50 protein-coding genes (1 of these 50 cut by a window edge) are annotated in these 57,671 nt (G+C 61.3%); 27 read left to right on the top strand and 23 right to left on the bottom strand.

Annotation, left to right across the window (positions count from 1 at the left end; genetic code table 11):
- From AC1RJY_RS03890 to AC1RJY_RS03865, 6 genes are all read right to left on the bottom strand, one after another.
- Window positions 1–48, bottom strand: partial view of an MGDG synthase family glycosyltransferase gene (locus AC1RJY_RS03890; protein ID WP_011774593.1) — the 5' portion only. Its footprint begins 1,416 nt before the window's first position; the window shows 48 of its 1,464 coding nt (coding positions 1–48); the start codon lies at window positions 46–48; its stop codon lies beyond the left edge, outside the window.
- Window positions 49–193: 145 nt separating this feature from the next.
- Complete coding sequence (locus AC1RJY_RS03885; protein ID WP_498601438.1) at window positions 194–1,096, bottom strand: diacylglycerol/lipid kinase family protein; 903 nt, start codon at window positions 1,094–1,096, stop codon at window positions 194–196.
- Between the two features lie 365 nt (window positions 1,097–1,461).
- Window positions 1,462–2,505, bottom strand: a complete 1,044-nt coding sequence (locus AC1RJY_RS03880) for a zinc-dependent alcohol dehydrogenase (protein ID WP_011774595.1) — start codon at window positions 2,503–2,505, stop codon at window positions 1,462–1,464.
- A 41-nt stretch (window positions 2,506–2,546) separates the two neighbouring features.
- The gene (locus tag AC1RJY_RS03875) at window positions 2,547–3,845 is read right to left on the bottom strand and encodes a four-carbon acid sugar kinase family protein (RefSeq protein WP_210063937.1); all 1,299 of its coding nucleotides are present in this window, start codon (window positions 3,843–3,845) and stop codon (window positions 2,547–2,549) included.
- Window position 3,846: 1 nt separating this feature from the next.
- Entirely contained in the window at window positions 3,847–5,112 is a 1,266-nt protein-coding gene (locus AC1RJY_RS03870) for a RuBisCO large subunit C-terminal-like domain-containing protein (protein WP_043806032.1), read from the bottom strand.
- A 38-nt stretch (window positions 5,113–5,150) separates the two neighbouring features.
- Window positions 5,151–6,119: a 2-keto-3-deoxygluconate permease gene (locus AC1RJY_RS03865; RefSeq protein WP_498601436.1), complete on the bottom strand. Its 969-nt coding sequence runs from the start codon at window positions 6,117–6,119 to the stop codon at window positions 5,151–5,153.
- A gap of 191 nt (window positions 6,120–6,310) precedes the next feature.
- Between AC1RJY_RS03865 and AC1RJY_RS03860 the strand changes: the two genes are divergently transcribed.
- The 4 genes from AC1RJY_RS03860 (at window position 6,311) to AC1RJY_RS03845 (ending at window position 13,146) form a co-directional block, all read left to right on the top strand.
- Window positions 6,311–7,171, top strand: coding sequence for a GntR family transcriptional regulator (locus AC1RJY_RS03860; protein WP_498601434.1), 861 nt, complete (start codon window positions 6,311–6,313; stop codon window positions 7,169–7,171).
- A 1,152-nt stretch (window positions 7,172–8,323) separates the two neighbouring features.
- Window positions 8,324–10,537 carry a DUF7507 domain-containing protein gene (locus AC1RJY_RS03855; RefSeq protein ID WP_498601433.1) on the top strand — a complete coding sequence of 738 codons (2,214 nt, stop codon included), beginning with the start codon at window positions 8,324–8,326 and terminating at the stop codon, window positions 10,535–10,537.
- An 86-nt stretch (window positions 10,538–10,623) separates the two neighbouring features.
- Window positions 10,624–12,105: a SpaH/EbpB family LPXTG-anchored major pilin gene (locus AC1RJY_RS03850; RefSeq protein WP_011774601.1), complete on the top strand. Its 1,482-nt coding sequence runs from the start codon at window positions 10,624–10,626 to the stop codon at window positions 12,103–12,105.
- A 111-nt stretch (window positions 12,106–12,216) separates the two neighbouring features.
- On the top strand, window positions 12,217–13,146 hold the full coding sequence (locus AC1RJY_RS03845; protein ID WP_014921716.1) for a class C sortase: 930 nt from the start codon (window positions 12,217–12,219) through the stop codon (window positions 13,144–13,146).
- Window positions 13,147–13,224: 78 nt separating this feature from the next.
- Here the strand turns inward: AC1RJY_RS03845 and AC1RJY_RS03840 are convergent, their stop codons facing one another.
- The 8 genes from AC1RJY_RS03840 to AC1RJY_RS03805 all read right to left on the bottom strand — a co-directional run bounded on the left by AC1RJY_RS03840 (window position 13,225) and on the right by AC1RJY_RS03805 (window position 23,933).
- Window positions 13,225–14,895 (bottom strand): sigma-70 family RNA polymerase sigma factor, encoded by a 1,671-nt coding sequence (locus AC1RJY_RS03840; RefSeq protein ID WP_498601431.1) that lies wholly within the window; start codon window positions 14,893–14,895, stop codon window positions 13,225–13,227.
- Window positions 14,896–15,287: 392 nt separating this feature from the next.
- Window positions 15,288–17,642: a thiamine pyrophosphate-binding protein gene (locus AC1RJY_RS03835; protein ID WP_498601430.1), complete on the bottom strand. Its 2,355-nt coding sequence runs from the start codon at window positions 17,640–17,642 to the stop codon at window positions 15,288–15,290.
- Window positions 17,643–17,709: 67 nt separating this feature from the next.
- Entirely contained in the window at window positions 17,710–18,990 is a 1,281-nt protein-coding gene (locus AC1RJY_RS03830) for an amidohydrolase family protein (protein WP_498601429.1), read from the bottom strand.
- Window position 18,991: 1 nt separating this feature from the next.
- Window positions 18,992–20,086, bottom strand: coding sequence for a threonine aldolase family protein (locus AC1RJY_RS03825; RefSeq protein ID WP_011774605.1), 1,095 nt, complete (start codon window positions 20,084–20,086; stop codon window positions 18,992–18,994).
- Window positions 20,083–21,186, bottom strand: a complete 1,104-nt coding sequence (locus tag AC1RJY_RS03820; RefSeq protein ID WP_498601428.1) for an ABC transporter ATP-binding protein — start codon at window positions 21,184–21,186, stop codon at window positions 20,083–20,085. Before AC1RJY_RS03820 ends, AC1RJY_RS03825 begins: the two co-directional genes overlap by 4 nt.
- Window positions 21,179–22,930 (bottom strand): ABC transporter permease, encoded by a 1,752-nt coding sequence (locus tag AC1RJY_RS03815; RefSeq protein ID WP_498601426.1) that lies wholly within the window; start codon window positions 22,928–22,930, stop codon window positions 21,179–21,181. Before AC1RJY_RS03815 ends, AC1RJY_RS03820 begins: the two co-directional genes overlap by 8 nt.
- The gene (locus AC1RJY_RS03810; RefSeq protein WP_498601424.1) at window positions 22,927–23,346 is read right to left on the bottom strand and encodes a hypothetical protein; all 420 of its coding nucleotides are present in this window, start codon (window positions 23,344–23,346) and stop codon (window positions 22,927–22,929) included. Before AC1RJY_RS03810 ends, AC1RJY_RS03815 begins: the two co-directional genes overlap by 4 nt.
- A gap of 14 nt (window positions 23,347–23,360) precedes the next feature.
- Window positions 23,361–23,933, bottom strand: a complete 573-nt coding sequence (locus AC1RJY_RS03805) for an extracellular solute-binding protein (RefSeq protein ID WP_498601423.1) — start codon at window positions 23,931–23,933, stop codon at window positions 23,361–23,363.
- A gap of 411 nt (window positions 23,934–24,344) precedes the next feature.
- On the opposite strand from AC1RJY_RS03805, the gene AC1RJY_RS03800 reads away from it, so the two are divergent.
- From AC1RJY_RS03800 to AC1RJY_RS03710, 19 genes are all read left to right on the top strand, one after another.
- A complete protein-coding gene (locus AC1RJY_RS03800) occupies window positions 24,345–25,520 on the top strand; it encodes a TetR/AcrR family transcriptional regulator (protein ID WP_014921723.1) in 1,176 nt (391 codons plus the stop codon).
- A gap of 222 nt (window positions 25,521–25,742) precedes the next feature.
- On the top strand, window positions 25,743–27,098 hold the full coding sequence (locus AC1RJY_RS03795; RefSeq protein WP_014921724.1) for an MFS transporter: 1,356 nt from the start codon (window positions 25,743–25,745) through the stop codon (window positions 27,096–27,098).
- A gap of 118 nt (window positions 27,099–27,216) precedes the next feature.
- Entirely contained in the window at window positions 27,217–28,071 is an 855-nt protein-coding gene (locus tag AC1RJY_RS03790; protein WP_498601421.1) for a TauD/TfdA dioxygenase family protein, read from the top strand.
- A 129-nt stretch (window positions 28,072–28,200) separates the two neighbouring features.
- Window positions 28,201–29,070, top strand: coding sequence for an FAD binding domain-containing protein (locus tag AC1RJY_RS03785; protein ID WP_014921726.1), 870 nt, complete (start codon window positions 28,201–28,203; stop codon window positions 29,068–29,070).
- Between the two features lie 6 nt (window positions 29,071–29,076).
- Window positions 29,077–29,610 carry a (2Fe-2S)-binding protein gene (locus AC1RJY_RS03780; protein ID WP_498601420.1) on the top strand — a complete coding sequence of 178 codons (534 nt, stop codon included), beginning with the start codon at window positions 29,077–29,079 and terminating at the stop codon, window positions 29,608–29,610.
- Window positions 29,607–30,686 (top strand): xanthine dehydrogenase family protein molybdopterin-binding subunit, encoded by a 1,080-nt coding sequence (locus tag AC1RJY_RS03775; RefSeq protein ID WP_498601419.1) that lies wholly within the window; start codon window positions 29,607–29,609, stop codon window positions 30,684–30,686. The genes AC1RJY_RS03780 and AC1RJY_RS03775 overlap by 4 nt, the downstream gene beginning before the upstream one ends.
- Before the next feature lie 16 nt (window positions 30,687–30,702).
- Window positions 30,703–31,947: a xanthine dehydrogenase family protein molybdopterin-binding subunit gene (locus AC1RJY_RS03770; protein ID WP_498601418.1), complete on the top strand. Its 1,245-nt coding sequence runs from the start codon at window positions 30,703–30,705 to the stop codon at window positions 31,945–31,947.
- The gene (locus AC1RJY_RS03765) at window positions 31,934–33,094 is read left to right on the top strand and encodes an XdhC family protein (protein WP_498601417.1); all 1,161 of its coding nucleotides are present in this window, start codon (window positions 31,934–31,936) and stop codon (window positions 33,092–33,094) included. Before AC1RJY_RS03770 ends, AC1RJY_RS03765 begins: the two co-directional genes overlap by 14 nt.
- A gap of 148 nt (window positions 33,095–33,242) precedes the next feature.
- On the top strand, window positions 33,243–34,730 hold the full coding sequence (locus AC1RJY_RS03760) for an aldehyde dehydrogenase (protein ID WP_498601416.1): 1,488 nt from the start codon (window positions 33,243–33,245) through the stop codon (window positions 34,728–34,730).
- Window positions 34,731–34,772: 42 nt separating this feature from the next.
- Window positions 34,773–35,117 carry a RidA family protein gene (locus AC1RJY_RS03755; RefSeq protein ID WP_011774615.1) on the top strand — a complete coding sequence of 115 codons (345 nt, stop codon included), beginning with the start codon at window positions 34,773–34,775 and terminating at the stop codon, window positions 35,115–35,117.
- Between the two features lie 6 nt (window positions 35,118–35,123).
- A complete protein-coding gene (locus AC1RJY_RS03750; protein ID WP_498601415.1) occupies window positions 35,124–36,125 on the top strand; it encodes a PDR/VanB family oxidoreductase in 1,002 nt (333 codons plus the stop codon).
- A 32-nt stretch (window positions 36,126–36,157) separates the two neighbouring features.
- On the top strand, window positions 36,158–37,150 hold the full coding sequence (locus AC1RJY_RS03745) for a VOC family protein (RefSeq protein WP_498601414.1): 993 nt from the start codon (window positions 36,158–36,160) through the stop codon (window positions 37,148–37,150).
- Window positions 37,143–37,967 (top strand): alpha/beta fold hydrolase, encoded by an 825-nt coding sequence (locus AC1RJY_RS03740; protein WP_014921730.1) that lies wholly within the window; start codon window positions 37,143–37,145, stop codon window positions 37,965–37,967. Before AC1RJY_RS03745 ends, AC1RJY_RS03740 begins: the two co-directional genes overlap by 8 nt.
- Window positions 37,964–38,707 carry a 3-oxoacyl-ACP reductase family protein gene (locus tag AC1RJY_RS03735; RefSeq protein ID WP_011774619.1) on the top strand — a complete coding sequence of 248 codons (744 nt, stop codon included), beginning with the start codon at window positions 37,964–37,966 and terminating at the stop codon, window positions 38,705–38,707. Before AC1RJY_RS03740 ends, AC1RJY_RS03735 begins: the two co-directional genes overlap by 4 nt.
- A gap of 73 nt (window positions 38,708–38,780) precedes the next feature.
- Complete coding sequence (locus tag AC1RJY_RS03730; RefSeq protein WP_498601412.1) at window positions 38,781–39,569, top strand: SDR family oxidoreductase; 789 nt, start codon at window positions 38,781–38,783, stop codon at window positions 39,567–39,569.
- Between the two features lie 33 nt (window positions 39,570–39,602).
- Window positions 39,603–41,270 (top strand): thiamine pyrophosphate-binding protein, encoded by a 1,668-nt coding sequence (locus AC1RJY_RS03725; RefSeq protein ID WP_210063921.1) that lies wholly within the window; start codon window positions 39,603–39,605, stop codon window positions 41,268–41,270.
- 16 nt (window positions 41,271–41,286) lie between these two features.
- Entirely contained in the window at window positions 41,287–41,913 is a 627-nt protein-coding gene (locus AC1RJY_RS03720; protein ID WP_498601410.1) for an alpha/beta fold hydrolase, read from the top strand.
- On the top strand, window positions 41,906–42,124 hold the full coding sequence (locus AC1RJY_RS03715; protein ID WP_011774623.1) for a recombinase-like helix-turn-helix domain-containing protein: 219 nt from the start codon (window positions 41,906–41,908) through the stop codon (window positions 42,122–42,124). Before AC1RJY_RS03720 ends, AC1RJY_RS03715 begins: the two co-directional genes overlap by 8 nt.
- A gap of 3 nt (window positions 42,125–42,127) precedes the next feature.
- A complete protein-coding gene (locus AC1RJY_RS03710) occupies window positions 42,128–43,225 on the top strand; it encodes a Rieske 2Fe-2S domain-containing protein (protein ID WP_498601408.1) in 1,098 nt (365 codons plus the stop codon).
- A 125-nt stretch (window positions 43,226–43,350) separates the two neighbouring features.
- Here AC1RJY_RS03710 and AC1RJY_RS03705 read toward each other — a convergent pair whose 3' ends face one another.
- Window positions 43,351–43,869 (bottom strand): cupin domain-containing protein, encoded by a 519-nt coding sequence (locus AC1RJY_RS03705; RefSeq protein ID WP_011774625.1) that lies wholly within the window; start codon window positions 43,867–43,869, stop codon window positions 43,351–43,353.
- 197 nt (window positions 43,870–44,066) lie between these two features.
- Here AC1RJY_RS03705 and AC1RJY_RS03700 point away from each other — a divergent pair, with 197 nt between their 5' ends.
- Together AC1RJY_RS03700 and AC1RJY_RS03695 are read left to right on the top strand one after the other, a co-directional pair.
- The gene (locus AC1RJY_RS03700) at window positions 44,067–44,624 is read left to right on the top strand and encodes a MarR family winged helix-turn-helix transcriptional regulator (RefSeq protein WP_498601407.1); all 558 of its coding nucleotides are present in this window, start codon (window positions 44,067–44,069) and stop codon (window positions 44,622–44,624) included.
- Window positions 44,625–44,673: 49 nt separating this feature from the next.
- Complete coding sequence (locus tag AC1RJY_RS03695) at window positions 44,674–45,471, top strand: aspartate dehydrogenase domain-containing protein (RefSeq protein ID WP_014921736.1); 798 nt, start codon at window positions 44,674–44,676, stop codon at window positions 45,469–45,471.
- Between the two features lie 97 nt (window positions 45,472–45,568).
- Here AC1RJY_RS03695 and AC1RJY_RS03690 read toward each other — a convergent pair whose 3' ends face one another.
- On the bottom strand, window positions 45,569–46,888 hold the full coding sequence (locus tag AC1RJY_RS03690) for an aspartate aminotransferase family protein (protein ID WP_498601406.1): 1,320 nt from the start codon (window positions 46,886–46,888) through the stop codon (window positions 45,569–45,571).
- Window positions 46,889–47,013: 125 nt separating this feature from the next.
- Here AC1RJY_RS03690 and AC1RJY_RS03685 point away from each other — a divergent pair, with 125 nt between their 5' ends.
- Window positions 47,014–48,543, top strand: a complete 1,530-nt coding sequence (locus tag AC1RJY_RS03685) for a PucR family transcriptional regulator (RefSeq protein ID WP_498601404.1) — start codon at window positions 47,014–47,016, stop codon at window positions 48,541–48,543.
- Window positions 48,544–48,634: 91 nt separating this feature from the next.
- On the opposite strand, the gene AC1RJY_RS03680 is transcribed toward AC1RJY_RS03685, so the two are convergent.
- The 5 genes from AC1RJY_RS03680 to AC1RJY_RS03660 all read right to left on the bottom strand — a co-directional run bounded on the left by AC1RJY_RS03680 (window position 48,635) and on the right by AC1RJY_RS03660 (window position 54,123).
- Window positions 48,635–50,140 (bottom strand): CoA-acylating methylmalonate-semialdehyde dehydrogenase, encoded by a 1,506-nt coding sequence (locus AC1RJY_RS03680; protein WP_043470180.1) that lies wholly within the window; start codon window positions 50,138–50,140, stop codon window positions 48,635–48,637.
- Window positions 50,141–50,385: 245 nt separating this feature from the next.
- Window positions 50,386–51,795, bottom strand: a complete 1,410-nt coding sequence (gene mtr, locus AC1RJY_RS03675; RefSeq protein ID WP_498601402.1) for a mycothione reductase — start codon at window positions 51,793–51,795, stop codon at window positions 50,386–50,388.
- A 289-nt stretch (window positions 51,796–52,084) separates the two neighbouring features.
- Window positions 52,085–52,852, bottom strand: a complete 768-nt coding sequence (locus tag AC1RJY_RS03670; protein WP_043470182.1) for an SCO1664 family protein — start codon at window positions 52,850–52,852, stop codon at window positions 52,085–52,087.
- Window positions 52,852–53,406 (bottom strand): DUF3090 domain-containing protein, encoded by a 555-nt coding sequence (locus AC1RJY_RS03665; protein WP_011774634.1) that lies wholly within the window; start codon window positions 53,404–53,406, stop codon window positions 52,852–52,854. Before AC1RJY_RS03665 ends, AC1RJY_RS03670 begins: the two co-directional genes overlap by 1 nt.
- A 24-nt stretch (window positions 53,407–53,430) precedes the next feature.
- Window positions 53,431–54,123, bottom strand: coding sequence for a histidine phosphatase family protein (locus tag AC1RJY_RS03660; RefSeq protein ID WP_498601400.1), 693 nt, complete (start codon window positions 54,121–54,123; stop codon window positions 53,431–53,433).
- 59 nt (window positions 54,124–54,182) lie between these two features.
- Here AC1RJY_RS03660 and AC1RJY_RS03655 point away from each other — a divergent pair, with 59 nt between their 5' ends.
- Window positions 54,183–55,205, top strand: coding sequence for an AAA family ATPase (locus AC1RJY_RS03655; protein WP_498601682.1), 1,023 nt, complete (start codon window positions 54,183–54,185; stop codon window positions 55,203–55,205).
- A gap of 114 nt (window positions 55,206–55,319) precedes the next feature.
- Here the strand turns inward: AC1RJY_RS03655 and AC1RJY_RS03650 are convergent, their stop codons facing one another.
- Both AC1RJY_RS03650 and AC1RJY_RS03645 read right to left on the bottom strand, forming a co-directional pair.
- Window positions 55,320–56,279 carry a 2-hydroxyacid dehydrogenase gene (locus tag AC1RJY_RS03650; protein ID WP_498601398.1) on the bottom strand — a complete coding sequence of 320 codons (960 nt, stop codon included), beginning with the start codon at window positions 56,277–56,279 and terminating at the stop codon, window positions 55,320–55,322.
- The gene (locus tag AC1RJY_RS03645; RefSeq protein WP_498601396.1) at window positions 56,276–57,475 is read right to left on the bottom strand and encodes a pyridoxal phosphate-dependent aminotransferase; all 1,200 of its coding nucleotides are present in this window, start codon (window positions 57,473–57,475) and stop codon (window positions 56,276–56,278) included. Before AC1RJY_RS03645 ends, AC1RJY_RS03650 begins: the two co-directional genes overlap by 4 nt.
- Window positions 57,476–57,671 lie beyond the last annotated feature (196 nt).

Genomic DNA, 57,671 nt, shown 5'->3' with positions numbered 1-57,671 from the left:
GCGCTGTCCGTTGGCGGTGGCTTTGGTTCGTGCCGACGTTGTGCGCATGAGGAGAGGCTAGCAGGGTGCATTCTCCTGAAGGCGAGGGCGAGACACGGCAGGAGAGTGCGGCTCCGTGCGGAGACGGGACCTGCAAACGCTGTGCTCATGGGTGGGCGGGAGCCGTGGCATCTTGATGGTGCCGCTTATGGTGTCAGATGATGGTGAGCGCGTGTTTGGCGCTTTCCACCAAAACCTGGGTGTCTGCCGGAACGTGAACTACTTCCCCATCAATCTGGCAGGGAATGGCGTTCCGCGTTGTGAAGGAATAACTGTTGACGCTGGGCTGCGGTCCAAGGCCAAGTGTCACCGCGCGCAGGGTCATTAAGGCCATTCGCCAGCGCCCGGAGTGTGGCAATGTCACAATCTCGAATTGACCGTCGTTGGGGTTGTTCTTATCGCTTACTGTTCCGTATTTTGCCATGTGGGAGATGTTTGCCAGGACAAGACTGTCGAACTGTGCTGTTGCTCCGTCTGCCCGCTCAAGCTCAAACGGCTCCAGACTGGACAGTGTTCTGGTCACGGAGAGAAGTTCAAGGATTTTTCCTTTACCTCCCTTCTCAATTCCGATCGCCATCAAGGGGGTCAGTCCGAAACCTATATAGGAGTGGGCGTAATGGACTTGATCCGCTTTTTCTCCACTCAACGTGATTCGGAGCAGATCCATCGGACGGACCGAACCATTACGGATAGCTTCCGTTAGCTGCCGTACCGGCATGCTCCTGAAGTGGTCGTTGGCGTTGCCTGCGGGTAGGACGGTGCACACTGCCCGAGTAGATGAAATGTCCATGACACCGTTGACGACTTCGTTGTATCCGCCGTCGCCACTGACGGAAATGATGAGTGGAGATCCGTTCGCCGCCGCTGAGCGTGCAAGATCCCGGGCGTGCCCCGCGAAAGCGGTCGGCTGTGTCTCGACTTTCATTTCGGGCAGCGCGGCGAGCAATTCCTGTTCGAGGGCGTCTATCCGCGTGGCCATTCCGGGTCGGGCCGGATTGAAGATCAGGACCACCCGATCAAAGTGTGCTGCAAGAGCGTCAGGTGCCACCCACCGCATGTTTTCCCAAAAGTCCTTTGCAACTACTGACCGTTACTCGGTTTGAATACTTCCAGCCTAGTGTTGGCACCTGGAATTCACATATGGTTCTTGGGCATAGGCAAAAAGGGAGTGTGGAAAATGTCCACACTCCCCGCCACGGACTACCTCTCACACCAATCTGGCTGGCCCGGATTGAGCACGTTTCCGCCCCTTTCCACTGTTTTGAGGCCTGGCATTACGGTCGGGTCCCACCTCGGGCACCACAAACCCGCTTGTCAGAAGGGGTTCGTGCTTTAGCGTGTGCTGCGTCAGATGAAGACCTGCTCCGACATGAAGGATCAGCTACTAATGGCCGGAGACCGTTTGCCTCCCAGAGGGTCTTATCAGCCGAGGTTCGGGATGAGCAGGACTTTGCAGGCGTCTCCGGTGAGGAGCTCTACGGCTTCGTCAATTTGGCTGAGTTTCATGCGGTGGGTGATGAGCCAGTCAAGTTCCAGTTTTCCGGAGTCCAGTAGCAGCAGGCTTTGTTCCCAGGTTTCCCAGAGCCGGCGGCCGAAGATGCCGCGCAATGTGATGCCCTTTTTGTTGATGTACGCCGCGATATCGACTTCCGCGGGGCGGCTGGGGTGTCCGACGGTGATGACGGTGGCTTCCCGGCGGACGGCTTCGAAGAGGGTTGCCAGTGTGCCTGGTGCTCCGGAGCATTCGAAGGCGACGTCGAAACCGCCGCGGCGGCCGGTTAGTTCGCGGCAGCGTTCAACGATGCCGTCGTTGGGGTGCAGCGCGGTTGCGCCGAGTTTTTCGGCTTGGGCGCGGCGGTAGGGGTTGGGGTCGACGGCGATGACGTGGGAGGCGCCCATGAGTAGAGCCAAGTTCACCACGACGAGACCCACCGGGCCTGCCCCGCTGACGAGCACCGCCCGGCCTGCCACGGAGTAGTTGGCCCGCTGGATGGCGTGGACTGCGACGCCGGCTGCTTCGAGAAGGGCGCCGGATTCCAAGGACAAGCCGGTGGGGAGTTTGACGCAGATGTCCTGCGGCACGGCGGCGTATTCGGCGAAGACGCCGTCGATGTGCATGCCCAGGATGCCTGTGCGTTCGCAGGTATGGGCGTCTCCCGTGCGGCAGGGGAAGCACTGGCCACAGGTCAGGTGGCTTTCGAGGGCAACTTGGTCGCCGACCTTCAGGCCGGTGACGCCCGGGCCGATTTCGACGACGGTGCCCGCGCCTTCGTGGCCGAGGACCACCGGAAGGTTGAGGTTGAAGGCTTGGGCGGAGGGGGTCCATTCGTAGAGTTCGCGGTCGGTGCCGCAGAGGGAGGCAGCGCCGACTTCGATGACGACCGATCCCTCGGTTGCCTTGGGGTCGCCGGCGTCGGTGACGTATGAGACGCCTCGTTCGGCTGCATTTTTGACTACTGCCCGCATGTGGGCCGCCTTTCGTTGGTTCTGGTGATGAGTTGGGGGTGTTAGCTGGGGAGTTCGCCGGCGAATCGGCGCAGGATGTCAGCGGGGCCTACCTGACCGCCTTTGAGCAGGAGTCTGCACCCGCCGACTGTGGAGCCATCGTCGGCTTCCAAGATGGGACCCGCTGTGACGAACTGGTCGGAGACGCGGAGCTGGCGCACGCCCATGGCGATGAGTGCGTGGCTGGAGGTGTCGCCGCCGCAAACGGCGATGTCGCGGGTGAGGCCGGCTGCGGCCATGCGGGCCGCGATGCCGCCGATCAGTGCTCCAACGTAGCCGGCATCAGCCGGTGAGGCGGCTCCATATCGGGGATCCCCGGGACCGCGAGTGGTGTGGACGACGACGTTGCGGCCCTTCTGAAGGGCGTCAGCGACCCGCCGGTCCAGTGAGGCCAGGGCTCCAGCGTCGTGTCCCTGTAGCAGCTCGGCGGGTACTGGCGCGTCCTCCCATCCGTGGGAGACGGCGTCGTTGATCTGTTCTGCTGTGGTGCTGGAGGCAGAGGCGCTGATGGCCAGCACGGGTCCTGAAGGCTGCTGCGGGCCGGGAGTGCGCGGATTCTGGTCAGAAACAGACCGGGCAAGGGCTGCCATGATTCCACCTGAGCCCACAACAAGGGAGGGCCCATGGCCATGCCCCTCCCGGGTGAGCGCTTCAGCGACGGTATCCATATGCTGTTCGTTTACGGCATCGACCACGAAGGCCTGCGCATCGGGGTCCCGGCGCCGGTCTGCCCAGGCGTCCTTGAAAGTCCCGTCGTCATAGGCGGGCAGATGAATGGCTTCGGGTTCCGGAGAGCTGGCCAACTGTTCGGCGAGGACGTGGCGCAGGTCGGCCTCGGCCATGGGGGTGGAGGGGTGCCGGGACATGATGGGGTGGCGGTCCAGCCGGTAGGTCTTGCCTGCGTAGCTCGCGTAGTGGTTGCTGAAGGCTGTGAAGCGGCCGAACCCGGGCTGGGCCGGCACCACGGGGATTGGGCCGTGGAGGGGGAACTGCTGATGCAGCAACTGGATCCCGCGGCCGATGCTGCCAACGGTGGGGGAGCTGTCGAAGGTGGAGCAGACCTTGTAGAGCAGCACTTCCAGGTTTAGTTGCGCAATGCCGGCAAGGTCACGGGCAACCAAGGTGTCGAAAGCTTCCCCAGCCAGGGACCGGGCGGGTCCGGCGATTCCGACGACGTCAGCATCGGTGGGCAGCGGTGAGTCTCCAATGACGAGGACAGCTTCCAGTCCGTATCGATGGGACTGGGCCAGGACATCGGCGGCTCCCGTGAGGTCGTCCGCGACGAAACCAAAAGCGGGCATGTCAGGCACCTTTCCCGAAGGTTTGGACTGCGTGCAGGAGTGCATCGTCCCCGGTGTGGGAACGCTTCTGTGCGGCTTCCTGCAAGGGGACTCCGGCCACTGCAGCTTCCCAAGCTTGTCGGAGGCTGCGCACCCCGGCCCCCGGACCGTCGGGATGGGCCGCGACGCCGCCGCCAGCGAGCATCATGAGGTCTGTGGAGCCCACGGCCTCAAACGTGGGCCCTGGGGTGGTGACGTTTTGGCCCGAGGACAGGACGGGCAGCGGTGCGGTGGTCTGTCCCAGGGGTTCGAGCAGGCTGCGGATGTTCGCGGCGACCTCTTCGTCCAGTTCGTAGAACTTGCTGCCGAGTCCGCTGGCGTGCAGGTGGTCCGCGCCGGCGAGGCGCGCCATCTGCTGCCACACCCGGTAATCCATGCCGAGGCCCTTGGACCGCATCGAGGCGGCGAGGCCGGCGCGGTGGCCGTGGATGGGAACTTCGGCGAAGCTGCGCAGTAAGGCCAATGCGGGAAGGCCCATGACCGGGATGTTCAGCATCACGCAGCGGCCGCCGGCTTCGACCACCAGATCATGGCGCTTTTTGAGGCCGGCAAGGTCCCCGGTGATGTTGAAGGCATACATGGTGGAGTGGCCGGTGACCTGTTCTGCGGCGCGGATTTCTTCGGTGGCCACAGCAACCCGGCGTTCCAAGGGCAGGTACGCGGGGTCGGTCATCAATTCGTCGTCTTTGATGAGGTCGATGGAGGCCATGGCCAAGTCGCGCACCACGAGCCGGAATTCTTCTTCCGAAAGCCCGACGTTGGGTTTGACGATGGTTCCCACCATGACGCCTTGGACGTCGCTGATGAGTTTGCGCGTCCCCTCGATGCCGAAAGCCGGGCCGGGATGGGCGGCGACAAAGTCCTCGGGGAGGGCGATGTCCTGCAGTCTGCAAGCGTAGAGCTCGCCCAGTTCGAAGAGGTTGCCGGCGATCGCGGTCTGCAGGGTTGCCAGGTCGGTGCCGATATTTTCCATAGGGAAATCGACGGTGACGAGGGCGGCACGGACCTTCTCCGGGGTTGCCCGTGATGGCAGTGAGGGCCGGCAGAAGCCTAGCTCCTGGACATCTGAGATACGGGCGGCGTGCCTCTCACGGATGCGGGCAGACTCGCCGGGTACCGGCATGAACGTGCCGCTGGATTGTTCGCCTGCCATGATGGCCGCGGCTTTTGCAGGGTCGATTTCCGACTCAAGGTAATAGGTGCATCGCACCGAGCGCGGATCGCGCATGGTCTCTCCGTCCATGAAGGGGATGTACAAGTAAAGGTTCAGACTGCGGCGGGGACCGGATCGGCTGGCTGCAGGCCTCCGGCCCGCTTCAAGGCCCAAGAGGCGACGATCGGGGCAAGCAGTGCTGTCACGAGAACTGCCGTTGCGGCCTGGGCTGACGCGGAGGCGACGAAGGGCTCGAACCTGGGGTCTGCGACGGCGACCACTGCAGGTACGGCGACGGCGTTGCCGGCCGTTGTGCCGGCCGCGAACCCGATACCGCTTTTGGAACCGCGCCTGAGGATGAACCGGTACCCGAGATAGGTTAGGCCGCCAGTGAAGACGACGACGATCAGGCCGAGGAAGATCCCGGCGAAACCACCGGTGAGCACGGTCTTGAGGTTGATGCCCGTGCCAACGGCGAAGGACATGAAGGGGATCACGATGTTCGGTACGTGGTCCAGGGCCCTCGTCCACTCACGATCGACGGCGCCGATGAAGAGACCGATGATGAACGGGATCAGTGCAGCGGCGAAGGCCAATACAGGGATATCGCCCAGCCCTGATGCACCCAGGAAGATCAGGGCCAGGAATGGCCCGTCATCAAAGGCGCTGGCCACGTAGGCGCCGGTGTCCCGCTCGTCACCGTACTGGCCGGCGAAGGCCAGCCACAAGGCGCCGTTGCTGTTTCCAAAGATTGCCAGCATGGCCAGGATCGACACACCTGCGATGCCATCGATGCCGACCACCAGGCCCAGGATCACCGCGATGGTGGCCGGGATCAACGTCTTGCAAACCAGGACAACCGTGGTGGTGGACGCGGCGGCCTTTCCGCTGTGGCTTCCGGTGATCTGGGCTCCGGTGGCCAGGATCAGCACCGCGATCAGCGTCAAGGCCCCGTCCTTGAAAAGCGCCGTGGTGAAACCGCCGATTTTCAGGGCTTCGGGCGCAAAGGTGTTCATCAGTACGCCCAGCATGAGCGGTATCAGCATCATGCCGGCGGGCACCTTCTGGAGGAAGGCAAACATCGGTATCCGAGAACGCCCGGACCTCAAATGCATCTGCGTCATTATTCGACCTTTCTACGCCATTGTATGTTCCAGCCGACGGATCAAGTCCGTACAATTAGTACGTACATTACATGTGGGGTGGATCACTCGTCAAGGATGAGATGAGGCCCGGGCGGGCTATGATGTGCTCGAACGCCAAAGGAGTCAGTGTGAGTGTGCAACCCACCGGGGGAGAGCCCCGGGAACGGTCCAACGGCCTGAACCGTGCGGAGGGGCCGCCCCTTCATGCGCAGATCCGGGACATCCTTCACCGGCAGATCCTGGACCGGCCATTGCTGCCCGGTTCTCCGCTGCCCACTGAGGAGGAACTCCAGAAACAGTTCGGCGTCTCCCGCAGTGTCGTGCGCCAGGCGTTGTCCGGACTTTCAGACCTCGGGTTGATCCGCCGCCAACGCGGCCGCGGCAGCGTGGTGGCCGCCGCACCGGTCCTCCGAAGGCATCTGCAACAAGCCGGAGGACTTGACGAACAAGCAGCGGCGCACGGCCAGCGCCTCCGAACCCACGTCATCTCCGTGGAACACGCCACCCCGCCTGAGCCGGCGGTAGAGGCTTTGAACACCACCAACACCTGGAGAATCGAACGCATCCGCTACCTGGAAGAGACCCCAGTGGCGTTCATGCGCACCTGGGTTCCCCGCGACCTCTTTCCGCACTTCACCAAAGAGTTGCTGGAAAACGCATCACTTCTTGGCCTCATGCGGGAGCATGGCTACCACCCGGCAGGCGGACCCCGGCAAGTTCAGGCAGTGGCGGCAGATGCCGACCTTGCACAAAAACTCGAATCCACTGCCCGCGAACCCCTCCTCCTGCTTCAAGGGGTAACGAGTGACGCGCTCGGTCATGGCCTCGAATGGTTCAACGTCTGGCACAGCCCCAATACCGTCTTTGACGTCGACGCACAGGTAACCTCACAGCCAGGGCGCGTGTCGCAGGATCACATCAGCCGCCTGCGGAGCCTAACCCGGCAACTTGAATCCGAACTGGCAGAAATTGAACGAGGTGTCCGTTAAAGGGCGCTGATGACGACGGTGACTTGGGGCAGAAAAACAACCGCGTTTCCCGCGGTGGGGAGCGCGGTTGGCTTTGTGCCTGCGCCGAACGGCCGTATCGAGTAAGTGTCCGCAAGTGTCCGCACTCACTGTCCCGGACTGGGCCGAACACCCACCGGACGGCCACTGATTCCGCACGTCCGCCTCTTCGCAGTCTTTCCACGGCCTGAATCCCATTCGAGTCCCGGTTCGTGCACTGCAGGGTTGTCGGCGGCCAGCTGCCGGTAAATCGACGGCGTCCAAGCCGTCTCTGCGGCATTGATACCCGGTCGTCTACTCTGGGCGATCCGGATAGCTACCCTCCGTTCTTCCAAGGCCATCTGCCCCCTCGGGAACGACCCACTAGATAAGATTCCCCGCAACTCCATCATTTGGTTTTCGTTTAGGTCAGCTGCACTGGCAGCGGGGACTGCAGAGTCAGATTGCGCCCGGGTAACCGACATAGCAGCGGGTAGATGGCGCCGGTGAAGGGTGTCGAACGCCCGAAGGCCGCCCCCCGCACTTTGGAGATGAGGGCGGGATTCGAACATTCCACGTGCGGGAGCTGAGGGCTCGCCAACGACGGCCTCAAGGGGCGTCAGTAATAGGTGACTATCAAAAACTTCTGAGAATCTGCGACACACTCGGCGCTGATTCGCATCTTCATTAGTGGAGCGTCGCCCTTGCGTAAAGTGCGCGCGCTGCCCTGTACACATGTCGCTCCCGCAGCTGGAGCGAATGCGCAAGAGTTCTCGGAAGGACACTCCATTGAAGTTTTCCCGTGGGGGAGCGACAGCCCTTGTTGCTGCCTTGATGGTGGTCCTGGGAGGGCTGTCATTCGGCGTGCCCGCTCAGGCATATGAGGTGGCGACTACTCCGGCGAATGTGGGTGGCGGCGTTGCCGTGCTGACGATGCCCGGGTCGGGTCTGACCGCAACCTTCGACCAGTCGGGGTTGACGGGCTTAGTGGGGAGGACGACGCTGAATAGCCGGGGATATGTCGGCTCCGACTACCCCCAAGGCGTTCCCGGGACTTCTCCAGCTGTCGAGTTTGCTACTGATGCCACAAATAACTGCGCAGCCAGCGGCCCGTGCTCTGGTCTGGGTACAGTCACTGTCGCTTTTAGTCAGCCGGTGAGAAATCCAGTGTTAAATCTGGCAGGCATAGGCGGCTTCGTGCTGTTGGACGAAGATGACGACGGCGACGTGGATCGTCAGTCGCAGTTGCATGTGGTCCTTAGCCTTGCCACGGGCGGTTTGACGATGAGCAAGCTGTCCGGGAGTAACCTCGCAGTTAACGGCAATTCCATTACGGCTATTAATGACAAAACTGGCACTGCGTGCAACACCACTGCTCAAGCCGGAGATCCCAGTCCCCTGAATGCCGGGGCCACAGCTGCGTGTGGATCGGTGCGCGTGAACGGTGTTGTGACGTCGTTGACCTTCAATGTCAGCAGCGTCTTCGTTCCCGTCAGCAGCGCGATGCCAGGTTACACGAATAGTGATATTCAGGACCCTGAACACAACGCGGACAACTTCGTCATGGCCGTAACGGTTCCGCAGGACTTCGGGGATGCCCCGGCGTCCTACGACCAAAACAACGCCGCTCGGGCAGTCATATCGGACGTCACGCTGGGTAGCAACATCACTGAAGACAACCCTACCGTCGCCAACGGCACAGCGTCACCGAACGCCAGTGCGACAGCAGCGCTGGACCAGATGGACGATGGCGTAGTGCTGGCTCCTATGACGGCGGGGGCAACAAGTTACTCCACAACCGTCGCCATTAGCGGTGCCAGCAAGGCCGGTATCACGTGCGGATGGATTGACCTTAACAAGAACAACACGTTCGACAACACAGCCGAACGTGCCTGCGCCAACTTTGTTGCCGGAGCTACGTCGGCCACGCTAGCCTGGTCCGCTGTTCCCGCGACTTTGACTGCCGGGACCACGTACGCTCGCTTTCGGATCGGCTACACCGCATCGCAGATTCAAGTGCCGATTGGGCCATCCAACTCCGGCGAGGTCGAGGACTACGTCGTCACCATCGCCCCCGCAGGCGTCCCTGCCATCACGCTGCTCAAGACCGTCGACAAGACGACTCTTGTGGCCGGCCAGACGGCAACCTACACCTTCGTCGCCAAGAACACAGGCAACGTCACTTTGACCGGTGTCGTGATAAGTGAAACTCAGTTCTCCGGCACAGGGACCATGTCAGCTTTGACTTACTCCTGGCCGGGGGTGCCCGGTGTGTTGCTGGCAGGACAATCGGTAACTGCCACGGCCACCTACGTTGTGACCCAGAACGATAGCACCACCGGGGTTCTGACCAACACCGCCAAAGTCACCGGCAATCCACCCATAGGTCCACCGGTCACCGCCACGGACGATGCAGAAATCAAGGCGCCCCCGGCGTGGAAGATTAAGAAGACCGCCACGGTCAACGGTGCAGTTCCCGCGAACGGATCGGTAACGCCCGGCGAAACCATCAACTACTCAGTGACAGCGACCAGTCTCAGCGGCATCATCACCGGAGTGGTCCTCAAGGACAATCTCGCTGACGTTCTGGACGATGCCACGTACGTCCCCGGCTCGGCAACCCTCACCATAGGTACAGGAACCCCTGTTGCGGTGGCGGATCCTGTAGCCCCGTCAACAACATTGACAACGGCCGCTTTCACGCTTCCGGCCGGTCAAACAGCGACACTGCGCTACAGCGTGACAGTCAATAGCGGTGCCTGGAATGCCACGTTGGTTAATACTGTCAGTGGCGGCGGCAGCACCTCTCCCCAAACCTGCGCCGAATCAGGCTCCTCCGGTCCCGGCCCCGACTGCATCACCACACACCAGACATCCGCCAAGGTCCTCATCGAAAAGATCGGTGAATCCTCTGACGAGGAGTGGGTCAGAATGGCCGGCTCGTCCTGGACGATCTACACCAACAATAACGGCGTCCCCGGACCTGCCCTTGTAAGCCCAACCGCGGTTGCGGTCGCAGGCGAAACAGGTTTGTTCCAACTCGAGGGAATCGAACCCGGTATCTATTGGCTCGAAGAGACCACGGCACCTGAAGGGTTCAACCTGTTGGCCGAACCTGTGCAGTTCACCGTTGCAGCTAACGGCGCGGTGACAGTCGGACAAGGCAGCGGTACGGGCATCGTGACCAACGGTGACAGCGACGGTGATGGGATATTCCTCCTTACCGTGCGCGACGTGCCCGCTTTGGAAATGCCCGAGTCCGGCGGCATCGGCTGGTGGCCCTTCACCGCAACCGGATCGGTTCTCGTCCTCACGGCCCTCGGCCTGGGACTGGCCAGCGTGCGTCGCCGAAACATCACCATCACTTAGGCCTCCCGGAGGCCGCTAGCGCGGCAGTCCCGGAACACAGAATGTTCACTCCCGAGCATCCGTACCATCAATAGAAAGAGACACAAGTGAGTAATCCCAGCTCTTTGCGGTTACTGAAAACCGCCGCCGCGACAATGGCCGGGGCGGTGCTGGCCATGTCGTTCTCCATCGCACCAGCCTCCGCAGCGCCCCTTGTCGATGGCGACCAAACCGGTTCCATCACCGTCCACAAGTTCGAACGCCCGACGACACCCACAGGCCTTCCAAACAACGGCACCGCCGTGGAAACTACTGGACTGACGCCTTTGGCCGGCATCGGATTCACAATCCAGCAGGTCAACACCATCGACCTGTCCACGAACGCCGGCTGGGACTCAGCCCACAACCTGAGCAGCGTCTTCGCTCCGTCGGACGCAGCTGGTTCCATCACGGGCGCTGGATACACTTTGGGTGCGGGACAGGCACAGACCACCGCTGCTGATGGCAGCGCATCGTTCGCCAACCTCCCTGTCGGCCTGTACTTGGTCACCGAGACCAACTATCCGGCCGGCGTCACCCCGGCAGCTCCGTTCCTGATTTCCGTGCCGTTGACGGACCCGGACAACAAAGACAAGTGGATCTACGATGTTCACGTCTACCCCAAGAACTCGATTGCCGGGGCCGAGAAAACCGTTACGGATGCCCCTGATGTGAAGCTGGGCGACCAGATTGACTTCACCATCACCGGTGACATCCCCAACGAAGCAGTCATTGACGGGTACAAGATCGTCGACGTGCTCGACCCCAAGCTGACCTACGTGGGCGCCACGGCTACCCTGCTTGATGGCACGGTTATCACCGAAGGCACTCACTACAACGTCGTCTTCGACGCAGCAACCAACACTGTCTCCGTTGTCTTCACCGATGCCGGTCGTGCCGTGCTTGCTGCACACAATGCCACTCGCGTCCAGGTTGTTGTGAACACCACCGTGAACACCATCGGTGAAATCGAAAACGAAGCACTGGTCTACCCGAACCTTCCCAGCTTCACGGTCACCCCGGGTCAGCCCGGTGGCCCGATCGTGACGCCCCCGGTAGTTACCAAGTGGGGCGAAATGACGCTTCAGAAGGTAAACGAGAACGGCACTGCTCTAGCTGGGGCTTCCTTCTCGGTTTACACCAACGAAGCTGACGCGCTGGCCGGTACCAACCCGGTCGTGCTGAACGGCCAGAGCATCTTCACCGTCGCTGCCGATGGCACCATGACCATCTCCGGTCTGCGCTACTCCGACTGGGCAGATGGCACAGCTGTTGCACCGGGTTCGGCTGACTACCGCACCTATTACTTGGTCGAGACCACAGCCCCGGCCGGGTACGAGTTGCTTGCAGAGCCGATCTCCTTCCTGATCAACTCTGCCAGCACGAGCGTCGGCATTGACCTGAGCGTAAAGAACATCGCGTCCAACGGCGGCTTCGAACTGCCACTCACCGGTGGCACGGGAACCGGATTGCTGTATGCAGCCGGTGCCCTTCTGGTTGTTGGTGCAGGCCTGCTGTTCGTACGGAACCGCAAGACCACCAACAGCTAACATCTGCGGAGCCGCAAGTAGGCGCCCAGCTAGCGAAAGTGGGGGAGAGCGCGTCACAGCGCCCTTCCCCACTTTGAAGTTTCAGCACTAACCCTCCGCTATAGGACCCTGATGACTCACAACGCAGCCCCTTCCCGACGTGACCTCGGCCGAGTCATCGGACCATGGAGCAAACAACGAATCCTCGTGGTCCTGATCGCCATCACGGGTGTAGGTATCCTGCTCTACCCAACAGCCGCCGCATGGTTTTCAGACCGGGTCCATGCCACCGAAATCAGTGGGTACGTCGCCACTGTCGAAAATCTGAATCCCTCCGAAAAAACATCGATCCTTGACTCGGCAAGAAAGTTCAACGAAGAACTTCCTTCCGGCCCTCTCCGGGATCCCTATTCCCTCAATGAGGAGGGCAAACAAACCACTATCGGCGCAGGTTCAGACGCCTACCAGAATCTCCTGGATGTGGGTCCCGGCGGAATGATGGGCAGGATAAGTATTCCTTCCATTCATACGGACCTGCCAATTTTCCACGGCACGGACGAAGACTCGCTGTCCAAGGGTGCAGGACACCTCTTCGGTTCGGCACTGCCAGTTGGGGGACAGGGAACCCATGGTGTTCTCAGCGCGCACTCGGGTTTCGTCAACGCCACCCTTTTCGAGGACCTCGATAAAGTCGCTGAAGGCGATACGTTCAGCATCAGCGTCCTGGACCAGACCATTTACTACAAAGTCGACTCCATCCAAACCGTTCTGCCAAACCAAACGGACGCGCTTCGAAAGGTGCCCGACAAGGACTACGTAACTCTCGTCACCTGTACACCCACAGGCGTCAACAGCCACCGTCTGCTCGTCCGCGGCGAACGCACGGAGGCGCCAAGTGCCGAGAGCCCGCAAACAATGCCCAGTCGAGCGTCGGACCCGGGCTTCCCTTGGTGGGTATTGGGCCTCATTGGCGCGGCAACGGTTGCCATTCTCATCACCCGTCCGCAGAAGACACCTCAAGGCATCGGGGCGACTCAACGACCCGCAACCATCCACGCCTAGCCGCCCTCGGCTTCGAATATCGGTGCTCCCGGCCCATGCGCAGGGTTCGAACAAGGCGGCCAGGTGACTTGTGAGTGCTCAGAACCTATTGGAGAAGGAAAGCGAAGCGAGCCCGGTTCCAGTGAATCCATAGTCGACTGTGTTTTGGGAGATTGAGTCTTTTCGGGATACTCCAAGCGTGAATTGGAGGTTGTCTGGGTCCACCCGGGTGCTAGTGCATTGGATTCGCTTTGTGTCGGTGTTCGGGGACGCGCAGTTCCATCCATCAGGATGAGAGAGTTTTCCTGGGATCAGGTGTGCACCTTCTGATACTGAGAAGTCTACTTCAGCGGTGTCAGGTGTCTTCTGGCCGAGTAAATTGAAGGTTATCGTGATGTGGACATCGGCTGCGGCTGTGCCAGGCCCTGAACTAAAGTCTGCGGTTATCAGTTGTGGCGTGGTTTCGCTGGACGATGGTGTTGGGCTGGGGGTCGTGGGCCCAGTGGGTGCCGGGCCAGGCGTAGTGGTGAGTATCGGCGCCGGAGTCCGACTGGTGCCGGGTAGCGGCGTCGAAGGCGGGCGGGATCCCTGTGAGGTGGCATTCGGCGTCGGCGACGGGACGGGACGGCTCGCAGAGACGGGAAACACGGCCGGACTGTTTCGCGCGCTGTTGGGAGCCGGGAACGGTTGCGGATTCGGGAGGAGCTCTTTCGTGGGGGGAGCGGAGGCAACTGACGTTGGTTGCTCCCGCGCGGCAGGTGTCCGACTGTTGTCCATTGTTGGGGATTTGGTGACCGGGCTGCCGTTTGCTGAAGCGGCAGCTGGTAGATAGCCCGCCTCTGCTCGTTCTGCACCATCAGTTCTGGCGGCGGCCAAGCCGAAGGTGGCGCCCACAATGACGGCCGCTCCGGTCAGGGCCACTGCCCCGGCTTTCAGCATAGTGGACATGGATTTCGGGGCGGCCCCTGCACCGGCGCCAATCAGCGTACCGGCGACTGCAGGGACGCCAGCGGTAAACGCCATGCCCGTGATCAGCGGGAAGATGACGACTCTCATGGAGGATTGGACGTCGTTCAGGTCCACAAGCAGGGCCGTGCATTTGGAGCATGACTCAAGATGAGCACGGAGCTTATCCTGGGAGCGTCGGCTGAGTCCATTGCGGGAATATGCTCCGAGCTTGTCTGAGTATCCTTCGCACTCCTCGCCTGATGAGGCTTTGATGTGGTGCTGCAAGTATGCCTGCCGTAGGGCTTCCCGGGCACGAATGGCCAGAGACGATACCCCGTTAGGAGTTACCCCTAGAATTTTGGAGGCGGCCGCCGGTTTCATTCCCTCGACGTCGATATACCAAAGGACTTCTTGCCAACGCTCAGGTAGGGACTTGAATGCTGTTGCCACTGTGCTGGACTCAAATTCGGCCAGTACGGGGTCGTTAAATTCGTCAGTCCGGTCTAGCGCTAGGCTGTCGGAACCCGGCAAGCTGCGGGCCGCCGAGCGGTTTTGAGCCTGCGCGGTACGCCGTACAGCTGTGAGTAGATAGGCCCGAAAGAATGAATCGGGTCCCATGCCGCGCAAGAGGGCCCGGTGGACGGAGGCGAACGCATCCGAGGCAATGTCCTCGATATCGGCGGGGTTGTTGGCTTGCCCGGCTGCGACGTACCGTGCCATGTCCCAGTGCCGGTCAAACAGAGTCCCAAAGGCGTCCTGGTCTCCCGATCTAACTCTCAGGATGAGCTCGGCATCGCTTGCAGCCTCGGTTACACATGCCACTGATTTTCCTACCTTCTGGGTTTATATCGTTTTCTGGCGTTTCATTCTGAGTTGAAAAAATTGGGCTTTGGTGCTGGTTTGGCGGTCAGAGTAGGAGAACTTGCCGGCGTGACTATGGGGCCAGCCCTGATGACGATTCCAACCAGCGCTTCCACCAGGCCAGGTGGACCTGCCCGCTGCGCACTCCAAAGCAAGTGGGTGACTAGGCGATATGGATGAATTGTCGCGATCGAGCAGTGAGAGCATGTCCACAGCAGCCGATAACCCTCCTACTTATAAAGTGTGTGCAGCGGGCCATATCTGTCGCGAAATGATGAAAATGTGTTCGGAAACACTGTTGGCCGACCCATTCTGGTTCGAACGGCCGGTGGACAACCCTTGTATCCGTGCTATCACTGGACTAAGTCCAGGACAGCGCGGACGATGCTGCCGGTGTCGATCCCGTGGTAGCGGTAGACGTCGTCGATGCCTCCAGCCTGGCCGAAGGCGTCTACGCCGAGGTTGCGGCTTTTTACCTGATGCACGCTGGCGAGGAATGCGAGTGTGTGGGGGTGGCCGTCGAGTACGGTGACCATGGGGACGGCACGCTCGCGGGGGAGAATTTGATCCAAGATCCACGATTGTGCGTCCTGGTTCTGCCCATTTCGGCTTTGCAAGGCTTCGTAGAGCAGGCCAGGGCTGGTGACACATACGACGTCAACGGGGATTCCTTGGGTGGCGAGTCGCTCGGAGGCTGTGAGGGCTTCCGGGACCATGGCCCCCATGGCGACTATCGTCGCGGCCGGTGTCGTGGCTGCGAGGAGCATGTAGCCACCGGCGACCACTTGGCGACGGCGACGCTCGCGGGCGGCGGGATCTTCCGGGATCGCTGCCAGTTGCTGGTCAACCGGTTTTGTGGAGAGCCTCAAGTAGGCGGACTTGCCGTCAGCTCGTCCGAGTTGGGACATTGAGGCGAGCAGTGTCCACTCGACATCGATGGCAAAGGCCGGTTCGTAGCTGGTGCAGCCGGGCTGTTCCAGTCCGATGGAGGGAGTTTTGATGGACTGATGGGCCCCGCCCTCGGGTGCGAGCGTCACGCCCGAAGGCGTGCCTACCAAGATTGACTGGCCGCCGGCGTAGATGCCGTATGACCACGGTTCCAAGGCACGCTCGACGAACGGGTCATAGACCACACCGATCGGGAACAGCGGCTGGCCCCAGCGGCTCCAGGTCGCGCCGAGCTCGCCCAGAAGGCTGACCAGGTTGACTTCAGCGATGCCGAGTTCGATGTGCTGCCCGGTGGGCTTTTCTCGCCAGTGCATGACGGTCTCTGCGTCATCGCTGAACCAGTTCGGGCGCTCTTCAACGGACCACACGCCCACCTTGTTCAGCCAGCCGGCGAGATTGGTGCTGGAACTCACATCCGGGCTGACAGTCACCAGGCGGCGGGCGACTTCGGGCGCGGCACGGCTGACGTCCAACAGCGTGCGGCCCAAGGCTGCCTGCGTGGTTGCCGTGCCAGAGGGCGTCCTGCCGAAATCTGCCGGTACCGCAGGCGGGGCGACGGCAGGTTCGGCAACGCGACGGAGGTTTTCAGCTGTGGTTCCTATCAGCTGCCCCTCGGGGCATGCGGGGTCGAACCGATTCCAAGGTGCGTCTGGGTTCTCGCCCAATCTGGCGGCGAGTTGGCGGTACTGATCAACGGTGAGCAGCGAGGAGTGGTTCTGGGGATGGCCCTCGGTGGGCAGTCCGTTTCCCTTGACGGTGTAAGCGATAATTACAGTGGGGCGGGTGTCATCAATCTGGGAGTAAGCCTCGCGCAACGCGGCAAGGTCGTGCCCACCCAGGTTCCTGATGGCCAGCGTCAGGGTTTGGTCCTCGACGTCGGCAATGAGTTCCGCGATGGCCGCAGCCCGTGCGCCCTCGCCGGGGAGCCGGCGGCGCAGTTCTTCGACGGAGCAGCGCAGGAGCCTCTGGTATTCGGGGTTTGGCATGTCAACAATCCGCTTCCGCAGCGCGTCACCTCCGGTCCTGGCCATGAGACTTTCCAAGACGTGACCGAAGCGCACGGTGATGACCTGCCAACCAGCGGCAGAGAAGAGACGCTCGATTTTGCCCGCTGCAATGTTTGGCACCACCCGGTCAAGGGACTGCCTGTTCAGGTCGACGATCCAGACGATCTCACCAAGATCCGCAACGTTGGAGTCCAGAACGGCTTCCCAGACGGCGCCCTCGTCCAGTTCAGCGTCGCCGACGAGCGAGTACTGGCGCCCACGGTTCGGTGTGCCGCTCACGGTCTCGATGTATCGCCGCGAAATAGCACCCCAGATGGGGGCTGTGGCTCCGATGCCGACGGAGCCCGTGGAGTAGTCAACCGGATCCGGATCCTTGGAACGGCTGGGATAGCTCTGCAGCCCGCCGAACTCACGCAACGTTGTGAGGTACTTTTCATCCAAGCTGCCCAACAGATAGTTGATGCCGTGGAGCACCGGCGAAGCGTGCGGCTTCACCGAGACTCGGTCCTCGGCGCGAAGCTGTCCGAACCAGAGCGAGGTCATGATCGTGGCAATGGAGGCACTCGAGGCCTGATGCCCGCCTACCTTGATGCCGGATGTGTTCGGACGCACCTTGTTTGCGTGGTGGATGATGGATGTCGCAAGCCACAGAACACGGCGTTCTATCGCTGCAAGTGCCTTCAGTTGGGGGTCGTCGGAGGTCGAAACGGTATTCGCCGCCAGCTCATCATCAGTGAGTGGGGTCAGGTTCATTGGATGCCTTAAAGTGTGTTCGTAGGTCATGGGGGCGCGGGATACAGCGGACGCTGGGTGCGAGTGGTTATTGTGCGATCAGACGTCCGCGCTTGAGGACTCCAAGCGGCATTGCGAGAGTGCTGATGTCCTGTATTGGGTCCGCCGCCGTGACGATGAGGTCGGCCCACAGGCCGGGCCGGATGCGACCCGCCCGCGTCTCCACCCCGAGCATGTCGGCGGCTTCACACGTGGCGGACTTCAGCGCATGCTGTGCTGCCAGTCCCGCGTCGACATAGCGTTCCAACTCGCGGGCAAGGAGATCGAAGGTGACGTGCGCAGGGCCTGCGTCCGTCCCTGCGACGATAGACACACCGGAGTGGAGGAACTCGGTCACATTGGTAAACCGCGATTCCAATCGCGCCACAACATTGCGATCCTGCGCGTTGGATAACACTTGGTGACCCTCTCGCAATTGCCGGGAGACGATGTCCGCTGCGATGACGGTCGGCACAATGTGGATCCCGGCATCGGCCGCTCTGCGCAATAGCTCGCGATCGGGCGCGCACTGCTCATCGGGCCCCAACATGGAGGCGTGTTCCAATGAGTCCACACCCGCCTCGATGCATGCGGCCATCGAAGAACTGGCGTGGGCATGGGCTGCAGTCCTCATGCCGTAGGAGCCGGCGATAACCACCGCCTCACGGAGCAGGATGGGATCGAATTCAAAGACGCTTGGGCTGGTCCCGGGAGTAAACCCGCCGCCGCTGGCCATAAGTTTGATCCATGTGGCACCGGCCGCGTGCTGTTCGGCGATGATCGTCTCGACGTCGTGACGAGTGCGAATCTCTCCGCCCATGTCGTGGCCGTGCCCGCCCACGCGGCAGATTGGCGCACCGCAATGAATCACCGTGGCGACGTCGGACACCATACCCAGCGCGGCTCTCATAGGGGCCAACAAATGCCTGGGTGTCCCGCAGTCCCGTACCGTGGTTATGCCGGCACGAAGCGCAATCCGCGCGTTCGAGACAACCTCCGCAACGATCTCTTCATCGCTGCTGCCCTGATAGGTTCCCTTAGGATCGTCACCGCCATCGAAGGCCAGATGAACATGGGCATCCATGAGTCCGGGAGCCAAAAACGTGCCCTTAAGATCCAGGACGCTTCCTGTCCCCTGCTCACTGCCGGCGGGGGCAATATGGGAGATTTGCCCTGCCTGAAGCCATACGTCGCTCAGTGAACCCGAAGTACCCGACTCGGGATCAACAACACGTGCATTGAGCAGCACCGTGACGTCGTCACCTGTCCGGGCCGCGCGGCTGACGCTATACGGCTGGGGACGGTCCGTCACTTCAGTGGTGATGGTCATATCAGAAGCTCCTTTGGCTTGTAGGCATTGAGTGGATTTCGTCCAGCAATGCCCTGATCGCATCAGCGGCGATCCGTATGTCACCGCTGTCAACATCGAGATGGGTCACGGCACGAATCGTGGACGGGCCAAAAGCGCCCATTCGGACCCCGCTCTTCTGAATCAGGCGGTCCACCAGCACTGCTGCCGTGACAGGACTGTCGACCAGGTCGAAGAGGACAATATTTGTTTGAACCGTCAGCGGGTCGATTGAAATCTGAGGATGGACGGAAAGCAGTTCAGCCAGCAGACGGGCATTCCCATGGTCATCTGCGAGCCTGTCCACGTTGTTGCGGAGGGCAAACGTACCCGCTGCCGCCACAATGCCTGACTGACGCATGGAGCCACCCCACCGTTGCTTGAGCCGCCAAGCCTCATTGATGAAATCAGCGTCGCCGGCCAGCACTGCTCCTATGGGGGCGCCCAGTCCTTTGCTGAGGTCCAGCCAGACTGAGTCAAACGGGGCACAAAAATCGCGGGCAGATACGCCGGTGGCCACCACCGCATTGAGCATGCGGGCGCCATCCATATGGGTTTTGATCTGGTGGGACCGTGCCATATTCGTCACTGAAGTGATGCCCTCCAGCGACCAGCACGTGCCGCCTCCGAGGTTGGATGGCTGCTCTATGGACAGCACCGCGTTTCGGGCGAATGACCTGCCCTCAGGGCGGAGCGCCGCCTCAAGTTGGGCAACCGAGAACACACCATGGTCTGCTTTGATCGGCCTGTAGAAGGCACCGGCCAGGGCGGGCGCCCCGGTTTCCTCGTGGCACAGCGAATGCGCGGTCTCATCAACAAGAATCGCGTCTCCAGGGCGGCAGTGCAGAGCATAGGCGATCTGGTTGCACATCGTCCCTGATGGCAGGAAGACAGCTTCCTCCTTGCCCAGGAGCTCACGTGTCAGGGCAACCAGTTCGTTGGTGGAGGGGTCTTCACCCTTTTGTTCGTCCCCAACTTCGGCGTTTGCCATGGCCTGGCGCATGGCCTTTGTTGGCCGGGTAATAGTGTCGCTGAAGAGGTCGATTCTGATGGGGTAGCTTGATCCGACGGGAATCACTGTGCGGCCCTGGGCGCCGGGTCAGTGCGGGGCCGGAACAACTTGTACCCGTCCCGTGGAATGCCCACGCGCACATGGGAGGAATCCGTGCGCTCACGGGTTTCGACCACCAGGGCCTGCTCGCCGACGCCCACCCTGTACCGGAAATGATGGCCGTGATATGACCGGTCAAGGACAGGACCATTGACAGTCATTTCGTAGCCGTCAGACGACGCATCGTCAGGCAACAACGCCAGCGCTTCCGGACGAACGGCAACCACGACGCCGTCGGAATCAATTGCGGATGGTACGTGGATCGCTTGATCCAACCCGTCGATCTTGATCGTCAGGATCCCCTTCGCGCGGCCAATCACTGTTCCCTCCAGCAGGTTGCTGGTGCCGACAAAATCAGCAACGAAGAGATCGGCAGGATCGTTGTAGATCTGCTCCGGCGTACCAATCTGGCGGACGGTTCCGGTAGACATGACCGCAATCCTGTCGCTCATTGCCAGGGCTTCGTCTTGATCGTGGGTCACAAAAACGGTGGTGACGCCAATCTTGCGTTGCAACTGAAGCAACCAATCGCGGGTACGTTCCCGCAGCTTGGCATCAAGATTCGAGAACGGCTCGTCGAGGAGCAGCAAACGCGGAGGGAATGCCAACGCGCGTGCCAGCGCCACTCGTTGTTGCTGGCCGCCGGAGAGCTGATGCGGAAAACGGTCTGCCTGATCGGAGAGGTCAACCAACTCGAGTACCTCATCGACGCGTCTGCGCAGTGCCTCAGGCTTGTAGCGTCGCAGCCGCAGCGGATACCCGACGTTGTCGCGGACTTTCATATGCGGCCACACGGCATAGGACTGGAAAACCACGCCGCAGTCGCGGCGTTCCGGCGGCAGGAAGGCGGAGGAGCCATGGTTGAACAAGGTCTGGTCGCCCACAACAATGCTGCCGCCGTCCGGCCTGAGCAGCCCTGCGATGGACCAGAGAGTTGTGGATTTGCCGCAGCCGCTTGGCCCCAGCAACGTCAATATCTGCCCGTCGGAAGCAGTCACTGACACGTTGTCCAGGACCGTCAGACGGCCAAACTTCTTGGTGAGATTGGTGATGACCAGATCAGACATTGGGGCGAACTCCAAACAGAATGCGTCCTGCGCCCAGGACAGCTGCGGTGATGACAAGTTGGATGACTCCGAGGGCGGCCACGGTGCCGCCGAGGCCGTTTGCTGCGATCTGAAGCATGGCCAGTCCCAGAACCTGGGTTTCAGGGGTCACCAGAAAAACTGCGGCGTCGGCTTCATTGAGCATTGCTACAAACAGCAGGACGTATGAGATGCCCATGGCTGGCCTCAGCAGGCTGAGAATGATGGTGCGCATCGCCGTCCACCAATCTGCCCCGGCCGAGCGCGCGGCGCGGTCCAGGTCCGCGCCCAGCGCGGCAAGTGACGGGTAGAACGCGGCGTACCCCATGGCAAGCGCGCGGACCCCGAAAGCGATTCCCACGGCCCAAAGTGTGGCTCTGAAAGTTCCGGACTGGTCCAGGATTGCAAACGTCCAGAAGAAGGCCATACCGGTGATCAGGCCTGGGACGGCCCGGGGATAAAGCACGATGTGCTCCAAGGATCCGCGCAGTCGAAAGCTGGAACGGTGGGCAACCAATGCGATGACGGCGATGCAGGCGGTCGCGATTGTGGCGCCAACTGTGGCAATCAGCAGGCTGTTGCCAATAGCTCCTGTGTAGAGCGGGTTGGTCAAAATCGCCGAGAAGTGGTCAAGTGTCAGCAGGCTAAAGGGGTTGATGGCCGGGGTCAGAACAGCGGTGAGCGAGGCGAGAACCACACCGCTGAGCGGAACCAGGGTTGCGCAACCCAGAACCACTCCGACGCCGGCGGACAGCAGCCAGCCGAAGGGGCCTAATTTGACGACGTTTGCTGGTCTGGATGACTTGCCACCGGTTGTGGTGAAGCGGGCGAGGTCACCTGCCAGGCGGTTGCGCAGCAGCAGCAGCAAAGTGACGGCGAGCAACAACATGACGGCACCTGCAGGCAGAACTCCTCCACCGCCGTCGGCGCTTCCAGTCCACTGCCGGTACAGGTAAGTGGACATCATGTCGATGTTCTTTGACGTACCAAGGATGAGGGGAATGCCCAGTGTTTCCAGCGCCAAAGCGAAGACCAGCAGCCCGGAGTTGAGTAATGCCGGGCGCAGCAACGGCAGGGTCACCGAGAGCAAGGCGCGGAGGGGGCCGGCGCCGGCGCAACGGGCGGCTTCCTCAAGTGTCGAATCGCCTGAGGACAGCGTCCCCCGGGCAAAGAGATAGACCACAGGCGAGCCCAGGACCGTACCCATGACCACCATTCCCGCAACACTGTAGAGGTCAAAGGGCACAGTGAACGGTGTGTACTGTTCCAGTAGATGTGTGGCATATCCGTTTTTCGACCACATCGACTGCCACCCGACGATGAGCACTAGTCCAGGCAGAACCAAGGGCAGGACGATCAGGGCTGAGTAGAGCCGCCGCAGCGGGAGGTTGGTGCGGGCTACCAACAAGGCCACTGTGGTTCCAACCAGAACTGACCCGATGGTGGCGAAGACAGCGAATTGCAGGCTGTTGGCGACGGCTGACCACCAAAGTGGATCGGTGGCCAGTTTACGAAAGTTGTCCAGGGTGCCGCTGCCGCCGCCCTCGTAGAGCGGGGTGGACCAGAGTGATGACCAGACGATCGGCACGATCGGGCCGAGGATCAGCAGGACTGCGAGGATCCAGACACCGTAGTGGATGACTTTCTCCGGCAGCCATGCCCGCTTGATTTTTCCAACACCCGGCGGGGGCGGGGCCTTGGGGTCTGTAAGGGTGGAGCTGCTCATCGCCCGAATGCTTCCTTCCAGCGGTTCTTGAAGGCCGGTGCATCGTTCACCAAGGCCTCATCCCATCTGGCGATGTTGATGTTCTCCGCACCCAACTGCTCTGTTACCTTCGCCAGGTTCACCGGGCAGTCCACCCCGTCCAGGTAGGGTGCGAACCCGCCGGCACACCCGGCCGTCTGGCCGGCCTTGTCAATCAGGAAGTTGAGGAACACCTTGGCCGCGTTGGGTGACTTACCCCCGGTTGTTGCTCCGGCACCGCGCGGCATGAAGGGCGATCCGTCCTTAAAGAACTTGTAGTTCAGCACCTTCGCGGTAGCGCCGGTGAGGAGCGGCCGGGTAGCGCCGGACTGGAAGTAGGACATGGTGTACTCGCCCTGCAGGAGTTTGTTGAACATGGGTCCGGCACTGGCTTCCACCTTGGTGTTCTTGCCTAGCCTGCGAGCTTGGGGTCGCTGGACATCTTGGCGAGTGCTTCAAGGGAATCGGGTTGCTCGGATTCAGGCAGGAGGGTGGTGTTGATCAGCGCCATGACCGGGTTCAGTTCCATTGCGAAGACCCCTGGGGCGAGCTTCGCGAAGTCGGGCAGTGGCGCGGCGGCAGGTGGGGTGAAGTCCTGGATGTCACCGCGTTTGACCAGATCGAGGAAGTTCGCGCCTTGCAGGCTGACGATGACATCCGCGGTCTTTCCGCCGGTGGCCTTCTCGTTGAGGTAGCGCTGGAAGCTTTCGGTTCCGCCAAGGCTGATGTAGCTGGTCTTGATATCCGGATACTGGTTTTGGAAAGCAGCCAGGACCGGTTTCATGGTCGCCTCGTTCGCCTCGCCGTAAACCAGAAGCGAGCCTTCCTTGCGGGCGGCGTCCAGGACTGCAGGGTCCATTGCTGCTGCCGTCGGAATGTCCGACTTAACGGCGTAGGCGTTGGGGGCGTCATTCCCGGTGCTGCAGCCTGTGAGAGCTGCGAAGCCGCAGAGTGCAGCAACAGCGACTATTGCACGTCGTTTCATGTGGGACTCCTTTGTCACGGCACTGAACTTTGGGTTGGGACGGTGCTTTGGGTTGGGACGGTGCTTTGGGTTGGGACGGTGCTTTGGGTTATCGAGTGGATGGGAAACTCGCGGAAGGGGCGCCGCAAGCGCCCAGGAAATCCTGTCCATCGGGGTGTCTCGTTCTTGCGTTGTTTCTCTGGGTCTACGAGCCACCATGGCGTCCCGTAAGTGAATCAGCATCGGCCGCCGAGGTACTCCTGGCCGATGCTTGTGTTGCGGGAACCTTCACGGGTCCGCCGCAGTGAGGCATCACTATCTCGCGTCGACTGGCTTGTCTGTAAGTGAAGTTCAGTGATCCGCGGGTTGTTCTTAAACTTTGGCACGTAGCGGGCTATTGCGCAATAAGTGAATGCGACTAATCTTGAGAACATGAATAAGTCCACCACCGCCCCGGAACGCGGCACTAGGCCGCGGAACCGGCGCGCCTTGATACTTGCTGCGGCAGGTGACCTCTTCGCGCAGAAGGGATACCCCCAAGTCAGCATGACCGACGTGGCCAAGGCGATGGCAGTGCAGCCATCCGCCCTCTATAGACATTTCCCGGGCAAGGGCGAGCTTCTTCGCGAGGCAGTGGTGGCCAGCCTCCAGCCCGTTTTGGATAGCGTTACCCAGACGCCCGACGGCGACCTCGAGCAGTTGATCACGTCGCTGGGCCGCGCAATTCTGGTGCACAGGGAGAACGGCGTGCTGTGGGAGCGTGAATCCCGCCATCTCCCGCCCGCAATTCGCTTCGATATTGCCAGTGGTATCAAGTTCGCCATCAGCAGCAAACTGCAGTCCGGCAGCCCCGCGCTGCCCGCTTCCGAGGCCGACTTGCGGGCGTGGGCCATGTTTGCAGCGATGATCAGCGTGTCGTTGGACCCAAATCGGCTTTCGCGTGCGGACGAAGAATCCCAGCTGACCACGCTCGCCCGCACAGTACTGGTCATGCCAATGCCCCCGATTGAAACGGCGACGAATCACCGTAGCGCGGCTATTGACTTGCCGCGCACCCGCCGTGAGGCGTTGCTGGCAGCCTCAATCCGACAGTTCGCGGCGAACGGCTTTGACGCCGTCAGCCTGGACGACATCGGCGCCGAAGTTGGAGTCGCAGGTCCCAGCATTTACCGCCATTTCGACAGCAAGGCGGAAATGCTTGCCGCTGCCCTGCATCGCGCCAAAGAAGTACGGTGGATGGACATGTCGCGGGCCCTCACTGAAGCCGCTGATGCAGCCGAGGCACTGGAGCGCATCCTTTCGACATACATTGCCTTCTCACTGGGAAGCCCGGAATTCCTGCAATTGGCAGTGTCTGAACGTCCGCACCTTCCCGAGAGGGAGTTGCGGAACTTGATGGAGGCCCAGGGTGATTACATCACCGATGTCGCCTCGCTGGTCCAGGACGTTTACCCCGGCACGGATCAGGAAGTGGTCAGGACCCGGGTCAAAGCCGCGTTGCATGTGGTCAGCAGCGTTGTCCGCACCCCGTTCCTCCGGGATATCCGCGGCATCCAGGAAATTCTTGAACAGATTGCCAGAGGCCTCATAGCTCCCACGACCCAGTGAGGGGTGCGCGTCCTCAGGTCCACTGACTGTCTGAATTTTCCGGCGGCATTCCATTAGAAATGAGATCTTGCGCACAAAGCATCTCAGTCATAAGATAATGACTACTGAAGTAATCTGCATCACTTCACATCTCATTCTGAGACAGGTGCCTTAGGCAGCCCTGATCACCAGGGTCCACGCATAGCGGGGCCGACTGTTCGCAAAATTACCTGGAGGCACAATATGAGTGCAGTGGTCGCACAACCATCGGGCGCGAGTTCTCCGAGGAAGGTCGCCTTCGCGAGCCTCATCGGCACGACTATCGAGTGGTACGACTTCTTTATCTACAGCACCGCAGCGGTGCTCGTTTTTCACCACCTTTTCTTCCCTGGCTTCGACCCGACAACCGGGACGCTGCTTGCATTCTCGACCTTCGCGGCCGGCTTCGTCGCCCGTCCTATCGGGGCCATCGTCTTCGGCCACTTCGGTGACAGGGCAGGCCGGAAGCCGATGATGGTCCTCACCATTTTGATCATGGGCATTGCCACTGTAGCTATTGGACTACTGCCCACATACGACTCGATTGGCGTGTTCGCCCCGATTCTGCTGGTCATACTGCGGCTGACCCAAGGATTCGCACTCGGGGGAGAGTGGGGTGGCGCAGTGCTGATGGCTACCGAACATTCCCCCGAAGGCAAACGGGGCTATTTCGGTAGCTGGCCGCAGGCAGGCGTTGCAGTCGGGCTGATCCTGGCCATGACCTTATACATACCCCTGGAGTCTATGGCGGAGGACGCCTTCATGGCCTGGGGCTGGAGGGTGCCTTTCCTGCTCAGCGCGGTACTGGTTATCACTGGCCTTGTTATTCGTGTGAAGGTCGCGGAAAGCCCGGAGTTCGATCGCGTCAAGGCTGACCACGGCGTTGTGCGTCTGCCTGTAGTCGAGGTGCTTCGGACACACCCCAAGCAAGTGTTTCTTGTAGCCGGCGCAAGTCTGGCACCGGGAATCTTCTTCTACCTGATCACCGTGTACAACTTTGTTTACGCAGGGAGGTCCGGAGATCTGGATTCGACGGCGATGTTGGTCCTGGTGATCGTCACCTCCGCGATTGGCTTCGTGGTTACCCCGATCGCCGGTGCGCTCTCAGATAAATTCGGCGGGCAACGGGTGTACTTGTGGGGTCTTGCGCTCATCGTCGTGGTTGCGTTCCCGCTGTACTTTGCCCTTGATGGGGGCACTTATGGCCTCATCGCCGTGTGCTACGTTGCGGCAACGGTGGCCGTATATATCCCATGGGCACTCTCGCCGGCATACTTCTCCACCGCCTTTGACGCAAAGGTCCGCTACAGCGGACTGTCCTTGGCTACGACGCTCGGCAATCTCTTCGGCAGCGCCATTGCGCCCCTTATTGCCGGTGCCCTGTTTGCTGCAACAAGTGCATCTGTCTCAACTTCGCTTTACGTCTTCGTTGCCGGAACGGTGTCCATAACGTGCGCTGTTTTGCTCGGACGGGTCATCCGGAAGAAGGCATCGCGGGCTGGGGGACGCAGCGATGCGACCGGGGTTGATGAGGTCCCCGCATCCACGTATTCGGAGTGAGTTCTCACAAAGCAATCCTCAGCAGGAACGGCTCGTCTTGACCAGTAACCGATGACAGGCCAGTCACCGATGACAGAGACGGGCGCCATATCAAACGCAAACATAGGAAGGAACTACCATGAGCGGCAACGACCAACAGTTCAAAACATTCACCCTGGAACGAGCAACACCCACTATCGGGGCGTACATCCATGGACTGGATCTACGTGAAGAGATCACGCCGGAATGCCGGACGGAACTACGGGAAGCTTTCCTTGAGCACCAAGTACTGTTTCTCCGCGATCAGCACATCACGCCGGATGATCAAATCGAATTCGCCAAGGTTTTCGGCGACCCCCAGGAAGTAAGCGCATTCTTCCCTTCCCTGCCCGAATATCCGCACATTGAGGTGCTGGAGTCGCGTGGCCGGGCTGCGGGGACCGACGTCTGGCACTCGGACTTGACCTGGCAGGCTACGCCGAATTCCGCTACTTGCCTTCACGCACAGGAAATTCCGCCTTGCGGCGGAGATACGCTCTGGGCGAGTATGACCGCCGCGTATGACGCTCTGCCGGAGAACGTGAAAAGCGTCATCGACGGTCTTGAGGGAGTGCACGACTGGGAAAAGGAGCTCACGGGAGTTGTCCGCCAGGGGCCCGACGGCGACGCGCGCTACGAGGATACCCGGCGGAAGTATCCACCCATGACGCACCCAGTTGTGCGTAAGCATCCGGAAACCGGCCGCAAGCTTGTCTACGTCAATGCGTTGTTCACCACCCGGCTTACGGGTATTTCCACCCAGCTGGGGGATTCGCTGAGAAACATGCTCACCGACCTCGCCAGGACCCCGGAATACCAGGTTCGTTTCCGCTGGGAACCGAACTCCTTGGTGATCTGGGACAACCGATCCACCCAACATTATGCGGTGGGGGACTACCACCCGCACTACCGGCTGATGCACCGGGTCACCCTGAAGGGCGACCGCCCGGCGTAGAAGTTGGTGCGGCCATGCCGGGTGGCCTGTTGCGGGTCGCCCGGCTGGTTGATATGGAACTCACGTTTTGTCACGGCGAGGATGCCGTGACAGAAGCCCTACCGGGCGAAAGCGAAAGAAGGCTGACCAATGCGAGGCCAGAAATTAGGGGCGGGGCTGATAGCCCAGAGCCAGTCCGCCCTTCCACCATTTATTTTGCATCGGCCTACTTCGCTCGGAGAAGCTGTGGCTCTAACCAGGCAGCATCCAGAAGCTGTGATTGCGGCGGGTTGTTCGGATCTGGTGGCTCAATTTCGTGAGGGATTGGAGCCGGAAGTTCTGATTTCCGTGCAACGAATCAAGGAATTGCGGGCAATTTCGAATAATGCCGGGGTTCTGAGCATTGGCTCTTCGGTGAGCCACGCTGAAGGCAGCAGAAGCCCGGACATACTATCCACGGTCCCTGCCCTGGCGGCAGCTTGGGGATCAATTGCCACAGTTCGAATCCGCTATCGCGGCACCCTCGGGGGCAATCTCCTTTCGCGTCGATATCGATACGAAATGCCTGTCATTCTGTCGGCCTTGGGTGGGCAGATGCAGTTTCATGGCGGCGACATTACAACCCTGCCCGTGTCGTCACTCTGGGACCGGACACTTGGCAATGTAGGTATTCTGACCGCCGTCACGGTCGACACTGCCTCCCTGCTGTGGTTCGGCTACGAGCGCTCGATGCGCCCGCTCAGCACCGTGTCCCTCGCGGTGCGAAAGAACGCGGTGGCTGGCCTCACCGTTTCTGCCGTGTGTGGCAGTGAATACCGGCGGCCTTTTGTCCTCTCACATGCTTCCGAGGCCACTGACATCACCGAGCTCGACCCGGTTGCTGTGGGCGAGGTTCTGGCGGCTCAGCTTCCGGATGAGGCGGGCGACTACACGGGGTCCATCGACTACCGCCGACACCTGGTGGGGGTTCTCTGCCGCAGTCTTCTTGCCGAAGCAACCGGTAACCAAAGGAAAGGATAGCCAGCCATGAGCCTTGAATCACCGGAATCAAGCCAGGAAACCTTCACCCACAAGGTTGAATTTGAGCTGAATGGAAGCCCGGAAATGCGTTCTGTTCCCACGAGTACTACGGTCTTGGATTTGCTGCGCAACAGTTGCGGTAAGCAAGGGGTCCGTGCGTCGTGTGAGCGAAGTGTCTGCGGCGCCTGCACTGTTTTGGTTGACGACCTTCCTGTGGCTGCGTGTTCCACGTTCGCCTTCGACATTGACGGTGCGCGTGTTGAAACGGTTGAGGGCTTGGCTGCCCAAGACGGCACTTTGAGTGCCCAGCAGCAGGCATTCAGCGAATGCGGCGGCTTCCAATGCGGCTTCTGCACCTCCGGCATGCTGATGGTGACCACAGCGCTGCTGCGGCAAAATCCGCAACCGAACCGGGAAGAGATCCGGGACTGGATAAGTTCGAACACTTGCCGGTGCACGGGTTACGAGATGATCCTGGAATCCGTGGAGCGTGCTGCAGAGCTGGCTCGGGCCAAGCAGCAGGATCAGGCATCCGAATGAACGGGATCGTCATTCCTTCCACGCCGCACGATTCGCCGATCGTCGGACGCGACCGCCCGCGCCTGGACAGCACCGCCAAAGTCACCGGGCGCGCCATCTACACAGTGGACATCGAGAAGGCCGGGATGCTTCACGCGAAGGTCCTGCGGAGCCCTCATGCGCACGCACGGATTCTCAGCATCGATGCTTCGGCCGCCCGCTCCCTGGCAGGAGTCACTGCCGTGGTCACCCGCGAGGAAATCCATGGATTGCATTCATACGGTACCTACGTCAAAGACCAGCCGATTGTTGCCACGGACGCGGTCCGCTACGTTGGCGACGTCGTTGCTGCCGTGGCTGCCGTGGATGAACGCACCGCTTTCGCGGCACTGGATTTGATCCGTGTTGAGTACGAGCAACTACCGGCTGTCTTTGATGTAAGAGCTGCGATGGAGTCCTCCGCACCTGCCATTTTTCCCGACCAGCCCTTCGCCGCCTATCCCGAGTACGGCGATGGGGCCTCGGGGGCGGCACACACTGCCCACAACGTGAGCTACGAATTCCGCTACGTAACGGGAGAGGAGAGCGTCTGGGCGGATTGCGACTTCATCTTCGAGGACACCTTTACCTTCTCCCGCATGAACCACATGCACCTTGAGCCCTTTGCCACGGTTGCCGAGGCGACAGCGAACCAAATCGAAGTGTGGACCTCGACTCAAAGCCCTTTCCCGATGCGCAAGGAACTGGCGAGGGTTTTTGGGCTGCCTGAAAACGACATCCGGGTCAACGTCCCGCTCTTGGGCGGCGGCTTTGGTGCCAAGAACGGCCCAAAAACGGAGGCGATCGCCATCCGGCTCTCGCAGTTGTCTGCTGGGCGGCCGGTGCGTTACTGCATGAGCACAGAAGAAGTCTTCCTGACACTGAGCCAGCATGACGCCGTCCTCACGGTCAAATCCGGGCTCAAGGCAGACGGTGAGTTCATGGCGCGCCAGTCGCGGGTGCTGCTTAACGGTGGGGCTTACGCGGATGCCAGTCCGCTGGTGGCAGAGAAAGCGGGGGTATCGGATGCCCGGGGCCTACCGCTGGAAACGGATTGATTCCCTCTGCCAAGCAGTGATCACCAACACCGTCCCGGCCGGCGCTTACCGTGGTTTCGGCGCAACCCAAGCCACCTGGGCCAGTGAGCGCCAAGTTGACCTGATCGCCGAGCGGCTGGGTTTCGATCCCCTGGAGCTTCGACTCAAGAACGCCAAGGAGTTGGGGGAGGAGTTCGTACCAGGAGAAACGCCCATCGATTCGGACCTCAAGCATGGCCTGAACCTGGTTGCGGACGCCATCGGTTATCGCGACCGCACGCGCTCAAGTAATCGGGGCATGGGAGTGGCCATCGGCATCAAAGATGGTGGTGGCGTCAACAAGCCTGCCCAGGCCCGGGTGAAGGTGACCACCAACGGCGACGTGATCCTGAATTGCGCCCTGGTGGAAATGGGGCAAGGCGGTCATTCGGCGCTGTGCCAGATCGTGGCGGAGACGCTTGGATGCGATCCGAAGCGGGTGAAGTATGCCGCTATTGACACCGACAACACCCCCTTCGACCAAGGCACCAACGCCTCTTCCGGAATCGCGGTCATGGGTCATGCCGTGCTGCAGGCTGCAGAGCGGGTGAAGTGTTCCGTTCTGGATACGGCGGCCGAATACCTGATGCTGGACCGGCAGTCGATCCGTTTGGACAACTGGCGCATCGTCGATGCTGAAGGCATCGCCTATGAGCTCCCGCCGCTGATTATGGACAGATTCGGCGGAACAGGATTCGAGTTCACGGCGGACGGCTACTACAAGGCCCGTAATTCCAGCAGCGCACCCCTGGAAGCACCCTGCATTTTTTGGGAGATCGGTTGGGCAGCTGCCGAAGTGGAGGTTGATCCGGAAACCGGCCGGGTGGAGATTTTGCAGCTGGTGGTCAGTGGAGACGCCGGCAAGGTGGTGAACAAGCTGGGTTGCCGCGGCCAGGACGAGGGCGCCGCGGTCTTCGGATTGGCCCAGGCACTCTTCGAGGAACTGCGGTACGACGACGGCGAGCTGCTTAACGGTGAGGCGCTCCTCTACCGGGTGCCGCTGGCTGAGGACATTCCCCGGCGCTTTTCTTCCATCACCCAGGAACAGGGCCATGGGGCCGGACCTTTTGGGACCAAAGGGATGGGCGAGGGTGGCATGCTTCCCATTGCGCCAGCGATTGCCCAGGCCATCGCTGATGCCACCGGGGCGCAGCTCACGTCGTTGCCCATGACACCTGAACGGGTCTACAACGGCATCCGCGCTGCACGTTTGCGCCAAGACGGGGCTGATGGAAATGCGTGAGGTGATGGAGACGCTGGAGAAATCATTGCCGGGCGATCAACATGTCGCTTTGGCCACGGTGGTCCGCACGGAGGGCTCCGCGCCACGGGCAGTCGGAACGTCCATGCTTGTCACTGAAGACGGATCGCCGGTCGGTTCCGTTTCGGGTGGATGCATTGAGGCAAGTGTGATCGAAGCAGCAGCCGGGGTCCTCGCCAGCGGGGTCCCGGAGCTTCACCGATTTGGCATTTCAGATGACGACGGTTTCGGCATCGGGCTGACGTGCGGTGGCAGTGTTGAGATTTTCATCCAAAAGTACGCTCCGGCCTCCTGCCCACAATTTGCTTCACTGCAGAGGGCGCTGAACGAAAATCTGCCTTGCGCCATGGTCACCATCTTCGACGGCGGGCCCGAGCTGGTGGGTCGATCCGAACTGGTGCTGCAAACTGCGGATATTGAAGAGCTGTTTGAAGGTTCCGTACTGGCTGCCGATGCCGTCCGCGCCGCCGGGGTTGCAGTCCGGGAGGCAATAGCCTCCGGAAGCACGACGTCGGTCACCCTCCTGGCGGATGCCGGTACCGTAAAGCCGCTGTCCTTGCTCATCGATGTCCACCGTCCTGCCCGAAGGCTGCTGATCTTCGGGGCCATCGATTTCTCCGCCTCGCTGGCCCAGTTGGGGGCTTTCCTTGGCTTTCACATCACTGTTTGCGATGCCCGTGCTGTCTTCGCAACGGCCGAGCGGATTCCCTCAGCCCATGAGATCGTGATCGATCAACCGGCAGGCTACCTGCAGAAAGAAATCGCTCTGGGAAGGCTCGCCCCGGATGCCGCGATCTGTGTGTTGACCCATGATGCCAAGTTCGATGTTCCGGTCCTTGATGTAGCTCTAAGACACGGTTTTGCGTACATCGGCGCGATGGGCTCACGCCGGACTGCCTGTGACCGCCGGGAGCGGCTGATTGGCTTGGGCCACACCGATCGGTCGGTGGCACCTCTCCGCTCGCCCATCGGCTTGGGCCTTTCTGCTTCCACGCCCGCCGAAACCGCAGTTTCCATCATGGCGGAGATCATCGCTGCCAAAAACCAAAGCTCAGGCCTGCCCTTGGCACACACCAGCGAGCCGATCCACAGAGGTGCGCTGGAGCACAAAGGTTCAAAACCCAATTAACTTTGAACCTAAATATCTTGACAGAAAGTATCTTACTACTGATATTGTTTTGGTATGACGTAGTTCACAGGATTGGCACTCGCCACACCTGGGCGGCACGCATGAATTCACGCCGTGGGAATGACAGAGAGATGAACGGAAGCCGAAAATGAGTACGGACACCCTTGATACCCGGGATGAAATCTATGTGGGCGGCGTGTGGACCCGAGGCAGCGGTGCACTGATCGAATCCGTCAACCCCGCCAACTCAGAGGTGTTCGCCACCCTCCATGGAGCAACGACGGCGGATGTGGACGCCGCGGTGGCTGCCGGACTGAAAGCCGTGGAAGAGTCCGGGTGGGCAAAGAAGCTCCCTCACGAACGCGCCGCTGTCCTCCACCGCATCAGCTCAGCGATTGAGGCCAACGCTGACCGCATTGCCGAACTGCAGACGCTGGATACAGGTAAGACACTCGCGGAAACCAAGGCGCTGGCCATGAGCGCGGCGGCCACCTTCCGCTTCACTGCATCCGCTCTGGAAACCATGGAAGACGCACTGACGTCCCCTCGCGGGAACTACCTCAGTATGTCCACATATGAGGCGATCGGCGTAGTAGGAGCCATCACGCCATGGAACTCGCCGATTGCCAGTGACGCACAAAAAGTTGCTCCGGCACTCGCGGCGGGAAACGCGGTTCTGGTGAAGCCACCCGTCTGGGCTCCCTGGGTTTCGCTCCTGTTGGCACGCATTTGTGAGGAGGCAGGACTTCCGGCAGGTCTGCTTTCTGTCCTTCCAGGCCCCGGCCGGGTGGTCGGCGACGCGATTGCCCGGCACCCGGACATTGGCAAGATTTCCTTCACGGGCGGCACTTCCACGGGACGCCAACTGGGCCATATTGCGGCGGAGAAAATCATGCCGATTACCTTGGAGCTGGGCGGGAAATCGCCCACCATTATTTTTGCCGATGCCGACCTGGACCAGGCTGTGGCCGGCGTGCTTTATGGCATCTTCTCTTCGAGCGGTCAGAGCTGCATTGCCGGCTCACGCGTCTTCATTCAGCGATCGGTCTACGACGCCGTCGTCGAAAGACTGGTCAAGGGTGCCGAAGCTCTGCGAATCGGACCAGGAACGGACCCCAGCACTCAAGTTGGGCCATTGGTTGCCCATGCCCACCGGGACGCCGTGGCCAGGATGGTTGAAGACGCGAGGCTGGCTGGTGCGCAGATCCTCTGCGGTGGCGCCGCGCCCGAGGAGCTCCGGCTCCAAGCCGGTGCGTTTTACGAGCCCACCATCATTGCCGGTGTGAGCAACTCGGACGTTATTTGCCAAGAGGAAATCTTTGGGCCCGTGGCGGTGATCCTGCCGTTTGACGATGAAGCCGATCTCATCCTCCAAGCCAACGACAGTGTTTTTGGTTTGGCCTGCGGAATCTGGACCGCTGACTACCGCCTGGCCTGGCGCACAGCGAGGGCCGTTTCGGCCGGCACCGTCTGGGTCAACACCTACAAACAATTCAGTATCTCCACCCCGTTCAGCGGGCTTAAGGAAAGCGGTCTGGGCACCGAAAAGGGCCGGGACGGCATTCGTTCCTATATGCACCAAAAGAGCATCTACATAGACCTCTCGGGTGCATCCATCCCATGGGCCGGTAACTAAGCCGGACAGGCTGCCACCATTCTGCGTTCGAAAGGTACGTCAATGAATGCTCACCCCTACAGCCCCGCCTTTGTGGCCGGGGGATTCGGCTTTATCTCCGGCGCATTGTCCGTGGATGAAAGTGGTACTGCCGTACCCGGTCGCTCTGAAGCGCTGGTTGCCGCAGCCGCGAGGCTCTCCGAACGACTGGAAAGCGTCGGCATGTCCTTGGCTGACGTTATTAAGACCACCTATTTCGTCACGGACGTGACGCTGCGGGACGAAGCCAACATGCACTACGAAGTGCTGTTCGAGTCGCCGCGCCCGGCCCGTTCGTTTGTGGAGGTCGCTGCCCTGCCCTATGGAGCCACGGTGGAAATCGAAGCAATCGCGCACCGGAGGAAATGAAGACCAATGAGCGTGGAAATTCAGAACCGTGCGGCGGTGACCCCTGATGTCCCCGAACCGAAAATGCTGACACTCAGGGTGCACCAGAAAACCTGGGAAGCCGACGGCGTCATCCGGATGATGTTTGTTGATCCCGCCGGGGCGGCGCTCCCGCAGTGGCTTCCCGGCGCCCACCTGAGCTTGCACTTGCCCAATGGGCTCACTCGCGAATACTCCTTGTGTTCGGACCCTGAAGACCTCACAAGCTGGACTGTGGCCGTGCTGCGAACGCCCGATTCCCGCGGTGGCAGCAGGCTCATCCATGATGAGCTCCCGGTGGGAACACTGATTAAGGTTGAGGGTCCGCGCAACAACTTCCACCTTGATCATGCCGGGCGCTATGCACTGGTAGCTGGCGGTATTGGCATCACCCCGATCATTTCCATGGTGCGGCGGTTGGAATCAGTGGGAGCTGATTGGTCGCTGCTATATACGGGCCGGTCACGTTCAACCATGGCTTTCCTGCCGGAGATTTCAGGCCTGCCCCGGCAGCGGATAACTATCCACGCCGCCGACGAAGCTGATGGCAAATTTGCGGATCTCTCCGAGGCAGTCGGCTCGCTCCCGCCTGAAGCACTGGTGTATGCCTGCGGCCCTGAGTCTTTGATGCAAGCTGTAGCCGGCGCCATGGCAGACGAATCGCAATTGAGAATTGAGCGGTTCAAAGCACCGGACATCGTTCCCGGGCCGGAACTCGATCAGACAAGTTTCGACGTCATCTGCCAAAGCACTGGTCAGCGGATTGCCGTTGGGCCCGATGTTTCAGTTCTGGAGGCCCTGAACGCCGCCGGTATCAACGTTCCCAGCTCATGCGCAGAGGGCATCTGCGGAACCTGTGAAACCGGAGTCATCGACGGGGACGTTGAGCACCGTGATTTCCTGCTTTCCCCGGCCGAACGGGCCGAGAACAAATCAATGTTTGTTTGCGTCTCACGTTGCCGGTCCCGGGACCTGATTTTGGATCTCTAGTACGAACATCACTCGACTGAAGGTTGATTCCCATGAACTATTTCTCAGCAGAGCCTGTCTGCAATCTGCGGTCGCTGCGTTCTGTGTCCCTGAAAGTGCCCGACACCCGGCCAGCCAGGGATTTCTACCATGAAGTCTGGGGCCTTTCCACCGTGGAGGAGGACACTGACAAGTTCTGGCTCCGCGGAACCGGTTCCGAACATCACATCCTGAGGCTGGAAAGAGGCGAGCAGAATGCCTTGGGCGGTGTTTCTTTCGCCTTGGCCACGCCGCAGGACGTTGACCGTGCCGCCACCAAGCTCACCGCCTTGGGGATTCCGCTGTTCCGTGAGCCCGGCCCTTTGGATGATGCTGCGGGCGGCTACGGTCTCCAGTTGGTGGACCCCGAAGGCAGGCTGGTGGAGCTGTCCGCCGACGTCCACGCGGTTGTCAGCCAGGAACCTGCAGGTCGGCGGGCGCTTCCACGCAAGATCGCCCATGTGGTGCTCAATACCGTGGATATTGACCGCGCAACGGCTTTTTATACGCAGGTTCTGGGAATGCGGATTTCAGATTGGTCCGAGCACCAGATGGCCTTCCTGCGGTGCAACAGCGAGCACCATGCCATCGCGTTCAACCAGGCTCCCTGGACCTCGGTCAATCATGTGGCTTACGAGATGCAGAGCATTGATCACTTCATGCGCGGCATCGGCAACCTCAAGCGGCACAACATCGCGCCCCAGTGGGGGCCGGGCCGGCACGGTCCGGGTGACAATACGTTTTCCTACTTCACAGACCCCTCAGGCCTGGTGTGCGAATATACCTCCGAAGTAGCCCAGGTGGACGAGGACAGTTGGTTGTGCCGCACTTGGGAGCGGACGCCGGAACTGTCCGACCAGTGGGGAACTGCAGGTCCGCCCACTACCGCGGTCCGAAGCGCCATGGCTGGCATTCCGGACAGCGGGTATAAGTCGCTGGTGGTCCCTGAACGTGAGGACTACTTCTCCATGCCGGAAACTCCTGCTGCTGAAAAAGCCCATGCGTAGCACCTCGTTGCCGCCAGCCACCGACACAGGGTCGACTGTTGCCGAACGCCGGAAAACTGTCCATGGGGTCTCCCTGGTTATTCGCGGGGAAGGCACTCCTGTCTTCCTCATGCACGGCATCGGAGGGGCCGCGTCTTCCTGTGGTGCCCTGGCTCAGTTGCTGAGCACACACGGATTCCAGACGTTTTGCTGGGATGCACCCGGTTACGGTGAATCATCAGCTCCACCGGAAGGCTTGGATCATCCTGCTTTGGTGTTGGACATCCTGGCCACATTGGATGTTGGCCCTGCCCACCTGATCGGCACGTCATGGGGAGGCGTGATCGCCACCCGGATAGCCGCTCAAGCACCTGAGGCAGTGCGTTCCATTGTGCTGGCGGACAGCACCCGGGGTTCGGGCATTACCCGGACCGCCGCGCAACGCATGCTGGCGCGCGTTCCGGAACTGGCCGCCGTCGGTCCCGAAATCCTTGCGGCCCGGCGAGCGGCAAGACTGGTCTCCCCGTCAGCCCCGGCATGGGTGGCCGAAGCTGTGCGGGCGGACATGGCCGCAGTCCGCCTATCGGGTTTTGCATCGGCCGCCACCATGATGGCGCAGTGCGACACGACGGACCTTCTGCCTCGGCTCCGTATCCCGGCGCTGGTCTTAGTAGGCCAGGACGATGTGATCACGGGCGTGGCGGAATCCCGGGTCCTTGCAGAGAACATCCCTGGCGCCACGCTGGGCATCATTCCAGGTGCAGGGCACGCCGCAGTGCAGGAAAAGCCGCTGGAGATGTCCGCTGCCATCCTCGCCTTCTGGGAGGACCTTCGATGACGCGCCTCGTGGTGGTTACTGGTTCCGGGCGGGGACTTGGCTTCGACATCGCCGAACGATTGGCAGGTAGCGGAGACCGGATAGTCATAGCCGAGAAGAACCCCGACCTCGCCGAGCAAGCTGCCGCAGCACTCCGCGGTCGGGGTTTCGATGCTACAGCCGTCATTACCGACATCGCTGACAAAGTCTCAGTGGCAGACCTGGCCGCTGCGGTCCAGCAGCTGGGCGGCGCCGATGCGCTGGTCAACAATGCGGCACTGGCCGACGGCGTAGGCGGTGACACTTTTTGGGAACTGGACGAAGCCTTTTTCCAGAGGGTGATGACCGTCAATGCCTACGGGACCTGGCTGGTCAGCAAACACCTTTACCACCAGCTGGCACAAAGCCCGGGAGGCTCCATAGTCAACATCGCCTCAGACGCAGCGCTTTACGGCTCTCCACGGTTGGTCCACTACGTCGGATCAAAAGGAGCTGTCCTTGCGATGACCCGGACCATGGCCCGCGACGCGGGACCAGCCGGAGTCCGCGTCAACGCGGTTGCTCCGGGCCTGACCCGGGTGGAAGCCACCGAGTCAGTGCCGGCCTCACGCTACCGCCTCTACGAAGAGAACCGCGTGCTGCCAAGGGACCAACAACCCAAGGACGTATCAGGCGCCGTTCAGTTCCTCCTATCCGATGCAGCAGGCTTCATCACCGGCCAGACCATCGTGGTGGATGGCGGCTTCGTCATGAGCCACTGAAGCCGCTGGCCACTGAAATCGCTGGGCCGAACCGCCCTGCAGCGGACAAAAACACTAACAAGGAGTCCCACACATGGACCTGCAATTGAAGGACCGCACGGTGGTTGTCACCGGGGCGAGCTCCGGCGTCGGCCTTGCCACTGCGCGATATTTGCTGAGCGAAGGTGCCCGGGTTGCCGCCTGTGCACGTGACGCCGGCCGATTGTCCGCCGCGTTCGACGAATTCTCCTGGGCGGATAAGGACTCGATTTACCTTGCTTCGTGCGACGTCACGGATCAAGACGCCACCAACAGCTTCATCGCCTGCACATTGAATCGGTTTGGCGCCGTTGATGGCCTGGTCTGCAACGCCGGCCGTTCCTTGATGGCCACACTCCAGGACACCACGGACCAGCAGTTGCGTGATGAGTTCAGCCTGAAGATCTTCGGGGTTTTGAACATGGTACGTTCCGCCAGATCTGCCCTGAATGCCTCACCACACGGCTCGGTGGTCAACGTCAACGCGATCCTCTCCCGTCAGCCGGAGTTACGCCTGGCTGCCACCTCTGCTGCACGCGCCGCACTGTTGAACCTCACTCATTCCCTTGCCGAAGACCTGGCAACAGAGGGAACACGGGTGAACTCAGTGCTACTCGGTTTGGTGGACACCGGCCAGTGGCGGCGGCGCTTCGAGGAAGCCGACTCCGAGCTCGACTACAAGGCCTGGAGTGCCGGGATCGCTGCCAACCGCGGCATCCGGCTGGGCCGTTTCGGCACTGCTGAGGAGGTGGCCTTCCATATTGTTTCGCTGCTCTCGCCCCTCAGCGGCTACACCACAGGAGCAACCATCGACGTCGGCGGTGGCGTTGGGCGCTATGTCTAGCCAGCGGAACTTCATCACGAAAGAGATCCAGATATGTCAGTGACACAAGCAACGGTCCCGAGGGGGCCAACAGGCGGTGACGTCCTGGTCCGTGTAATGCGTCGGCACGGCATCGATACGGCCTTCGGGGTGATCAGCATCCACAATCTTCCCCTCGTCGAGGCAGTGGACAGGGAGCTGAACTTTGTTGCCGTCCGCCACGAGGCCGCCGCAGTCAACGCGGCTGACGCCTATGCCCGGGCCTCCGGCAAGATCGGGATTGCCCTGACCAGCACTGGTACGGGAGCCGGCAACGCCGCCGGTTCAATGGTGGAGGCGCTCACCGCGGGAAGCCGCGTGCTGCACATTACCGGCCAGATCGACAGCGAATTCATGGGTAGCAACCGTGGAGTGATCCATGAGGTTCCACGCCAGTTGCAGATGCTCCATGCGGTCTCCGGTTATGCCCGCACCATTTTTAATGGCAAGGACGCGGAGGCGGACCTGGAGGAGGCAATCGCACACCTGCTCTCTTCGCCTCACACACCGGCCAGCATCGAATGGCCAACAGATTTGCAGTACTTGGCCCACCCGGATGATCAGCGCCCGATCGACGCGCAGGTGAAGCCTTTACCAGATGACGACGCCGGTTCGGTCGCCGAAGCGGTCCGGCTCCTGGCAGGTGCCAAACGCCCGCTCATCTGGGCTGGCGGAGGAGCGGCAGGGGCAGACAAGGAACTTACGGCTCTGCTGCACATTTTGGGCGCAGGACTCCTGACCAGCAACTCGGGACGGGGTGTGGTTCCGGAAGATGACCATCTTGTCATCGGCAACTTTGCTACCACCGCCGCCGCTGTCGGGCTGATCGAAGAGTCTGATGTCTTGTTGAGTGTCGGCACGCACTTCCGTTCCAACGAGACGCAGCATTATTCGCTCAAACTGCCCGCCACTCACATCCAGCTGGACCTAGATCCTGAAGCAGTGGGCAGGGTGTATCCGGCCACTGTGGGCCTGGTGGGCGACTCCCGGGCAATTCTGCAGGCGATCATCAGCCAGTTGGGTAGCCATTCTGTGGACGCAGCGTGGGCACAGCGGGTGCTCGATGTACGCCTCGAGGTACGGGCCACCTTGACTGAGTACATCGGTGGTTATGCGGAAATCTGCCACAGCCTCAGGGACCGCCTTGACCGGGAATCCGTGGTAGCACGTGATGTGACCATCCCCTCCAGCCAGTGGGGTAACCGCCTTCTTGAGATGTACTCCCGCGAAACAAACATCTTTCCGGTGGGAGGCGGCATCGGCCAAGGTTTGGCCATGGGCATTGGGGCGGCCTGCGCCCGCCCGGGCGTTCCCACGGTGGTTATTGCCGGCGACGGCGGCCTCGCCGTTCATCTTGGTGAACTTGCCTCCCTTGCCGGCTCAGGGGTCTGGTGCGTGGTGCTCGTGTTCAATGACGGCGGCTATGGGGTTCTGCGCAACATGCAGAAAGCCAACGGCTTCGCGGAGGCAGGAGTCAACCTGCATACACCGGACTTTGCTTTGCTCGCCCAGTCACTGAACCTGCCGTTCTGGCGGGTGCGCGGCCCAGGTTCCTTTGATGGGGCCTTAGTGGAAGCACTCGCGGTGCGGGGGCCTGCGGTGATCGAGATCGATGTCACCGCTCTGGATCCCGTACCGGGTGCATTTGTTCCGCCGGTGCATATTCCAACCCCACATCAGTAGAGGAGCAGGAGAGCACATGAAATCAAGTACGGAAGTAGATCCGCGCCCTGTCCATGAGCCAGGCGAGGTGGTGCCGCAGCACGACGTCGTGTGTTTGCACGGCGGCGGGGGAGCAGCCGAATGGTTCGCCCAACAGCTTGACGCGTTGGGGGCCCGTGCCTGGGAACCGGGGATCGGCATGACGTTGGACGTCACCGGTCCGCCCAGCCATATGGATGAGTGGGTTGAAGCGGCCTCGTCGGCCCTCTACGAGTCAACGGCCGGTCCAGCTCATATCCTTGCCAGCGGAACAGCCGCGTACGGGGCCATCATGCTCGCTGCAGTGCATCCAGAGCAGATCAAGAGTGTCATCCTGGGCGACCCCCTGGTGGACACGTCGGTTGAGGGATTCGTGGCCACGCTCCGGCGGGTGCGGGCGCCGTCGTTGGTCATTGCCGCCGCCCCTGACCTGGACGCCGATATCTCCATACCGCAAAGCATCGCCGGGGGAATCAGGAACGGGGTTTTTGTCATCATCGACAACACCGCCGTTCCAGCACACCAGAGCCGATCTCACTCATTCAACGAGTGGAGCAGGTCCTTCATGAACATCGCTGAAGGTCTGCACACCGTCACCGAAACCCAGGAGGAACGCAGTGCCTGAGCAATATCTTGAAGCCAACCAGTCCCGGGTGGGTCCGCCCAATCCTTACGAGCTGAAGCTCGCCGGAGCCCTGTCCGAGATTTTCGCCAGTGGTAGCCACGAACTGCCTGCCATCGTCTCGGGCCTGAACAATTTGGGCTTGAACGCCCCTGACGGTGAACCGTGGGATGAAACCCGATTCCGTTCCGAAATGCGACGACTGGGAGAGTAGGACATGACAACTGCAACTGTAACGGCAAGCCCCGCCGGAGTCAGAGCCGGCAGGGCCAAGACCAAAACTGTCGTCGGCACCCGGCGCCAACTCGATGCCGCAGAACTGGCAGCGACAGGACTGAGGGATCGCTGGTATCCCATGTACCCGTCCCGGTTCGTAGGTCCCGGCGACATGGTCAAAGTCCGACGCCTAGGCGTAGATTGGCTCCTGTTCCGCGATGCCAAGGGGCAAATCCGAATGTTGGAGGACCGCTGTCCCCACCGCAGCGCCCCCTTGTCCGTGGGCCAACACCTGGGGGACCGGGTGGCATGCAAATACCACGGCGTTCAGGTGGACGGCCGCGGCACCGTGGTTTCGGTTCCGGGCATGCCGGGTTGCGCGCTTGAGGGTAAGACAGTCACAGCATCGCTGGCCGTGGAGGAAGGCGCTGACATGATCTTTGCCTTCATGCCATTGACCGAGGACTCCGTGGTGACGGCGTTCAAACTGCCCGATCGCCTGGACAACCCCGAGGTCTCATGGTTCTCAAACTACGCTGAATGGAACAGTCCGTGGCGTTTCTACATGGACAACGTCCTGGACCCGATGCACGGTGCGTTCCTCCACCGTGACTCGCATTCCATGTTTGGTGGTGATACCAGTGCCCGTTTCCGTATCCGCGAGACCGATCGGGGATTCTTCTTCGAGAAAACGGACCAGCGCGGCAAGAACTTTGACTGGGTGGAGTACTGCCGTGAAGCCATGGATTACGTGGATCTGGAGATCCCGTATGCTGATTCGGCAGGTCCCGGGGGTTCGTTTGGCATTGTAGGAATGTCCACTCCTATTGATGCCCATACCTCCGCCGTTTTCCACTGGCGTACCCGGACCGTTTCGGACTGGGAACGGGACGTTTGGCGATTCATGTACAAGACAACCCTTGAAGAAAAGCACTGGGCGGTTTTGGAACAGGACCGGGAACTGTTGGAGGCGCTGGCTGCAGATGCGGACAAGGATGAGCACTTGTATCAGCACGATCTTGGAGTAGCCAGGATCCGTCGGGTCCATGATGCCGATGCCCAGAACCAGGCAGCGATTCTTTCAGAGGGAGTCGTTTAGCCCAAAGAACCTGCAGCTCGTAGTTCTTCGAGCTGCAGGTTCTTTTTTGTCGTGTGTCCCAACCAATTCAGCAAAACAAAACCCGGGTACCGGCCACATCGGCCGGTACCCGGGTTCTCGAAGATCTAGCGGGTCACGCCGTACATCTCCGAGGTGGGAGGGTAGAACGGGATCTCCGGCTTCTTGGCGCCGATGATCACGCAGATAATCGCGTCAACATCGCTGACCGTACGCAAACTCCGTGGAACCCCGGCCGGGACCCGGATCAGATCGCGGTAGCCCAGCACGCGGCTTGCTTTCTTGTTGCCGTCTTCCACGTCGTGCACGCTGAACTCCACCTCTCCTTCGAGGACAAAGAACACCTCTTCGACGTCCGGGTGCGTGTGCTCAGGACCTACGCATCCGGCGGGCAGCACCATGTTGGAAAAGGTGAAGTGCTCCGCTTGAAGGATGTTGTTGTCGTCTGAGTGGTCTCCGGTAGCTCCGGAACCGATGTAGCGGACCTGTCCGCGTCGGAATTTTTCACCCATTTTGGTCTGGAATTTCAGGGTATTGAAGTCAACAACCCGGCTCTCACGGGAGGCGATGGCCGAATCAATCAGCTCCTCAAGTTCCGGTAACTTGCTTTCGATAACGTCGCTCATGATGGACCTCTCTCGGATTGGTTATTGCCAGAGTTCGCAAGAGCCGAGGTGGTTCAATCTCTCTCGACTCTAACTATCTCAAGACTAAGATATACTGGGGCGTGCTGCAAGACCCCGGTGGAAAGTGCTCCTAATTGCTGCCTTCGTTGGGAAGCTCAGTGTTAAGATGCTTAGACCGAATGAAGGAGAGAGTGCGCATGACCACTGAATCGCAGAACACTGACACGGATGCCGTGGACGCCATTATTGAGGACTGGCACCGCGAACGCCCGGACCTTGATCCCAGAACCATCGGCGTCTTTGGCCGCTTGCAGAGCTTGGTGGCACGGCAGCGAGCTGTGCAGGATGTGAACTATGAGGAGTACGGGCTCACGTTGGCATCCTTTGATGTTCTGGCGAACTTGCGTCGTTCCGGCCCTCCGCACCGGAAGACTGCTGGTGAACTAGCCAGTTCGTCCATGCTGACCACGGGCGGCATCACCTTTCGTCTGGACCGTATGGAGGAACAAGACCTCATTGAGCGGGTTCGGTCGAAAGAGGATCGTCGGGTGGTCTACGCCCAGATGACGGACCATGGCAAAGAACTCATTGACGAGGTCATTTCAAAGCATCTGGAAACGCAGCGCAATATGCTCGCCGGCCTGACCTCCAAGGAGATCGACCAACTGGCGGTGCTACTGAAGAAAACAGAAGCCTCCATCGTCGCCTATGACCCGAAGGCTTCCTCCGCGGACGAACTTACCCTGAACGTCTAGGCGATCACGGCGCGGGTTCGTCCATCCACTCCATCAAGCAAGGAATCGAATGAAGCCAGGACCCCGCAGGATCGGAATCATCGGACACGGAGCCATTGGGGCTCGTGTTGCTGCCGACATTGCAGCTGGAAAAGTCAAGGGGGCCACCCTTGAGGGAATCATTTGCCGCAGCGCCATAGACAACGCGCCGGCACCCCAGTTCGAGATGGAGCATGCGCTGGAGCGCTGCGACGTCTTGGTTGAATGTGCCGGGCAGGAGGTGTTGATTGAGCATGGCGAGGCTGTGCTTTCTGCGGGCGTAGACCTGCTCGCTACATCAATCGGGGCGCTTGCGGACCCACACCTCTCACAGCGATTGTTGGCCGCAGGTCCTGGCAGACTTTTCTTGACCCCGGGCTCCATAGGTGGCCTGGACCTGTTGGCGTCGGGGGCCCGCGCGACTGGCTATGACGCCGTCATGATTACGACGACGAAGCTCCCGGGTTCCCTGATTCAGCCATGGATGGACGAGGCTGAGGCCGATCGAATTCGGAATACCCCCGGTCCCATCGAAATCTTCCATGGTCCCGCTGCCCGAGCCACACAATTGTTCCCCAAGTCGCTCAACGTGGCAGCCGCCGTCGCCCTGGCGGTAGACGACTGGGATGCTGTGGCTGTGTCCGTGAGAGCCGACCCGGCGGCCGAGCTAACGACACACTTGATCGAGGCTTCCGGAAACAGCGGGAATTACCGCTTTGAAATCTGCAATAAAGTATCACCACAAAACCCGCGAACCAGCGGCGTTGTACCGTTCGCTGTGCTCCGGTCATTGGAACTGATCATCGGCGCGCGGGGTGGAATGATCTAGGAACGCCTCGCTCCGGTCACTTCCAAAGACTTGTCGGGGTCTGGCCGTCGGAGTTCCTTGGCAAGCAGTCCTGGAGGTCAAGTTCCGGTTCCGGCTCTTAGCTGACGGCGGTCAGGGCGTCGTCGTAAATCGCCAGCGCTTGGCGTACTTCTTCGGGGGTCACGACGGCGGGAGGCACCACGTGCACGCGGTTGTCGGCGATGAAGGGCAACAGTCCGCGGTTGAGCAGTTCCGTCTTCAGCTTGCCCATGAAGCCGGCGTTGACAGGTTTGCGGGTTGTGCGGTCTTCGACCAGTTCGAGGGCCCAGAACACGCCACGGCCGCGAACTTCGCCGATGAATTCGTGCCTGGCGGCGAGGGCTTTAAGGCCCGGTTCCAGGTGATCGGCGCCGATGCGTGCGGCGTTCTCCACGATGTTCTCCTGCTCGAAGGCTTCGATGGAGGCGACGACGGACGCCGCGGCGAGGGGGTGACCGGAGTAGGTGAGACCGCCGGGGAAGACTCGGTCATCGAAGGTCGCGGAGATTTCCTCCGAGATGATGACGCCGCCCACCGGGACGTAGCCGGAGTTGACGCCTTTGGCGAAGGTGATGAGGTCCGGACGGACGTTGAAGGCATCCAGGGCGAACCAGTCACCGGTGCGGCCGAAGCCGGCCATGACCTCATCGAGGATCAGGACGATGCCGTGCTGATCGCAGAGGGCGCGGACGCCCTCGAGATAGCCGGGCGGCGGGAGCAGGATGCCGGCTGTGCCGGGCACGGTCTCTAGGAGTAGCGCGGCGATGGATTGTGGTCCCTCGAGCTCGACGGTCCGGCGCAGGTGCTGCAGGGCGCGCTCCGCTTCCTGCTCAGGGGTTTCGGCCCAGAACTCGGAGCGGTAGAGGTACGGGCCGAAAACGTGGACGTGGCCGCGGGAGTATTCATTGGGGATGCGGCGCCAGTCACCGGTGGCAACGATCGCGGCGCCGGTATTGCCGTGGTAGGAGCGGTAGCGGGAGATGACCTTGTCCCGGCCAGTGTGCAGACGGGCCATGCGGATGGCGTTCTCATTGGCGTCCGCACCCCCGTTGGTGAAGAACACTTTGTCCATGGTTGATGGGGCGTGGGACAGGATCTTCTGGGCTGCGACGGCGCGGGTGTGATTGGCATGGGAAGGAGCCACCGTCGTGAGGATGTCCAGTTGTTCCTTGATGGCCCCGATGAGCCGGGGGTGCTGGTGGCCGATGTTGGTGTTGACCAGCTGGCTGGAGAAGTCCAGGTATGTCCTGCCCTCGTGATCCCACACGGTGCTGCCCGACCCGCCGGCAATAGCCAGGGGGTTGAGGGTCTTCTGCGCAGACCAGGAGTGGAAGACATGGGCCGTGTCCAGTGCGGCAACGTCGGTGTTGGTGAGCGGGGCGGTCCGGGGGGGAGACATTGATAGGTCCTCTCGAATGGGCTGGTGGGCTTCCCTTCATAGTGTCAATCGGGACACAGGAAGTCTTTCGACATTTGTATAGTTAGGGGACAGTTGAACTACCTTTTTCCAGAGAGGCCCTGAGCGTGCCGCCTACCATTAACGCGATCATTCACAAAAGCTCGCTCAACCTGCGCTGTGTGGTGCCGGATGCGGCTGATCCCGCCCTGGAAGCATCCGTCTCCTGGGTGCACAGCTCTGATTTGGATGACCCCACGCCTTTCCTGGATCCCGGGCAATTGCTGCTGACGGACGGAACTCAGTTTCCCGTCAGCCACTCCACTGATTCCCAGTACAGCGAGTACGTGCAGCGACTCGTCAACCATGGGATCAGCGGGCTGGGTTTCGCCACCCAGGTGATTCATGGCGTCCTGCCGCGGGGCTTGGAGGACGCGTGCAGCCACCATGGGTTGCCCTTGCTGGAGGTCCCTGACCGGACTCCCTTCATTGCGATCATCCGCTTCGTGGCCGACTGGCTCGCGAGGGAACAACACGCCCGCTCCGAGTGGTCCCTCCAGGCACAGCGCGCCATCGCGCGGGCCGCCCTCAGACCTGACGGGCTGCGATCGATTCTGGCCGAACTGGAGCGCCAGCTCCATGGCTGGGTGGCGTTGTTCGACGCTGCCGGGAACCACATCCTGATGCCTAATAATCGTCCGGTTCCGTCGGCGTTGATGCCGGGCGTGACGGAGGCAGTCACCAAGGCGCTGGATCAAGGATCACGCTCGGTATTGCAGTTGATGGTCGACGGCGAACAGGTCACCTTGCAGACTTTGGGGCGCCGCCACTACCTGCGGGGTGTTCTTGTGCTCGGTGCAATTGAACCCTTGGACCCTGCTCGCACGGACATCATCAACAGCGTGATCGCGTTGGCCAGCCTTGCCCTGGAGCAGACCCGCACCTTGGACACGGCCCGCCGACACCTGCGAGCCGGCGTTTTTGAGCAGTTGTTGGCGGGCAGCCTCGACGTTGCAGAACGGACCGCACGTCAGGTCTGGGGAAGGCTGCCGGCAGAGCCCTTGGTGGTGACGGTTGCGCATCAGCCAGGACAAGGGCAGAACCTTCTGGAAGCCCTTGAACTGTTGTCGGACGATCACCGCGGGGCGGTCTTCTATGCACAACGGGACCAGAACGTGGTTGTCCTGGCGGGATCGGCCCTGCAGGACAAGGTCGCCGGCCTGCTGGAAAAGTACGGGGCTACTGCCGGGGCCTCCGGTAAGACGACTTTCGCAAGTCTGGCCCAGGGCTTGAGAGAGGGGGAGCGATCCCTTCAACGGGCGCTTGAGTTGTCGCGCCCTTTGGTGGTCTTTGACCAGATTTCGGAAGGCGGCATGCTGGGATTGCTGCGTCGGGATGAGGCCGGTTCCGTGGCGCAACGACTCATCGACCCCCTTGCCAAGCACGATGAAACAGAACAGACACAGTTGCTTCCAACCGTGATTGCTTGGTTGGAAAACAACTGCGTCTGGGACAAGACGGCGCACCAACTGGGCGTCCATAGGCACACGCTCCGGAACAGGATCGACGCTGCGGGCACCGTCCTGGGACTCAACCTCGACAGCCTGCGCGACCGGCTGGAACTGTTCGCCGCCGTCGAGTTTCTGGAAAAGCGTTAGCCCCAAACGGGCGGAAGGTGAGAGAGCGTCTGGCAGGACAGACGCTCTCTCACATCCCGGCCCTAAAACACTGACGCTCTCTCACATCCCGTTAGTTCTGGGGGAAACCCAGGTTGATGCCGCCGTGGCTGGGGTCGAGCCAGCGTGAGGTGATGGCCTTTTCACGGGTAAAGAACTGGAAGCCTTGCAGGCCGTAGGCCTTGGAGCTGCCGAAGATGGAGTCCTTGAAACCGCCGAAAGAGTAGTAGGCCACCGGCACAGGAATCGGCACGTTGATGCCCACCATGCCCACCTCGACCTCGGTCTGGAAGCGGCGGGCGGCGCCGCCGTCGTTGGTGAAAATCGCAGTGCCGTTGCCGAAAGCGCCGGAGTTGATCAGGTGCAGGCCCTCTTCGTAGCTCTTGACGCGGACCACCGCCAGAACGGGACCGAAGATCTCCTCGGTGTAGACGCGGGAGGTGACGGGGACCTCGTCGATCAAGGTCGGGCCGAGCCAGAAGCCGTTCTCGTCGCCATCGACGGTGACGCCGCGGCCGTCCACCACAACCTTGGCGCCGTCCTCGATGGCGACGTCGATGTAGGCGGCCACTTTGTCGCGGTGCTGGCGGGTGACCAGCGGGCCCATGTCGCAGTTGCGGCGTCCGTCGCCGGTCCGCAGCGTAGACATGCGTGCGGTGATCTTCTCGATCAGTGCGTCGGCAACCGGCTCGACAGCGACCACCACGCTGATGGCCATGCAGCGTTCGCCGGCGGATCCGAAGCCGGCGTTGATGGCCGCGTCGGCGGTCAGCTCGAGGTCGGCGTCGGGCAGGACCAGCATGTGGTTCTTTGCGCCGCCCAAGGCCTGGACGCGCTTGCCGTTGCGGGCAGCGGTCTCGTAGATGTACTGGGCGATCGGGGTGGAGCCGACGAAGGAAATCGCCTTCACATCGGGGTGTTCCAGAAGACCATCGACGGCTTCCTTGTCGCCGTGGAGAACGTTGAAGACGCCATCCGGGAGTCCCGCCTCGGTGAACAGGGCAGCGAGCCAGTTGGCCGCCGTCGGGTCCTTTTCGCTCGGCTTCAACACCACGGTGTTGCCGGCGGCGATGGCGATCGGCAGGAACCACAGCGGAACCATGGCCGGGAAGTTGAACGGGCTGATAATGCCCACCACGCCCAGCGGCGACTTGGTGGAGTAAACGTCGACGCCGGAGGAGACATTCTCTGAATGCTCACCCTTGATGAGGTGCGGGAAGCCGGTAGCCAGCTCCACGACTTCCTGGCCGCGGGTGATTTCGCCGAGGGCATCGGAGACCACCTTGCCGTGCTCGGAAGTGATGATCTGGGCGAGTTCGCCCTTGCGCTCGTTGAGGAGTTCCCTAAAGCGGAAGATGATTTGCTGGCGCTTGGTGATGGACAGGTCACGCCAGGCAGGGAACGCCTTGTGGGCCGAGGCGATGGCTGACTCGGTGTCCTCGGTGTTGCCAAGGTTGACCAGCTTGGTCTCCCTGCCGAGGGCGGGGTCGAAGACCGGGGCGGTGCGGTCGCCGGACGACGGTGACTCGGCGCCACCGATCCAGTGCGGAACCACCTGGAGTTCGTTGATTTCAGACAATGCGTTCTCTTTTCTGCCGACGGGATCGATGTATGAAGCATCTGGATCCACAGTAGGCAGCGCTCTCGGGAAAGACGCATATACAAGTGGTTACCTTGTGACCCCTAGATAGACATATGTATATCGCCGTCGCTACTGCGCAGGTTGCCCCTAACGATCACAGGAAGGCATGGGGGCGGAATACGCCCGGGCGTCATAGTCGGTGCGGACGCACACTTTCCGCCACCTTTCCAGGGGTGGTTCGATTATTTGAAGGTGAGTCCCAGCAGGGCGTTTTCGGTCACCTCGGGCAGGGCGGGGTGGATCCAGTATTGCTTGGCGGCGAACTTGCGGACGTCGAGGTCGAAGGCCAGGACGGTGATCATTTGTTGGACCAAGGTTGATGCTTGGGGGCCCATGTAGTGGGCGCCGAGGAGTTTGCCGGTGTCTTGGTCGGCAATGAGTTTGCAGATGCTGGTGGTGTCTTCCATGGCCCAGCCGTAGGCGACGTCCCCGTAGCTCTGGACCTTGGTGGTCACGTTATGCCCGCGTTCGCGGGCTTGGGATTCCGTCATACCGACGGTGGCGATCTGGGGATGGGTGAAAATGGCTGCGGGGACGTGGTCGTGTGGCATTTTCTGCATGTTGTCCGGGTTGAGCAGGTTGTGGCGCACGGCGCGCATCTCGGCGTTGGCGACGTGTTTGAGCATGTACGGCGAGGAGACGTCACCGAGGGCCCAGACACCTGCAGCTGAGGTTGACCGGCCGTACTCGTCCACCTTGATACGTCCGGCGCCTATCGTCTCGATCCCGCCGGAGGGCAGGTCCAATAGGTCCCCGTTAGGGATGCGCCCGGTGGCCACCAGCAGTACCTCCCCGGTGGCGGAGGAACCGTCGTCGAGCGTGACGGTGATGCCCCGGTCTGTCTGCTCAGCGCTGGTGGTGGTCCGTCCGGACCGGATATCGAAACGTTTGGCGGCCAGGTTGTTGTACGGGTCAAGCAGGTCCTCGTCGAGGTGCCGCAGGAGCGTGGAACGGGCGATGATGGTGACGTCCGTGCCAAGGGCGTCGAAGACGTGGGCGAACTCCATGGCGATGTAGCCGCCGCCGATGATGACCAAGGATTTAGGCAGCTGCGGGAGCCGCATGATGTCCTCGTTGGTGTGGTACCGCACGCCCGAGGCGGAGATGACGTCGGGTACGGCAGGCCTGGAGCCTGCGGCGATGACGATCCGGTCACCGGAGATGGTTCTCTGCTGGCTTCCTTGGCCGGTGCGTAAGGTGCGTTCTCCGACGAAGACCGCGTGCTGGTCGTAGACGTCGATGTTCGGAGTCCGTGGGCCGCGACGGTATTCTTCACCGGCGGCGGAGTCGGGGTCGATGCGGTCCTCGAAGATACGGCTGACAATGCCCGGCCAGTCTACGGAGTTGACCTCGGCGTGGAGGCCCAGCCGGCCGGACTCGACGGTCTGCAGGGCGGTATCGGCGGTGTAGACGTACATTTTCGACGGGATGCAGCCAGCGTTCAGGCAGGTGCCACCGAAGGACCCTTCCTCGATGATCGCGATCGACTGGTCTTCGAACTCGGGACCAGGAATGGAGTTCCCGGAGCCGGTGCCGATGATGATCAGGTCGTAGTGCCGATCCACGGTGGTCTTGCCGGCAGTGGTGTGCATGGAAGTGGTCCTCACTCTGGGGTCTTCTCCACCCTACTGAACAGCACCTGAACGAGACGGGAGATATCGGCTAGGTGCGTGTGGCTGACTGCGTCGCGGCTGCCCTCATTCCGCCTCGCGATATGCCTTCAGTCTCTGTGCTGATGCTTACGTGCCTGTCCGGTTCGTAGGCGCTGACCTGGAAGTTGAGATCCGTTCGAGCCGGCCATTTGGCAGCCCCTGTGGAGTGGTAAACCTCAAAAGGGGCTGCTGCGCTCAAGACATTATTGATCTTTGACCAGCCAATCTCTTAGAACAGCGGCCAAGGCACCGCCGACATCTCACCACTCGGAGCCGGGAATCGCCCTGCCAAGCGCAACCGGGCGCAGCGCGTGCCGAGCGATGCGATTTCTTCGGCGCTCAGCAAGTCCGCCAGTTCTCGGCCAAGTCCGTGGTGCAATCCTTCGCTGACACGGTCGATTCCGTCGCATTCCTCGGCGGTCAGGGCGTCTCCGAGCCATCCCCATAGCACCGTGCGCAGCTTGTGGTCAGTGTGGAAGGTGAGCCCATGGTCAACGCCATGCCGGTGTCCGTCGGTCATGGCTAGGATGTGGTTGCCCTTGCGATCAGCGTTGTTAACCACCAGGTCGAACACCGCCATGCGCCTGAGGGCTGGTGAGTCTTCGTGAACGAGGGCCACCCTCTGTCCATTCTCATCGTGTCCCTCGAGGACTTGCTTCCAGCCTGTCTCCGGCAGGTTCTCCGTCGGGACCAGGTCCACGGCGGCTTGGACGGGGTCGTGCTCCCGCCAGAGTTGGACCATTCCGTCGCCCAAGGGCCCGTCGCGCAACCATGTGCGTGGCACGATGTCCCAGCCCAAGACTTGCGAGACCAGATAGGCGGCCACTTCACGGTGGGCGAGAGTGCCGTCGGGAAAATCCCACAGCGGGCTTTCGCCTGCTATCGGCTTGTAGACGACAGGTACGTCGCCGATGCTGCCCAGAAATGTAGCGTTTGAGGCGGTTGTGATGCGGCCGGTCAGCGTTAGCTCGGCAGTCAATAAGTCAGGCGCAGGCATCAGGCCTCGGGAAGGGTGCAGGTGTGTCCGTCGGCATCAATGGGGTAACCGCACAGCGAGCAGGTGGGACGCCCGGCACCCACGATCTCACGGGTGCGCTTGGCGAAAGCCCGTGCGGTGCCCACCGGCATTCGCACCAGCAGCATCATGTCCAGTTCGTCGGCGCCTTCTTCGAGGGGGTCGTCGTTGTCATCAGTATCTACATCGGCGAGGGGATAAGCCTCGAGGACAACCTGGGCCGTAGTTGGGTCCCAACCCAGACTCATGGCGCCGGTGCGGAACTGCTCCTGAGGGGCCTCGATGGGGTCGTTGTCGACGAGTTCAATGGGAGTACTCGTGGGAACGCTGAAGGGATTGCCGTCGACGGTGATGAGCTGATCGAGCATTTCGTCGATCTTCTCCGCGAGCAGAGCCGATTGCTGCTTTTCGAGGGCAACACTCACGATCTGTGCCCCTGCGCGGACCTGCAGGTAGAACGTGCGCTCTCCTGGAAGGCCAATGGTGCCGATGACTACCCGATCAGGCCAGGCAAATTCGTGAACGCGTGTGGGCATGTCATTATCTTAGGCACACGTGGTTCACGCCGTCTTCTGCCCCGCACCGCCTCCCACGGGCGCGTCGCCGGAACGGATACCGTTTGACAGCCACTCGAGGTCACCCGCTTCGGTATTGGTCGCGTAGACGCTCGGCCTACTAGCGCTGTAGTTGACGATTGATGCGGAGGCCGGGCTCACGTTGAGACGCTGGAACAGGTCGAGGTGCATACCGAGCGCGTCGGCAAGGATTGACTTGATGACGTCGCCGTGACTGACGGCTACCCACACGGCGCCTGGCCCGAACTCGGCTTCGAAGGCTGCATCGTGGCGTCGAATCGCTGCCACCGACCGAGCCTGCATCGCGGCCATGGATTCACCGCCAGGAAAGACGACGGCGGACGGTTGCGATTGGACCACAGGCCACAAATCCTCGGTCGCAAGTTCACTGAGCTTGCGCCCCTGCCACTGACCGTAATCGCACTCGTTCAGGTCGGGATCGACCGGCGCGAACGGCGTGCCGGCCTGGCGATCGAGGATAATGCTGGCGGTCTGCCGACACCGCTCGAGAGGGCTCGACACCACAGCGACTACGGGCACAGCCGCGAGCCGTTCTCCGGTAAGAGCAGCTTGGTCGCGCCCGGTTTGGTCCAGACTGACGCCAAGTGCCCGCCCGGCCAGCAGCCCGGTGGCATTGGCTGTGGTGCGGCCGTGCCGCACGAGAATAACTGTCGCCATCCACCCAGCCTAACCACCGTTCGCTCATGGTGCAGGACAACGAGGACTACAGTGGATGTATGGCTGCCAGCCGCAATCCGCTCGATGACCTGCGCGAAACCATCGGTCATCTGGCCAATCAGCTCAAGCTGCCCGGTTCGGAGCGCGTCGACGACCTGGTGGGCGATCTCATCGGTGCCAGGCCCGGCCCTGCCCGGCCGCTGTCCGAGGTGCAGGCCGAACTCGATGCCCTGGTGGGACTGGAGACCGTGAAGGAACAAGTGCGCGCCCTCGTCGCACTTCTTCAGGTCCAGGCCCGCCGTAAGACGCACGGCCTTCCGGAGGTGGCCACATCACAGCATCTGGTGTTCCTCGGAAACCCGGGCACTGGCAAGACGACCGTGGCACGGCTCCTCGCCGAGATGTACCGCGCGGTGGGTCTGCTTCAGAAAGGGCACCTCGTGGAGGTGGACCGTTCCGGCCTGGTGGGGCAGTACGTCGGTGCGACCGCCATCAAGACGGACCGGGTGATCCGGCGGGCGCTGGATGGTGTCCTGTTCATCGATGAGGCCTACGCGTTGGCCCCGGAAGACGGCCGCATGGATTTCGGCCCCGAGGCGATCGAGGTCCTACTCAAGCGGATGGAGGACCACCGCCACCGTCTGGTGGTGATCGTGGCAGGATACCCGCGGCTGATGGAGTCCTTCTTACTATCCAACCCCGGGCTGCGTTCCCGGTTCGCCCGGGAGATCACGTTCCCCGACTACTCCGTCGACGCACTCCAGACGATTTTCCATCAGATGCTGGCCCAACATGAGTACACGCTGGAGCCTGATGCGGACCAGATGCTGCGCCGCATCCTCGCCGGGCTCCATGCAGGCGAGGACTCCGGCAACGCACGGTTCGCCCGTACGCTGTTCGAACAGGCGCTCAACCGCCAGGCGCTGCGGCTCTCGCTCGACGGTGAACAAAGTCTCGACGCACTTGATCGCGAGGCCCTCATGAAGCTCACCGCGGACGACATCGTCGGGGCCGCTCTGGCCTTGGGTGAGGAACCGACGCCGGAACCGGAGCCGTCACGCTGGTGGCGCTGGTTGGCCTGACGGGATCCGTGGCGACACCCAAATTTTTCAAGGGCGTGGTACTAGCCGGCGTCACCGCGGGGGCAGTTCGCTGCCACGGTGACGCCGGTTCGGGTAGAGGTTTCTCCGAACGCGCTAAACGATCGGGGCGGGTGGTTGTTCTCCGCTCAACACTGCAAGTGTGTTGTCGGCTGCGAGCATGGCCATGGCGGTGCGTGTCTCCACCGTGGCCGAGCCGAGGTGCGGAAGAAGCGCAACATTGTCCAGCTCCAGTAGCCCGGGATGGACACGGGGTTCCTGCTCGTAGACGTCGAGCCCGGCTCCGGCGATTGCACCCTCTCGAAGCGCGGATGCCAGTGCGTCTTCGTCAACGATCGGTCCGCGGGCGGTGTTGACGAGGAACGCCGAATTCTTCATGGCCGCGAGTTGCCCGGCCCCGATCAGGTGATGAGTGGCGGGCCCATAGGGGCAGTGCAATGACACGACGTCGGACAAGGTCAGCAGCTCGTCGAGATCGACACGTCGTGCGTCCAGTTCGGCGGCGATCTGAGGGTCGATCTCGCTGCGGGATTGGTAGACGATGTCCATGCCGAAGGCTTTGGCCCTGCGCGCGGTTGCTTGCCCGATGCCGCCCATGCCCACGACGCCGAGAGTCTTGCCCTGCAGGCTGGACCCGAGCAGGAAGAACATGCCCCACTTCCAAGCCTGGCCGGAGCGGATGAGCCGTTCACCCTCGCCGAGTCGTCGGGTTGCCATGAGGATGAGGCCGAACGCGATGTCGGCTGTGGCCTCGGTGAGCACGCCGGGCGTGTTGGTGGCCACGACGCCCCGTTCAGTGCAGGCGGGCACGTCGATGTTGTCATAGCCGACGGCGACGTTCGCCACGACTTTGAGCTGCGGTCCGGCGGCGTCGAGCAGCTCGGCATCGACGCGCTCGGTGAGCAGGGACACGATCGCATCGGCACCGGCTACGCGGCGCAGGAGTTCTTCGCGGGAAATGGTCTCGGGACCATCCCAGGCATCGACGTCGTGTTCGGCGCGGAGCTTTTCAATGGCAGCATCGGGAATGCGTCCCGTGACGACAACCCGGCTCATGCCGTCGCGATCCAGTCGCGCAGGCGGCCAAGGCCGTCGCGGATGTCCGGGACGTCGATGCCTGAGTAGGCGAGCCGGATGTACTGCCGCTCCTCGCCAGGTTGGCGGCGCCCGAAGTGCTCACGAGTGCAGAAGGAGACGCCGGTTTTGTAGAGTGCGTCACTGGCGAAGTCTCCGACTGCCGTGTAGCCCATCTTTTCCATGGCGGCGGTGACATCGGGGAACAGATAAAACGTGGATTGTGGCACAGCGACGTGCATACCGGGGATGGCGTTCACGAGCTCGCATGCAGCATCCCGGCGTTCACGCAGAATGTCGAGCATCTGTTGGACCGGTTCCTGGGTGCCGCGGAGTGCTTCGATTCCGGCCCACTGTACGTAGTGGGTGGTGCAGGATTCGTCGTTGGTGTTGAGGGTGCTGAGTACTTTGGCGATCTCGAGTGGCGCAACGGCGCAGCCGAGGCGTGAGCCGGTCATGGCGAACTTCTTGCTGAAGGTGTAGAGGATGACGGTGCGCTCTGCCATGCCTGGAAGGGACGCGATCGAGCTGGAGACACCCTCGTAGCGGGTCTCGAAATAGGCCTCGTCGGAGAGCACCCAGAGGTCGTGCTCCTGCGCGATTTGGGCGATGGCTTCACGTTCGGCGGCAGTCGACTCGGCTGAGATGGGATTCTGCAGGTCGTTGTAGATGATTGCGGCCGTGTTCGGTGTTATGGACGCGCGCACCTGGTCGAGGTCAATGGAGAAGCCTTGGCTGGTGGGGAGGTAGCGGTAGGGCACCGCGGTGCCTCCGAGGTATTCGATTTGTGACTCGTAGATCGGGAATCCAGGGTTCGGGTAGAGCACTTCCTGTCCGGGGTTCATGACTGCCTGCAGGAACTTGGTGATGACGGGCTTGCCTCCGGTCATGACCACGACGTTGTCGGGGGACAGGCTGATGCCGCGACGTGAGCCTATATCCTCGGCGAGGGCTTCGCGCAGCTGTGGGATGCCGGGCCCGGGGCAGTAGCCTGTGTGGCCGTCAGCGATGGCCTTGCTCATTGCCTCGACGATATGCGGGGCGGTGGGGATGTTGATATCGCCGAGATGGAAGGGGTAAACCAGATTCCCCTTGGCCTTCCATGAGGCCGCAGCTTGGGCGACGCTAAAGGCGGTTTCGGTGCCGAGCCGTTCGAGTCGTTGCGCGAGATGCTGCATGCTATTTACTCCTCGTTGAGTCTGATACATCAGTAGACATCTAATACGTAACTAATATATCAAAGGCTCATGTGAGCTGGCCAACATAGCTCGCCGAAACGTCGGGCCCTGCTTCTACCGAGGCTTGGACGACGAAAGTCGGCTGATTCCCCGTAGTGCCGCAGTCGCCAGTGGACGTCCAGCCAACAGGGCGCTT

It is taken from the genome of Arthrobacter sp. GW822-FHT05G07, assembly GCF_058799755.1.
This window is presented reverse-complemented; position numbering and strand designations above follow the sequence as displayed.

Excerpts from the sequence above, each read along its gene's own strand:
- AC1RJY_RS03755 (WP_011774615.1), top strand. The coding sequence starts at position 34,773 with ATGAATGCTCACCCCTACAGCCCCGCCTTTGTGGCCGGGGGATTCGGC.
- AC1RJY_RS03655 (WP_498601682.1), top strand. The coding sequence starts at position 54,183 with ATGGCTGCCAGCCGCAATCCGCTCGATGACCTGCGCGAAACCATCGGT.
- AC1RJY_RS03765 (WP_498601417.1), top strand. The coding sequence starts at position 31,934 with ATGGAAATGCGTGAGGTGATGGAGACGCTGGAGAAATCATTGCCGGGC.
- AC1RJY_RS03665 (WP_011774634.1), bottom strand. The coding sequence starts at position 53,406 with ATGCCCACACGCGTTCACGAATTTGCCTGGCCTGATCGGGTAGTCATC.
- AC1RJY_RS03660 (WP_498601400.1), bottom strand. The coding sequence starts at position 54,123 with ATGGCGACAGTTATTCTCGTGCGGCACGGCCGCACCACAGCCAATGCC.
- AC1RJY_RS03750 (WP_498601415.1), top strand. The coding sequence starts at position 35,124 with ATGAGCGTGGAAATTCAGAACCGTGCGGCGGTGACCCCTGATGTCCCC.
- AC1RJY_RS03720 (WP_498601410.1), top strand. The coding sequence starts at position 41,287 with ATGAAATCAAGTACGGAAGTAGATCCGCGCCCTGTCCATGAGCCAGGC.
- AC1RJY_RS03885 (WP_498601438.1), bottom strand. The coding sequence starts at position 1,096 with ATGCGGTGGGTGGCACCTGACGCTCTTGCAGCACACTTTGATCGGGTG.
- AC1RJY_RS03695 (WP_014921736.1), top strand. The coding sequence starts at position 44,674 with ATGAAGCCAGGACCCCGCAGGATCGGAATCATCGGACACGGAGCCATT.
- AC1RJY_RS03835 (WP_498601430.1), bottom strand. The coding sequence starts at position 17,642 with ATGAACCTGACCCCACTCACTGATGATGAGCTGGCGGCGAATACCGTT.
- AC1RJY_RS03775 (WP_498601419.1), top strand. The coding sequence starts at position 29,607 with ATGAACGGGATCGTCATTCCTTCCACGCCGCACGATTCGCCGATCGTC.
- AC1RJY_RS03670 (WP_043470182.1), bottom strand. The coding sequence starts at position 52,852 with ATGCCTGCGCCTGACTTATTGACTGCCGAGCTAACGCTGACCGGCCGC.
- AC1RJY_RS03645 (WP_498601396.1), bottom strand. The coding sequence starts at position 57,475 with ATGCAGCATCTCGCGCAACGACTCGAACGGCTCGGCACCGAAACCGCC.
- AC1RJY_RS03875 (WP_210063937.1), bottom strand. The coding sequence starts at position 3,845 with ATGCCCGCTTTTGGTTTCGTCGCGGACGACCTCACGGGAGCCGCCGAT.
- AC1RJY_RS03705 (WP_011774625.1), bottom strand. The coding sequence starts at position 43,869 with ATGAGCGACGTTATCGAAAGCAAGTTACCGGAACTTGAGGAGCTGATT.
- AC1RJY_RS03745 (WP_498601414.1), top strand. The coding sequence starts at position 36,158 with ATGAACTATTTCTCAGCAGAGCCTGTCTGCAATCTGCGGTCGCTGCGT.
- AC1RJY_RS03780 (WP_498601420.1), top strand. The coding sequence starts at position 29,077 with ATGAGCCTTGAATCACCGGAATCAAGCCAGGAAACCTTCACCCACAAG.
- AC1RJY_RS03650 (WP_498601398.1), bottom strand. The coding sequence starts at position 56,279 with ATGAGCCGGGTTGTCGTCACGGGACGCATTCCCGATGCTGCCATTGAA.
- mtr (WP_498601402.1), bottom strand. The coding sequence starts at position 51,795 with ATGCACACCACTGCCGGCAAGACCACCGTGGATCGGCACTACGACCTG.
- AC1RJY_RS03690 (WP_498601406.1), bottom strand. The coding sequence starts at position 46,888 with ATGTCTCCCCCCCGGACCGCCCCGCTCACCAACACCGACGTTGCCGCA.
- AC1RJY_RS03805 (WP_498601423.1), bottom strand. The coding sequence starts at position 23,933 with ATGAAACGACGTGCAATAGTCGCTGTTGCTGCACTCTGCGGCTTCGCA.
- AC1RJY_RS03870 (WP_043806032.1), bottom strand. The coding sequence starts at position 5,112 with ATGCGCGATCCGCGCTCGGTGCGATGCACCTATTACCTTGAGTCGGAA.
- AC1RJY_RS03865 (WP_498601436.1), bottom strand. The coding sequence starts at position 6,119 with ATGTTTGCCTTCCTCCAGAAGGTGCCCGCCGGCATGATGCTGATACCG.
- AC1RJY_RS03800 (WP_014921723.1), top strand. The coding sequence starts at position 24,345 with ATGAATAAGTCCACCACCGCCCCGGAACGCGGCACTAGGCCGCGGAAC.
- AC1RJY_RS03795 (WP_014921724.1), top strand. The coding sequence starts at position 25,743 with ATGAGTGCAGTGGTCGCACAACCATCGGGCGCGAGTTCTCCGAGGAAG.
- AC1RJY_RS03880 (WP_011774595.1), bottom strand. The coding sequence starts at position 2,505 with ATGCGGGCAGTAGTCAAAAATGCAGCCGAACGAGGCGTCTCATACGTC.
- AC1RJY_RS03710 (WP_498601408.1), top strand. The coding sequence starts at position 42,128 with ATGACAACTGCAACTGTAACGGCAAGCCCCGCCGGAGTCAGAGCCGGC.
- AC1RJY_RS03735 (WP_011774619.1), top strand. The coding sequence starts at position 37,964 with ATGACGCGCCTCGTGGTGGTTACTGGTTCCGGGCGGGGACTTGGCTTC.
- AC1RJY_RS03730 (WP_498601412.1), top strand. The coding sequence starts at position 38,781 with ATGGACCTGCAATTGAAGGACCGCACGGTGGTTGTCACCGGGGCGAGC.
- AC1RJY_RS03785 (WP_014921726.1), top strand. The coding sequence starts at position 28,201 with ATGCGAGGCCAGAAATTAGGGGCGGGGCTGATAGCCCAGAGCCAGTCC.
- AC1RJY_RS03830 (WP_498601429.1), bottom strand. The coding sequence starts at position 18,990 with ATGACCATCACCACTGAAGTGACGGACCGTCCCCAGCCGTATAGCGTC.
- AC1RJY_RS03820 (WP_498601428.1), bottom strand. The coding sequence starts at position 21,186 with ATGTCTGATCTGGTCATCACCAATCTCACCAAGAAGTTTGGCCGTCTG.
- AC1RJY_RS03845 (WP_014921716.1), top strand. The coding sequence starts at position 12,217 with ATGACTCACAACGCAGCCCCTTCCCGACGTGACCTCGGCCGAGTCATC.
- AC1RJY_RS03700 (WP_498601407.1), top strand. The coding sequence starts at position 44,067 with ATGACCACTGAATCGCAGAACACTGACACGGATGCCGTGGACGCCATT.
- AC1RJY_RS03790 (WP_498601421.1), top strand. The coding sequence starts at position 27,217 with ATGAGCGGCAACGACCAACAGTTCAAAACATTCACCCTGGAACGAGCA.
- AC1RJY_RS03725 (WP_210063921.1), top strand. The coding sequence starts at position 39,603 with ATGTCAGTGACACAAGCAACGGTCCCGAGGGGGCCAACAGGCGGTGAC.
- AC1RJY_RS03740 (WP_014921730.1), top strand. The coding sequence starts at position 37,143 with ATGCGTAGCACCTCGTTGCCGCCAGCCACCGACACAGGGTCGACTGTT.
- AC1RJY_RS03815 (WP_498601426.1), bottom strand. The coding sequence starts at position 22,930 with ATGAGCAGCTCCACCCTTACAGACCCCAAGGCCCCGCCCCCGCCGGGT.
- AC1RJY_RS03760 (WP_498601416.1), top strand. The coding sequence starts at position 33,243 with ATGAGTACGGACACCCTTGATACCCGGGATGAAATCTATGTGGGCGGC.